The following is a 47,365-nucleotide window of genomic DNA, read 5'->3' as shown; positions in this document are numbered from 1 at the left end:
TGTTGAGATCTCCAAAACCCCAACAGGATAAGCCGAAAGGCCGGAAGCGTGGCTGTCCCTCAATCATCATCGCCATCTCAGTGATCCGTTCTCTCAGCGGACGCGGTCTCTTTCATGCCACCTCCTTGGGCTTAACGGGTTGATGGGGGTCAGGCGCTGGCGGACGATTTGCGCTCGTTGATCGCCAGAAAGGCTTCGGTTCGCGCCCATACGCTGCCGTCATCCTTCGCGTTGAGGTCATCCAGGATGCTGGCGATGGTCACGCGCCTGAGTTCGGTGCGGTAGGCCTGCTCGGCTCTCAGCATCGCAACATTGATGGTGCAGGGCGCGGTCGGCTTGCAGGCATAGGGATTGGGACCGCGCAGCCGGATCTCGTTGCACCGGAACGCCGGCTCCGGGCCTTCGACCGCAAGCACGATATCGAGCAAGGTAATCTTCTCCGGCGTCTTCGCGAGCCGGTAACCGCCCTTAGGACCCGGAACTGCCTCCAGCAGTCCGGCACCGGACATCGCCTGCAGGTGCTTCAAGAGATAGCTCGTAGAGACGCCATGGAACTCGGCAAGAGCGGCCGCCGACAGGGTGCTGCCGGGCTGAAGACAGCTCAGCATCGTCACGCTGTGAATGGCCTGCTCGACCCCGTCACCGAGTTTCATGGGCGGCTCCTTAATCGTGGATAATTTTTATCTATGATTAGACCGCGAGTCAATGCCTGTGATTGCACCCATCGGACAGGCTTCTCTTTTGGCGGATTTGATCTACCTTTGTTCTCCGTGAACAGGATCGATTCCAGAGAGCCGCAGGGCGATGCCCTGACCCTGCCCGCTCCCTTTCTGCGCTGGTTCGGCGAGAAGGGCTGGCGGCCGCGTGCGCACCAGCTGGAGCTGCTCGCCCGCGCCGAGGCCGGGGAAAGCACGCTGCTGATCGCGCCGACCGGCGCTGGCAAGACGCTCGCCGGCTTCCTGCCTTCGCTGGTCGATCTCACCCGGCGCGGCAAGATCCCGCCGGGCGCAGCCTTCGTCGGCATCCACACGCTCTACATCTCGCCTCTGAAGGCGCTCGCCGTCGATATCGAGCGCAACCTGATGAAACCGGTCGGCGAAATGGGACTGCCTGTGCGCGTCGAAAACCGTACGGGCGATACGCCGACCGCCAAGCGTCAGCGACAAAAACTCAATCCGCCCGACATTCTGCTGACGACGCCGGAGCAACTCGCGCTGCTGCTCGCCAACGGCGAGGCGCAACGCTTCTTCAAGGACCTGCGCTACGTCGTCTTTGACGAGCTGCATTCGCTCGTCACCTCCAAACGCGGCCATCTTCTCTCCCTCGGTCTGGCGCGGCTGCGCCGGCTGGCGCCCGGCCTGCAGACGATCGGCCTTTCGGCAACGGTCGCTGACCCGATGGATCTGCAGCGTTGGCTGGCGCCGCAAGAGCCGGACGCGCACAACCATGCCGGTCTCGTCCAGGTCCAGGGCGGGGCCAAGCCGCAGATCTCCATTCTGAAGACCGAGGAGCATGTGCCTTGGGCCGGGCACTCGGCACGCTACGCCATCGCCGATGTCTACGAAGCGATCAAGGAGCACGGCACCACCCTGCTCTTCGTCAACACCCGCAGCCAGGCGGAGCTGCTCTTCCAGGAGCTCTGGACGATCAACGACGACAACCTGCCGATCGCGCTGCATCACGGTTCGCTCGACGTCGCCCAGCGCCGCAAAGTCGAGGCGGCGATGGCCGAGAACCGCCTTCGGGCGGTCGTTGCGACCTCGACGCTCGACCTCGGCATCGACTGGGGCGATATCGATCTCGTCGTGCATGTGGGCGCACCGAAGGGCGCGAGTCGCCTTGCCCAGCGCATCGGCCGCGCCAACCACCGCATGGACGAACCGTCGAAGGCGATCCTGGTGCCGGCCAACCGCTTCGAGGTGATGGAATGCCAGGCCGCACTCGACGCCAACTATATCGGCGCGCAGGACACGCCACCCGTCGGCAAAGGCGCTCTCGACGTGCTCGCCCAGCACGTGCTCGGCATGGCTTGCGCCGCGCCTTTCGATCCCCTCGCATTGTTCGATGAAATCACCACCGCCTCGCCTTATGCGACGCTCGCCTGGGAGACCTTCGAGCGCGTCATCGATTTCGTTGCGACCGGCGGCTATGCGCTGAAGACCTACGAGCGCTATGCCCGCATCCGCAAGACCAAGGACGGGCTCTATCGCGTCTCCAATCCGCTGGTGGCGCAACAGTACCGGCTGAACGTCGGCACCATCGTCGAATCGCCGATGCTCAACGTGCGTTTGGTCAAGCGCAACGCGCGCGGCTCGCTTGGCCGCGGCGGCATGCCGCTCGGCAAGGTCGAAGAGTATTTTCTCGAAATGCTCTCGCAGGGCGACACCTTCATGTTCTCCGGCAAGGTGCTGCGTTTCGAGGGCATCCGCGAAAACGAGTGCCTGGTCAGCCAGGCCTTTACCTTCGATCCCAAGGTGCCGAGCTATGCTGGCGGCAAGTTTCCGCTGTCGACCTATCTCGCCGAGCAGGTCCGCAGGATGCTTGCCGATCCAGCGCGCCGGGCAGCGCTGCCGGAACAGGTGCGCGACTGGCTGTCCTTGCAGAAGGACGTCTCGATGCTGCCGCGCGAGGACGAGCTTCTGATCGAGACCTTTCCGCGCGGCAGCCGCCATTACATGGTCATCTATGCCTTCGAAGGGCGGTTGGCGCACCAGACGCTCGGCATGCTGCTTACCCGCCGGCTCGATCGCGCCGGGCTGAAACCGCTCGGTTTCGTCGCCACCGATTACTCGCTGGCGGTCTGGGCGCTCGACGACCTCGGGGCCACCTTCGAGCTCAGGCGCGGCGCGCTTGCCGATCTCTTCGACGAGGACATGCTCGGCGACGACCTCGAAGCCTGGCTCAACGAATCCTTCCTGCTCAAACGGACCTTCCGCAACTGCGCCGTCATCGCCGGCCTCATCGACCAGCGCCATCCCGGCAAGGAAAAGACCGGCCGGCAGGTGACGGTCTCGGCAGACCTCATTTACGACGTATTGCACGCGCACGAGCCGGATCACCTGCTGCTCGAAGCGACCCGCAACGATGCGGCGACGGGGCTTTTGGACATCGCCCGCCTCGGGGATATGCTGAAGCGAATCAAGGGCCACATCACGCATCGACGGCTCGACCGGATCTCGCCGCTGGCGGTGCCCGTCATGTTGGAGATCGGCAAGGAAATGGTCCAGGGCGAAGCGCAGGACTTCCTGCTGTCGGAAGCCGCCGACGACCTGATCCACGAGGCGATGGGCGGTCTGGATGTGGATTGATAGGAAAATGGTTTCGAGAATGAGCAGTCTGTCGATGTCGGCGGGTTACCCCCCTCTGGCCTGCCGGCCAGAGGGGGGTATTATCCTCGCAACACAATGTGCGAGACCGTGACCATGCATCGCCTCGCCCACGCCCTCTCGGCCCAGACGACTGCCCCCCTCCTCCATGCCCAGACAATCGTCAACGGCGTCATCGCGATCTGCGATCCGCTCGGTAGCCTCTACCTGCCGGAGACGGGCACGCTGGTCGTCTCCGACCTGCATCTGGAGAAAGGCTCCGCCTTTGCCCGCCGCGGCATGCTTTTGCCGCCTTACGATACGCTGGCGACGCTGCGCGTGCTTGAAGCGGCGATCGCGCGGCACGACCCGAAGTTCGTCATCAGCCTCGGCGACAACTTCCATGACCGCGTCGGTTCGGCGGCAATGCCCGATGATTTCCGGCACATGATTGCCGCCATGGCGCATGGGCGCGAATGGGTCTGGATCAACGGCAACCACGACCCGGACGGTGCTTTCGGCCTGCCGGGCGCCTCGATGGACGAACTCGGCCATGCGGGCCTGACCTTCCGGCACGAGCCGAAGCGCGGCGATGCCGTCGGCGAGATCGCCGGGCACCTGCATCCGGCTGCAACGGTGGTAAGACGGGAAAGAGCGGTGCGCCGCGCTTGCTTTGCGACCGATGGCACGCGCATGCTGATGCCGGCTTTCGGGGTCACCACTGGCGGGCTCGATCTCAGGCACCGGGCGATGACCGGCCTCTTCGACCGCAGCAAGCTTGTCGCCCATATGCTCGGGCGCGACCGGATCTATTCGGTTCGCTTTGCCAATCTCATCGCCTGAAGAGGGCGGGGAAAACGGCGCGGCTCTCCCGCGCCGGGGATCCGCCGGTAATCAGAAGGCGTTGAAGGTCAGCGTCGTCAGCGAGCGCGAGATGCCCGGCACCGTGGCAATGTTGTCGTTGATGAACTTGCCGATGTCCTGGCCTTCTTCGATATAGACCTTGATGATCAGGTCGTAATCGCCGCTCGTCGAATACATCTCCGAAACGATCTCCTTGCGGTAGATCTCGTCGGCAACCTCGTAGGTCTTGCCGGGAGCGCACTGCAACTGGACAAAAATCGGTTTCATCGAGCTTCCTCTGTTTTTTATTTGCCATGGCATGCGCTGATGAAACGCATTCGGCATGCCTTTCCATAGCGCTCCGGCGCGCAAAAGGAAACGTCGGCGAAGATCGCCCGTCACTATTCCTTGCGGAAGATCACGCTGGCGCCCCAGCCGGTGATGACGGCGAGCAGCACGGCCATGAGGCCATAGAGCAGCGGCTGCTGGTGTGCCGCCTGGGTGATGAACTGTTCCAGGCCGGTCTTGACGACACGCAGCGGCAGCGCCTTGGCGGCGACGAAGACGCCGTCACGGAAGAGATAGGCGCGAACCACATGCACGCCGTTCGGCACGTTGGCCGGCAAGCGCACCGAGGCCTTGAAGAGGCTGGAGCTGATGAACTGCACGCCGCCGGGATCGCGCTCGTAGACGCCGCTGGTCTCGCGGATGCGGCGGAAGGCGTTGCGGAATTCGCCGAGATTGCTGCCGTCACCCACGAAGCCGAGCGGCACCAGCCGCATGTGGTCGACGCCGATGCCCATGTTGCCCATCTCGCCGGGCGGCGCGATCGTCTCGATATCGCGCGTCGACGACAGCGAATAGGATTCAGGCACCAGCTCGAAGGTCATGGAGCTGGTGTTCACCCAGATGCCGAAGACGCGCTCCTTCTTACGCACCGTCGCGTTGTCCTTGGGCCCTTCGAGGCTGACGACGATGTTGTAGCGCCCCTGGGCCAGCAGGCCCTGATCGAAGCCGTCGACGGCGCCGAAGATCGTCAGGTCGGCGCCGCGGAAATCGGAAGTGATGGCGATCTCGTCGGTGGAGATGCCGATCTCCAGCTTCTCGGTGAAGTCGGCATTCTCGTCCTGGATGGCTGCCTGCGCCGGGGCGGCGAAAGCCAGAACAAGGAGAGCGAGAGCTGTGCGGGCGAGGCGGATCATCAGAAACCGAACCCCGCGGATACGACCGAATAGACGTCCTTCGGCGGAATGATGAGCTCGATTGCCAGACGGATGCCGACGGCAAGAACAAGCAAGGCCAGCAATGCGCGCAGCTGTTCGCCGCGCAGCTTCTGGCCGACGCGTACGCCGTATTGGGCACCGATGACACCGGCGATCATCAGTACGAAGGCGAGCACGATATCGACGGTGTAGTTGGTCGAAGCCTGGACGATGACCGTGTAGGCCGAAACGAAGATGATCTGGAACAGCGACGTGCCGACGACGACGTTGGTCGGGATGCGCAGGAGATAGATCATCGCCGGCACCATGATGAAGCCGCCGCCGACACCCATGACCGAGGTCAGGATGCCGATGCAGAAGCCGAGGGCGACAACCGGGATGACGCTCAGGTAGATCTTCGATTTCTTGAAGCGCATCTTCAAGGGCAGGCCATGCACCCAGTTGTGCTGGCCAGGGCGACGCAAGGTCGTCTGCTGGTTCTTGGCCGCCTTGCGCATGGCGACGACGCTCTCCCAAAGCATCAGGCCGCCAACGGTGCCGAGCAGCACGACGTAAAGCAGCGAGATCACCAGGTCGAGCTGGCCGAGGCGACGCAGCAGCGAGAACAGCCAGACGCCGACGGTCGCGCCGGCAAGACCACCGCATAAGAGCACCGTGCCGAGCTTGATGTCGATCGTGCCACGCCGGAAATGCGTGATCGCCCCCGAAATCGACGAGGCCACCACCTGGTTGGCACCGGTCGCTACCGCTACGACGGGAGGAATATTGTAGAAGATCAGGAGCGGGGTGATCAGGAACCCGCCACCGACGCCGAACATGCCGGACAGAAAGCCGACTGCGGCGCCCATACCGAGAATGATGAGTATGTTCACCGACAACTCTGCGATGGGCAGATAAATCGACACGCCGGGACCTCGATATGCCAACGGCCCGCGATGCGGGCGAACCAGTCAGTGTGGCAATCAAATCACCACGATTGAGGGAATATTCGAAGGGCCGGCACCTCTCCCGAGGGCGAGGCGGCCTCCGTCATGCACTCCTGCAGCGTTGCGCTTCCGCCAGGACGTGCCAAGGCCACGAATCGGACCTTGATTGCTGCATCGGTTCTTCCTTAGCCCGATTCCGATTAAGGAATTATGCAGCAGCCCGAGATTTCAACCTTTTCAGCCACATGGCGGATGGCTGCGCCACCCGCAACCCGTGTCGCCCGGCTCTGCGGCTTTATTACGGCGCAAGGCCCAAGGGTCAGGAATTGCGCTTCAGCAATTCCTTGACCAGCTGCTCGGTGATTTCGCCCGTCGGCTCCTGGCCGACCGACTTCTGGAAGGCCTTGATGGCGGCGACGGTCTTCTTGCCCATCTGGCCATCCGGCTTGCCAGCGTCAAAGCCGTTGTTGTTGAGGATCGCCTGGATGTTGCGGACCGCCTTGCTCATGTCGACGCTGGCGGTCTTGTTGGCCGGGCCAACCCAGGCATCCGGAACGTCGACGCTGTTTGCCTTGGCGTCGACCGGCTCAGCCTTCCAGGCTTCCGCCTTGGCCTTGGCGCTTTCGAGCTGCTCCGGCTTCATCGCCTTGGCAACTTCGTCGCGCTTGGCGCCGGCATCGAGATCGCCTTCGCGGGCAGCCGCCGAGAACCACTTGTAGGATTCCGTCAGGTCCTGCGGCACGCCGTTGCCACGGGCGTAGAGAACCGCAAGGTTGAACTGGCTGTCGCGGATGCCGAGCTCGGCCGCCTTCGCAAACCACTTCGTTGCCTCGTTGAAGTCAGGCGCGCCATCGCGGCCGCTTGCCAGCATCACCGCGAGGTTGTGCATGGCGCTGGCGTTGCCCTGGCCAGCGGAAGCGATATAGAGCGCCTTCGCCTTCGCCGCGTCGCGCGTCACGCCGGTGCCCTTCTCGTAGAGGGTCGCGAGGCGGTACTGTGCCGGCACGACACCGGCATCGGCGGCGCGCTGATACCATTTGGCGGCTTCAGCCATGTTTTCCTGAACACCACGGCCCTCGGTGAAGCGCACGGCGATTTCGTAGAAGGCGAGCGGGTCGCCGCCCTTGGCCGCGGTCACCAGCGCGACCGGACCGAAACCTTCCGGCAACACGACGTCGGTGGGCACAGCGGCAGCAGCTGTCGTCGCCGGGGTCATCGCGGCGCCATCGGCCGGCGCGCTGGCGAGCGAAGCGTTCGCCACCGGCGACGCTGCGGCCGGAGCCGGCTGGAACTCGGTGACCGGCGTCGGCGTCTCGGCGACGGGCGCAAGCATCGGCGCCTTGTCTTCGGGCGTTGCAAAGGTGGTCGTCGGCACGGTCGTTGCCGTCACCGCGATCGAGGCCTCGGGAAGCTTCACGGGCGTTTCGACGGAATCGAGCGGTGTCGCAACGGCCGTCTCAGACTCGGTAACCGGTGCTTCCTGCGCCGCGACGGTCGTGCCCTGCACCAGATGGTCGTCGGCGGCCTTGAACTCGGCTGCCTGCGGAGTGACCGTCTGCTCGATGACCGCGACCGGTTCGACCGGCATCTCGTCCTTGTTCAGCATCGAGCTGACCAGCGGGTAAGACATGATCGCCAAAAGGACGGCGCCGACGGCCATGAGGATCGGCCGGCGATGGCGGGCGAAGGCGCCGCCGATGCCGGACGTCGCGGCCTTTTCGCCGGTCTTGTTGAGGGTGTCGGTCTCTTCGACGGCAAGCTGGGCGGCGCGGCGGGCGGCGGCGATGAAGTCCGATTTGTCGCCATCGGCCGGTTGGATGCCTGCTTTGTTCATCTGCCCGGCGCGCACGCGTTCCAGGATCTTCTTCACGTCGGGAACGCCGGAGCCCGGCTCGAGCAGCTGGTTCGCTTCTTCCGGCGCGAGCATTTCGGAGGGATCGATCGACGGGGTCGGCTCTACGAGCTTGCGTGCCTGTTCCGGCGCCGGTTCCGAGCGCTTGCCGGAAAAGCGCCGGGTGAGGCCGGCGAGCAGGCCGGTGCGGGCGGCGGCAGCCGGCTCGCGCTCTTCTTCGAGCTCGACGGTCGAAATCTGCGCATCGTCGGCAAGGGCTGTTGCCGGTTCGGCGGGTTGAACCGCGACGGCCTGGTCCTCTGCCTGGAGGGCACGGACATTGCGCTGCAGGTCGTCGTAGCGATCATCAAGATCGCCGCCACCGAAGGGGTCGTGGAACTCCGGCTGTGCGGCGCGCGGCATCTGAGCCGCTTCGCGCACCACCGCCATGGCAGGCTGCGCCGCCATTGCCGGCTCGCGGTTTTCGATGCGCTCCAGCTTGTCGGCAATGTGGACGAGCGTTTCGTGCAGCGCCTCGAAGGTGCGCGCAGTCCGCTCTTCGCTGGAGCGGCTCAAGTCCTCAAGCGTCCTCAAGTCTTCGGCGAGTGCCGAGATCGCTGCCAGATCGCCACCGGCGGAGGCCTGCGAAGGACCGTTCTTGGAATAGGCTTCCATCACAGCTTCGGCGGCCTGGCGCGCGGCTTCCACGATGTACTCGTCGCTGGTCGAGAAATAGTCCTCGAGCGCGGTCATGCGGCTTTCGTAGTCGACGGGCATGGCGCTTTGGGCGACGTCCGCCCGCGGCTGGCTGACCAGCGTCGACAGGTTGGCAATCTGGGCTTCAAGATTCTGAAGTGCTGCGCGGTCGTCGAACGGCGCGGCGTAGGTCTCTTCCAGACGCTGCGCGATACCGACCAGGCGATCTTCCAGCCGGTCGAAGCGCGGATCGGACGCGGGCTGGGCGCCATGGGTGTCAAGCTCGTCAATCCGGCGGGCGAGATAGTCCAGCCGCTCGGCGAGCGCATCGTTGACGCTGCCCTGGTCGAGAGCTTCGATCTTGCGGGAAATGTCCGACAGGTAATCGTTGAGGTCTGACTGCGCGGTCCTGCTGCTGCGCTCCATCATCAGCGACAGCTGGTCCAGCCGCTCTTCCAAGCGGGCAGCCGCCTTTTCACCGGCGAGATCCTCGACCCGGACGGTCAAGGCTTCGAGGCGCGCACCGAGCCCGCCGTCGTTCGGGCGCGACAGGCTGTCGATCTGGCGGGAGAGATCGCCAAGCCGGCTTTCCAGGCGATTGACAAAGCCGGAATCCAGCCCGGACGTCGTGCGAGTGTTGGCCGCGATGGCGCGGCTGATTTCGTCGAGACGGCTGTCGAGATCGGCAAACTGCGAGACGAGGCGGCGATCGTCCGGCTGGATCTGGCGACCGAGCATTTCGATCGCCTGGGCGACGGCGATCAGCTTGTCTTCCAGCGCGTCGACGGCGGAGCTTCCCTGGAGCGAGCCGATCTGCGACTTGATTTCGTCCAGGCGATAGGCGAGCGCGACCAGTTCGTCGTCGCGGTTCTGATCAAAGGCGATCAACCGGTCTTCGACACCGCTCCAGCGGTTTTCCATCCGGCGCATGCTGTCTTCGCGCGCGAGACCGTCGATCATCGCGCGCAGGTCGTCAAAATCGCCGCGCAGCGCATCGGCCTGGGCGGGCGATGCCTGGCGGCCGAGATGCTGGATGCTTTCGGCAAGGCGCTGCATGTCGCCGCGCACGTCTTCGGCAAAGCTGTGATCCTGCGCCTGCGCCTTGATGCCGCGAATTTCGGTGCGCAGCGAATTCATCTCGCGCGTCAGGCCGTCAGTGATGTCGCGCTTCAGGTCCTGGCGCAAACCGACAAGCGCTTCGGCGATATCGTTGACCGCGGAGGCGGGCCGCGGAGGTTGGTTGTGAAGCGGTTGCTGGCGCGGCTCTTCGACGTAACGATCGGAGATCGGGCGCTCGGAAACAGGTCGTTCGGGGGCATAACGTTCCGGCTCGCGCTGCGGCATCCGGTCGCGAAGCGTCGGGCGCTCGCGCGAGGTGCTGAGGCTGCGCTGGCGCTGCATGATTTCGGCGACGGCATCGCGGGGCGAGGCCGTTTCCCGCACGGGTTCGCGGGCGGGCTGGCGCTCGGGCGGCCTTGGCGCCGGGTCGCGGGCCGTGCCGCTCATCAGGCCTTCGATCCGCGCCTCCAGTCCTTCGATGGTGCGGTTCAAGGCGTCGAGCGACGGCCGCTCGCTATAGGACTGGCTGCCTGCGCGCTGAGGATTTGATCGCAATCCGCTCATGTTGTTCTTCGCCCCTGTCGTCGGCCATCTCGAAAGTCGTCACGGAAGAAAACTGCTTTCTTCACCCCTGTGGCGCTTCCGACGCGGGCAAAACTACAACGATGCGACGCCAGGACAGGTTGCAGCTTTGACCATCTCAACACGCACCTTTCACGAAACGTGGTAAACAAGCGGTTAACCTGCGGATGATTTTTTAACGATTTGGCAGGATCGTGCGAAGTTGAGGCGCCGCGGTGCCGCCGACCTCCCCCACACACCACCAAACTGCACGACACGCAATTTTTGACGTTTACGCAAACGTCAAAATTTTGTAGCATCCGGCCAACGATGCGAGACCGCCCTGGAGCATCCCGCTGTCCCGTGGAAGCACGGGAGGGAGACGATGCCCTGGAATCAATGAGGATGGCGGCGCATCCGGCATCCTGCAACCGGGCGTCGACGACGAGAGACGGCAGCCCGAAGCACCAAAGGCGAGGAAAGAATGCCCATCTACAAGGCTCCGGTCGACGATACCCTCTTCATCCTGAACGACGTGCTCGGCATCGAGCGCTACAACAACCTGCCCGGATTTGCCGATGCGACGCCCGACATGATCGAAGCGATCGTCGGCGAAGCTGCCAAGCTTGCCGAAGAAGCCCTGTTTCCGGTCAACCTTTCCGGCGACCAGGAAGGCTGCAAGCGTCGCGACGACGGTTCGGTCAGCGTGCCGAAGGGCTTCAAGGAAGCCTTCGACCTCTACCGCGAAGGCGGCTGGCTTGGCCTTGCCGTGCCCGAAGAATTCGGTGGCCAGGGCCTGCCCTATACGCTGCACACCGCCGTCGGCGAATACATGTCGTCGGCCAACATGGCACTGACCATGTATCCGGGCCTCACCCAGGGCGCGATCGCCGCGATCCTCGTGCATGGCACGGACGAGCAGAGGCAGGCCTACCTGCCGAAGATGGTTGCCGGCACCTGGACCGGAACGATGAATCTCACCGAGCCGCATTGCGGGACGGACCTCGGCCTCCTGCGCACGAAGGCAGTGCCCACCGGCAACGGCGCCTACAAGATCTCCGGCCAGAAGATCTTCATCTCTGCCGGCGAACACGACATGTCGGACAACATCATCCATCTGGTGCTCGCCCGCATTGAGGGCGCGCCCGAGGGTGTGAAGGGCATTTCACTGTTCATCGTACCGAAGTTCAAGCTTGATGCCGCCGGCGAGCCGGGCGAACGCAACGGTGTTTCTTGCGGCGCGATCGAACACAAGATGGGCATCCACGGCAACTCGACCTGCGTCATGAACTATGACGAGGCCGAGGGCTATCTCATCGGCACGGAGAACAAGGGCCTCAACGCCATGTTCGTGATGATGAACGAGGCGCGCCTCGGCGTCGGCCTGCAGGGTCTCTCGATTGCTGAAATCGCCTACCAGAATGCCGCCAACTATGCGCGCGACCGCATCCAGGGCCGTTCGCTCTCCGGCCCGAAGGCGCCGGACAAGAAGGCCGACCCGATCATCGTGCATCCGGACGTGCGCCGCACCCTGATGACGATCAAGGCCTTCAACGAAGCCGGCCGCGCCTTCACGCTCTGGACCGCGCTCAAGTCCGACATCGCCCACCGCTCCGACAATGATGCCGACCGCCAGACGGCCGACGACCTCCTCGGCCTGATGACGCCGATCCTGAAGGGCGTACTTACCGACAAGGGCTTCGACCATGCCGTCATGGCGCAGCAGATGTTCGGCGGTCATGGCTACATCGAAGAACACGGCATGAGCCAGTATGTCCGCGATGCCCGCATAGCGATGATCTATGAAGGCGCAAACGGCATCCAGGCGCTCGACCTCGTCGGCCGCAAGCTAGGCCTCAACGGCGGCCGCGCCGTCATGGCGCTGTTCAAGGAGATCGGCGATTTCTGCGAGGAAAACCGCAGCAACGAAAAGCTCGCCGCCTATACCAAGGCGCTGAAGAAGGGCCTCAACGACCTGCAGGCGGCCACCATGTGGTTCATGCAGAACGCGATGGCCAAGCCCGACAATGCCGGCGCCGGCTCGACCGACTACATGCACCTCTTCGGTCTCGTCGTCCTTGGTTACATGTGGGCGAAGATCGCCAAGACCGCCGAGGAAAAGCTTGCCTCTGGCGAAACGGCGCGCGCAGACTATCTGAAGAACAAGCTGATCACCGCGACCTTCTTCATGGAAAGGATCCTGCCGGAAACGGCCCTGCGCAAGGCCCGCATCGAAACCGGCGCCGACACGCTAATGGCGCTTGATGCGGCCGCTTTCTAATCCCGCCGCGGGTTCGATCTAAAATGTTTTGACGGGCAGCACCTGACGGTGCTGCCGAAAGGGAGATGAGACATGACGAAAGTCTTCGTTTACGACCACGTGCGCACACCGCGCGGCCGTGGCAAGAAGGACGGATCGCTGCACGAAGTGCCGTCCGTTCGCCTGGCAGCCAAGATGCTGGAAGCGGTGCGTGACCGCAACGACCTCGACACCTCGACCGTGGACGACATCATCATGGGTTGCGTCGATCCTGTGATGGACGCAGGCGCGGTGATCCCGAAGGCTGCCGCCTTCGAAGCCGGTTATTCGACCCGTGCGCCTGGCATGCAGATTTCACGCTTCTGCGCCTCCGGCCTCGACGCCGTCAACTTTGGCGCAGCCAAGATCGCCCAAGGCGCCGACGACATCGTGATTGCCGGCGGCGTTGAATCGATGTCGCGCGTCGGCCTCGGCATGTCGGGCGGCGCCTGGTTCATGGACCCCTCGGTCAACTTGCCGGCCTTCTTCATGCCGCAGGGCGTTTCGGCCGACCTGATCGCCACCAAGTACGGTTTTAGCCGCGACGACGTCGACGCCTATGCGGTCGAAAGCCAGAAGCGTGCGGCGCACGCCTGGGAACAGGGCTACTTCAAGAAGTCCGTCGTGCCCTTCAAGGACCAGAACGGCCTGACCATCCTCGACCGCGACGAGCACATGCGTCCGGGCACCGACATGCAGGCGCTCGCTTCGCTCAACCCGTCCTTCCAGATGCCGGGCGAAATGGGCGGCTTCGAAGCCGTCGGCATCCAGGCGCATCCTGAAATTGAGAAGATCAACTACGTGCACCACGCCGGCAACTCCTCGGGCATCGTCGATGGCGCTGCTGCCGTGTTGCTCGGCTCCAAGGCCGGCGGCGAAAGCATGGGCCTGAAGCCCCGCGCCCGCATCCGCGCCTTCGCCAACATCGGCTCCGACCCGGCACTGATGCTGACCGGCCCGGTCGACGTCACCGAGAAGCTTCTGAAGCGCGCCGACATGAAGCTGTCGGACATCGACCTCTTCGAGCTCAACGAAGCCTTCGCGGCCGTCGTGCTGCGCTACATGCAGGCCTTCGACATCCCGCACGACAAGATCAACGTCAACGGCGGCGCGATCGCCATGGGCCATCCGCTCGGCGCAACCGGCGCGATGATCCTCGGCACCGTGCTCGACGAACTGGAGCGCCGCGATCTCAACACCGCGCTCGTCACGCTCTGCATCGGCGCCGGCATGGGCACGGCCACGATCATCGAAAGGGTCTGACGATGGACGTGATGCGCCGCACCCTTCTCGGAGTGATGGGCCTGGGGCTGCTTGCAGCCGCGGGCTGCGTCTCCGACGAGGAGGAAGGCGGCGACAGCTTCACGCTCACCGGTGCGATCTCCAATGTCGCGAGCGGCCCGGTTCCGGCCGGCACCGTCACGATCCGGCTCGAAGAGCAGGGCGTGATGGACGTCGCCGCCAAGCTGATCGCCGAGACTTCGGTCGTCAGCGACGGCAAGGCCACCCGCGTGCCCTTCGTGCTGCAGGTGCCGAAGCCCGAACTCGACAAGGCTGTCGACGCGGGCTTCACCATCCGCGTCGAGCGCGACGGCCGGCTGATCGCCACCAACACCAGCAAGCAACGTTACAGCGGCGGATCGAACGTCTCGCTGCAGATCGAACCCATTCTCTACTGAGGGGGAGAACCATGACGAAGTATACCAATTTCAAGATCGAGACCGACGCTGACGGCATCGCGCTCGTCACCTGGGACATGCCTGAGAAGTCGATGAACGTCTTCACTCAGGAGGTGATGGAAGAGCTCAACGCCATCGTCGACCAGACCACGGCCGACGCAGCGGTCAAGGGCGTCGTCTTTACGTCCGGCAAGTCGAGCTTCTCCGGCGGCGCCGACCTTTCGATGATCAAGTCGATGTTCACCTTCCAGCAGGAAGAAAAGAAGAAGGATCCGGATAACGCCGCCCAGAAGCTCTTCGACCTCGTTGGCCGCATGACCGGGCTCTTCCGCAAGCTCGAAACCTCGGGCAAGCCATGGGTATCGGCGATCAACGGCACCTGCATGGGCGGCGCCTTCGAGCTTTCGCTCGCCTGCCACGGCCGTGTCGCGTCGAATTCCAAGTCGGTCAAGATCGCGCTGCCGGAAGTCAAGGTCGGCATTTTCCCGGGCGCCGGCGGCACCCAGCGCGTGCCGCGCCTGACCAATGCGCAGGACGCGCTGCAGATGATGACGACAGGCTCGTCGCTGACGGCAGCCCGCGCCAAGGCGCTTGGCCTGGTGCATGAAGTCGTCGATGCCGACAAGCTGGTCGACGCGGCCAAGGCGATGATCAAGAACGGCCTGAAGCCGGTCCAGCCGTGGGACGAAAAGGGCTACAAGGTTCCGGGCGGCGGCATCTGGACGCCGGCTTCGGCCCAGCTCTGGCCGGCCGCTTCCGGCATCCTGCGCCGCGAGACCTACGGCAACTATCCGGGCGCCGTCGCGATCCTGAAGTGCGTCTATGAAGGCCTGCAGGTACCGTTCGACACGGCGCTCAAGATCGAGCAGCGCTACTTCACCGAGATCCTTCAGACGACCGAAGCCTTCTCGATGATCCGCTCGCTGTTCGTCTCGATGCAGGAACTCGGCAAGGGCGCCCGTCGTCCGGCCGGCGTGCCGAAGTCCGAATTCAAGCATGTCGGCGTCGTCGGCGCCGGCTTCATGGGCGCCTCGATCGCCTATGTGACGGCTGCTGCCGGCATTGCGGTGACGCTGATCGACCGCGACATGGAAGCGGCCGAAAAGGGCAAGGCGCATTCGGAAGGCCTGGTCAAGGATTCGATCGGCAAGGGCCGCCTGACCAAGGAAGAGGGCGAGGCGCTGCTTGCCCGTATCACCCCTTCGGCCGACTACAATGACCTGAAGACCGCCGGCCTCGTCGTCGAAGCGGTGTTCGAGGATCGCCAGGTCAAGAAGGACGTGATCGAGAAGGTGGAAGCGGTGATTGCCGAAGACGCGATCTTTGCCTCCAACACCTCGACGCTGCCGATCACCGGTCTTGCCAAGAACTCCAAGCGCCCGGGCCAGTTCATCGGCGTCCACTTCTTCTCACCAGTCGAGAAGATGATGCTGACGGAAGTGATCCTCGGTAAGGAGAGCGGCGACAGGGCGCTCGCCGTGGCACTCGACTATGTCGCGGCGATCAAGAAGACGCCGATCGTCGTCAACGACACCCGCGGCTTCTACGTCAACCGTTGCGTCTTCCGCTACATCCACGAAGCCTATGACATGCTGATCGAAGGCGTGCCGCCGGCGATGATCGAAAATGCCGCCAAGATGGCCGGCATGCCGGTCGGCCCGCTGTCGCTCAACGACGAAGTGGCGATCGACCTCAGCCAGAAGATCCTCAAGGCCACCGTCGCCGACCTCGGCGAAAAGGCTGTCGATCCCAAGCACCTGGCGCTGATCAACAAGATGGTCGACGATCTCGACCGTCGCGGTCGCAAGAACGGCAAGGGCTTCTACGAGTATCCGGCCAAGCCCGCCAAGAAGTATCTGTGGCCGGAGCTGAAAACCCTCTATCCGCAGAAGAACGCAGACAAGATCGATGTCGAGGTGCTGAAGCAGCGGCTTCTCGCGACGATCGCGCTCGAAGCGGCCCGCACCATGGAAGAAGGCATCGTCACCGATCCGCGCGAAGCAGACGTCGGCTCGATCCTCGGTTTCGGCTTTGCTCCCTACACCGGCGGCACGCTCTCCTACATCGACGGCATGGGCGTGAAGGCCTTCGTCGAGATGTGCGAGACGCTCGCCAAGGATTATGGCAACCACTTCAAGCCGACGGCACTCCTCAAGGAAATGGCCGAACGCGGCGAGACCTTCTACGGCCGCTTCGACCCCTACGGCGAGAAGAAGCAGGCGGCGTAAGGTTCGCTCAATAGCATTGGAAGCAGGCCCCCTCGAGGGCCTGTTTTCGTTTGAGCACGGCCTGCTCGAGGCCCTTGCCGGCTTAGCGCCCACCCGGCCGCCATCACTCTGTTACGGTTGTGGTGCTAGGCCTGCGCGGATTGAACCACACTCCATGACGAAGCCATGACCAAAGCCGCCCTCCGCCCCGCCGTCCCCGGCGACGAACCCTATCTGCACTGGCTGGAAGAAGCCTGCATGCGCAACTATGCGATCGCGCTTTGGGGCAGCTGGCGGCCTCGGCTGGCGGATGCACTCATCCTCGGCGAGCATCGCATCATCGCCGTGGGGCACGAGGATGTCGGCTGCGTATCTGTCACGCGGCGCGAGGACCATTTCTGGGTGAACAAGCTTTACGTCGCGCCCGGTCACCAGAAGTGCGGCTACGGTGCGATCGCGCTTCGCCAAGTGCTCGGTGAAGCAAGGGCGATCGGCCTGCCCGTGCAGCTCAGCGTGCTGACGACCAATCCGGCGGTGGCGTTCTACCGCCGCGAAGGTCTTGTGATCTATGAAGAAACCGCCGAGCGGCGCTTCATGACGTCTGACGCGCGTTAAGCTTATCAGCATCTTCTGATTGACGCTCTTCGCGCGCAGGCGCATCCTCCGCGAGGTCAGAGGGGGACACGCCATGAGCGAGCCTGATCTCTATCTTCTTGGGCGCGCCGGGCCCGAAGAAGAACGCCTGAAACGACAGATTGCCAATCTCGCCCCTGATTCCGACCAGCAGCTCGAACGGGTCGGAATCCGGCCGGGCGAACGCGTCGTCGATCTTGGCTGCGGCCCCGGTGGGGTTCTGCACCTACTTGGCAAACGCGTCGGGCCAAACGGATCGGTGCTCGGCATCGAACGCGATCCGAATTTTGTCGAACTCGCCCGCCGTTTCGTTGCCGGCCATGCGCTCCCCCAGGTGGATGTGCGCGAGGGCGATGCCTATGCGACAGGCCTGCCGCGCCGTTCCTTCGACGGCGCTCATATGCGGCTGGTGCTCGTCAACGTGCCGCGGCCAGAGCTGATCGTGCTCGAAATGGTGTCATTGGTACGGCCGGGTGGCTGGATCGCGAGCTTCGAGGCCGATTTCCTCGGACATATCTGCGATCCGCCGCTTGCCGCCTGGGACCGGCTGCTTGCCGCCTATGTCGCCTATTCCGCCGCCAGAGGCATCGACCTCAATATCGGTCGCCGGCTGCATCGTCTGTTCCGGAACGCCGGTATCGAGGCGATATCCGTCGACGCGGTCGAGCATGTCTATCCGCCGGGTCACGACCGCCGGCCGATCCTTCGGGATTTCATCGACAATGTCCGCGGCGGGCTTGTCGCCGAAGGCTTCATCGGCCAGGCCGAGCTCGATGCCGATCTGAAAGCACTCGACCAGCATCTTGCCGACCCAAACGTGCTCGTGACCTCACACATGTTCTTCCGGCTGACCGGCCGTGTTCCCGAGGCGCTCGTCATCCAAGCATGACGACGATTTCCGTCCGTCCCGTATCTCTAAGCGGCGGCACCGGCGCGCCGATGCGCCAGTCGTTCGCCGACGATGATCAGCAGGCCAGCCGCAAAGATCAGCCCGGCGCCGGCAAAGACGTTGGTGGCCGGAACGTCGCCCCAGATCAGGAAGCCGAGCCCGAAGGCCCAGACGAGCGAGGTATATTCGAACGGCGCGATCACCGAGATCGGTGCCCGGCGCATGCCCTCGAACAGCGCGTACTGGGCGATGCCGGCGATGACGCCGGTTCCGGCCATCAGCGCGACGTCGAAGAGCGCCGGCGGTGTCCAGAAAAAGCCGACGGCAAGCCCGGTCATGGCGATGAAAAAGACGTTGGAGATCGTCATCTGCACCAGGGTCGTTTCCTGAAGTGCCGTCTTGCGCAGCATCACCGTGCCGATCGCCCAGAAGACGGCGGCGATAAGCGCCAGGAACACCGGCAGCGACAGTTTCATGCCGGTGCCGAGCGGATCGCAGGCGATGAGCACGCCGACGAAACCGATGAACACGGCGAACCAGCGGATCGGCGGAACGTCCTCCTTCAGGATCGGTACAGCAAGCAGCGTCACGATGATCGGCGCGGCGTAGTAAAGGGTGGTCATCTCCGCCAGGCCGAGGTCGCGCGCCGCGTTGAAATAGGAAAGCCACGCAGCGAGCAGCAAAAGATTGCGCACGAAGAGCGGTTTGATCACCGGCGACGAGATGGCGCTGCGCACCAGCTTGCCGCGACCGATCACAAGGCAGAGCAGGAGAATGGTGATGCTGCGGGTAAACAGGATCTGCCAGACCGAGTAGCCGACGACCAGCCATTTGACCGACGCATCCTGCAGCGAAAACAGGAAATAGGAAAACGTCGTCATGACGATGCCTGACAGGACGGTCTTGTTCATGGGAGCCTCGATCACGCCGGCGGGAGGAGAAGCGGCGGAGCCCGTCTGATAGCGCGGCCGCGACGGGCGCGGAAGGGGCATGTCGGGGCGGCGCTGTGGCGATTTCTTGGGGTGGCTTGCACCACGGATCGGACAGCAAGCTTGATGGAGATCAAGAACCGGCGCTTGCGCCGCTGCTAGAAGGCAGCGATAACGACCATGAAACTCGGGTCCCAACGACATGCAGCCGCTCGCCTTTGCCCTTGCCGCCCTCGTCCTGCTCGCGACGCCCGGTCCGACGAATACGCTGCTTTGGCTCTCCGGCGCATCGGCCGGGCTTCGCCGGTCGCTGCCGCTTTTGACCGGCGAGCTCGGCGGCTATCTCGCGGTGATCATTCCCGCCGTCGCGTTGCTCGCACCGTTCCTTGCCGCCCATCCGAACCTCGGCCTGGCGCTGAGGCTCATTGCCGCCTGCTGGGTTCTCTACCTCGCCTATGCGCTCTGGACGACCGATGCCGAGCGCAGCGAAGGTGTCGTCATCTCCATCCGACAAGTCTTCCTCACGACGCTGCTCAATCCGAAAGCCCTGATCGTCGCCCTGGTGCTGTTGCCGCAGACAGGACTGGCAGCCGTCTGGCCCTGGATCGCCGGCTTCTCCCTGCTGGTCATCGCCGCCGGGTCGACCTGGATCGGGGCCGGCGCCCTGCTGGTGCAGATGTCCAAGGGTCTTTCGGCTTCGCACCTGCCGCGCCGGATCGCCGCCGTCTGCCTCACGCTCTTCTCCGTCGGCATCGCCGGCAGCGCGATCGCCGCCATGCACTAGCAAAAATCCCGGAGGACCAGCACGTGTCCTCCGGGAATCGATCGCTATGCGCGGCCAAACGTTGTGCCTCAGGCAGCAACCGCCTCGCCGAGTTCCTTGGCCAACGCCCCCATCAACTCTTCCCAGCCTCCGCGGCGGTACTCGAGCTTGTCGAGCCCGTCGAGGAAGGCCACCTGTTCGGTAAAGACGAGGCGCGTTCCGGTGCCCGCAGGCTGGATATCGACCGTGGCGACGGAGGCAGAAATCCGCCTGTCGTTCTGCGTCATCGTATAGGCAAAGATGATCCGGCGGTTCTCGACGATATCGAGATAGACGGTATCGTCGTAATAGGTCGTCCCGTCGTCCACGCTGAAGCGACCGCTTTCGCGGCCGCCGACGCGGAAGTCGTGGGTGATCTGCGCCCCGGCTTCGACGTTGACGAACCAGCGCTCCTTTGCGGCTGGCTCCGAGAACGCCCTGAACACCTCAACCGGTGTCGCCTTGAAGTTGCGTTCAATGGTGAAGCTCGAATGTTCCACGGATCTGTCGATCATGTCCTGCCTCCTCTGGGTTGGAAATTGATGGCTTATACACAACTGGTTTCGATTATGAACTGCTATAATTTTGAAATCAGTTGAACGTTAGCGTCAGTGATGCGATAATGCAAGCGGTTTTAAAGAGGTGCCAATGAAGGACGACATGCGCTCGGGTTGCCCGATCAATCTTTCGCTCGAAGTGTTCGGCGACAAATGGAGCCTGCTGATCATTCGCGACATGATCTTCGGCGGCAAACGGCACTTCCGGGAGCTGCTGCGATCGCAGGAGGGTATCTCATCGAATATCCTTGCGGATCGGCTGAAGATGCTGGTCGAACAGGGAATGCTGACGAAGCGCGACGACCCCACGCACAAGCAGAAGGCGATCTACAGCCTGACGGAAATGACGATTGCACTCGTGCCGATCATGGCCCAGCTCGGTGCCTGGGGACGGCGCTACCGGCCGGTCAGCGAAGAGCTCAGCATTCGCGCCGAACTCATGGAGAACGGCGGCCCTGCGCTCTGGGATCGCTTCATGGACGAGCTGCGGCACGACCATCTGGGGATGCCGCTCGATGGCCCGCCGCGGGTGCGCGCCACGCTCCAGGCCGCCTATGAAGAGGTGGTCGCCAGGAAGGCGCAGGAAAAGGCGACGGCCTGACGCTCGCCCGGCGGCCGGTTCAGAGCCCGATCGCCGAGAGCATGACGAAGGTGGCAAACAGCACGAAATGCGTCATGCCCTCGATGGCGTTGGTCTGGCCGTCATTGAGGTTGATCGCGGCAACGATCAGCGTGATCGTCACCATCACCGTCTGCACCGGCGACATCGCCATCAGGAACGGCTGGCCGGTATAGAGCGCGATCGCCTCCATCACCGGCACCGTCAGGATGACGGTCGAAAGCGAAGCGCCGAGCGCGATATTGACGACCGCCTGCATGCGATTTGCGAGAGCGGCGCGCATGGCGGTCATGATCTCCGGAGAGGCGGAAATCGCCGCGACGACGATGGCCGTGACAGCCGGCGGTGCACCGCTCCCTTTCAAGCCCGATGTCAGCAGCGACGACATCACTTCCGCCAGCACACCGATCAGCACGATGCCGAGGATCAGGATCACGATCGACGGCAACACCGGCTGGTCGGGGCCGCCCTCTCTCGCGCTCCCCTCGCCCTTCGCCTTCGGATAGCTGTAGCTGAAGAAGTAGCTGTGCACGCCCACCTGCATGCGCAGGAACAGGGCGTAGAGCGTGATCATCGCGCCGATGGTGAAGGCCGAGTAGAGATGCCATTTCGCCGCCGGCACGAATTCCGGCACGATCATAGAAATCCCCATCGCCGTCAGGATCATCACGCTGTAGGTGCGGGCGGAATCGTCATTATAGGGCTGTTCGCCGTGCTTCAGACCTCCGAGAAGGGCTGCGAGGCCCAGGATGCCGTTGATGTCGAGCATGACGGCCGCATAGATCGTGTCGCGCACCAGCGTCGGCGAGGTCTCGCTGGTCATCATGATCGCCAGAACGACGACTTCGACGAGCACCGCCGAGAGCGTGAGGATCATCGTGCCATAGGGATCGCCGACCTTGGATGCCAGAACCTCGGCGTGATGCGACACCCGCAGCGATGCAAGCACGATCGCAACCACCAGACCGGCGGCACCGAGAAGCGTTGCGAGGCGCCCCATCTCAAGCAGGCGATCTTCGAGCGCAAGCCCGGCGACCGCGGCAAGCATGGCGACGATCAGCAGGCGTTCCGCTTTCATGCGCATCAACAAAACGCCCTCCACCGAAAGCCTGTCCTGCCCATCACCGGAACTATAGGGGCCGCGTCCCGCAAATCAAATGACGGAAAGAGGACTATTTTCCTCCCGATTCTTTACCGCCCTGCAGCGTTTCGGTAGTGTGGCCGGGAACCAAAGCAGCAAGTGGCCGCCTGCCCGGCCTGGATCTCTCGTCATGTTGTCTCACGGCACGATCTGGCACGCTATCGACACCCTGGCCGAGCGCCACCAGCTCTCGCCGTCCGGCCTCGCGCGCCGTGCCGGCCTCGACCCGACCTCCTTCAACAAATCCAAACGTCGCTCCGCCGACGGGCGCGAGCGCTGGCCCTCGACAGAATCGATCGCCAAGGTGCTGGGGGCGACGGGCGCCACCATGGACCAGTTCACCAGCCTACTGCAGCCGGAGGGGGTCCCAGCGCCTTCCGAGCCGGTGGCCGCTGCCACGATCCCGCTGATCGGCTTTGCCCAGGCGGGTGCCGGCGGCTACTTCGACGATGGCGGCTTTCCCGCCGGTCAGGGCTGGGACGTCATCGACTTTCCGACGGATGCGGAAAAGCGCAGCGGCACCTATGCGCTCGGGGTCCAGGGAGACAGCATGCTGCCGCTCTACCGCGACGGCGACATCCTGATCGTCGACCCCGGCGCGCCGATCCGGCGTGGCGATCGGGTTGTGGTGAAGACGCAGGAGGGCGAGGTCATGGCAAAGGTGCTCACGCGCCAGACGCCGCGTGTGATCGAACTTCTATCGCTCAATCCCGAGCATCCGAACCGGAGCTTCGAGACCAGCCAGATCGAATGGATCGCCCGAATTATCTGGGCCAGCCAATAGGACGTCCTTCCTGATGCGGCAGCATTTCTACACCCTTGCCGGCGGCATCGCCGCAATCGCCCTTTTCACCGGCATCCTCTATGCGGGCGCTGTTGCCATCCGCGACCGTGAGACCGCCGCCACACCGGAACTCGTTCTCGAAACGCCCGACATGACAGATTTCGAGGCGACGCCGGATCAGGCCGACGACGAGGTCCCGCTCGATCCCGGCGGCGCGGCGACGACCAGCGAACAATCGCCCACGACGGAAAATGCGGCACGCGCCATCGAGCCACAGCAGTTCGGCCTGCCCGATACGGTCACCAGTGCGCCGCTCGAACGGGTGGAACCGCGTGCGCCGTTGTCGGAACCGAAGAAGGAAGCGAAGGCCGCCGGGCCGACCGTACTCTATCGCCCGGTCGCGGTCGCCGCCGGTGTGATCCAGTTCGACAAGCTGACGCTGCAGATCGACGGCATCGAGCCGGAACAAGCGGAGCGGACCTGCGAAAGCGCCGGCAAGAGCTGGCCCTGCGGCATCGTCGCGCGAACCGCCTTCAGAAACTTCCTGCGCGCACGTGCGGTCAGCTGCGATCTGCCCGAAGGAGATTCCGGCCCTTCGGCCACCGCCTCCTGCACGCTTGGCGGACAGGATCTTGCCACCTGGCTCGTCGACAATGGCTGGGCAACGCCGGTTCCCGGCTCGACCCTCGAAAAACGCGCCGACGCAGCACGCCAGGCGAAGCTCGGTTTTTACGGTGACGATCCGCGCGACCTCAGCCACACGCCGATGACATTCGACGATCCGACCCTCGGCATCGGAGTGGACGCTTCGCAGCCGGACTTGTAAATAGCCGCGACAATTCCCAGCTCTCGACCGTCTGCCGAAAGCGGCAGACGGCTCAACTCTTTGAAACGACGCAATTCCGGATCAGGAACCGTGCCATCCCTGGAATCGCTCTACCGCCGGAAAGCCCATGCAACCAAGCCTCAGCCACCACGAAGCTCTCATCTATGTCATGGTGATGATGTCGGCGGTCGACCGCGAGATGAGCGACGACGAGTTTGCCCGCATCGGCCGGCTGGTTCAATTCCTGCCCGTGTTCGACGGCTTCGACGAGGACAGCCTCGTCCATATCGGCCATGAATGCTCGGCGCAGCTGGCGGCGCCCGAGGGGCTCGACATCATGCTCGAGATCGTGCGCGAAGCGCTGCCGGAGAAGTTCCACGAGACGGCCTATGCGCTCGCCGTCGAGATCGCGGCCGCCGACCAGCGCATCCGCAACGAAGAAATCCGCCTGCTGCAGTTGCTGCGCGACCGGCTTGGCCTCGACAAGCTGACCTGCGCCGCTATCGAGCGCGGCGCGCTCGCCCGCTTCCGCCGATAGGCCGGCCGGTGATCACGCCGAAAAGTTCTGGCGCCTAATAGATTCCGTTCGGGAAGTAGCGCAGGTAGATTTCCTCCAAGCGGCCGCTGCGCGACAGCGCCAGCAGCGCGTGATCGATCGCCTGGGTCAGGGCAGGCTCGGACTTGCGGTTCATGATCGTCAGGCCTTCACCGAGGAAGCGCTGCGAGAAGTAGGCGCCATCGACAAGCGTGCAGCAGCCGCCAGCAGCGCTACCCGAGATCCAGAAGGACAGCTGCATGCCGTCGGAAAACACCGCCGGCACATCGCCCTTCTGCAGAGCCGTCAGCATGGCCTCGCGGTCGGGATAGACCTTGGCCTCGATCTTTGGGAAAAACGCCTTGAACATCGCCTCATGCGTGGTTCCGGCGACGACACCGACCGGCTTCCCCTTGAGATCGCTCGGTGCCGAGACTGCGCCGGCCGCCTTGGTATTGACGGCGAAGCGCGCTGGAAGCCGCATGAAGGCGCGGGAAAAGCCAAAGCGTTGGCGCAGTTCCGGACCGACGGCGATACCGGCGGCCACCGCCTCGCCCTGCCCCTCTTCCAGTGCCGGCAGCAGCTCCGCATAGGTCACGGCCTGGATCTGGCATTTGGCCTCGATGTCGAGCTCGCGGCAGATCTCGCGCACGAGATCGACATGAAATCCCGAAAGCTTGCCGGACTGGTCGATGAAGTTGAACGGCGGAAAGTCCACCGTCGTCAGGAAACGCAGGCGCGCCAGGCCCGTGAGGTCGGGCTTGGCGATGCGTTCGCGCGCGTCGAACAGCAGCGGCAGATCCTTAGCCTCGGCCGCAAGCGGCGTCGCGATCAAGGATACGCAAAGGGCGAAAAAGGAAAGAACTTTCATGGGCAGCGGCCGGCACGTCTCATGTGGCAGGGGCGGCCCTTGGAACCGCGGTGATTCATCGAGCGGTAAAGTAACCGGCCGCAGCGCAGCTGACCATAGGCCGCCACGAGAACGCGGTTACACAAGGAACGGGACGAGAAAGAATGGAGCGGGTGATCGGGATCGAACCGACGACATCCAGCTTGGGAAGCTGGCGTTCTACCGCTGAACTACACCCGCGGCGCCTGCGAAACTTCCCGAACCGGGGCGATCTGTCAAGCACCCTTGCGCGGGATCGCGTAAGGGGCGCTGCAAAATCCCCTACTCGGCGCGGAAATGCTTCGAGAGCTTCAGGCCCTGCGCCTGGTAGTTGGAGCCGACGCCGAGGCCATAGAGACCATCCGGCCGTTCCAGCATGTGTTCGTAGATCAGGCGGCCGACGATCTGGCCGTGTTCGAGGATGAACGGCACCTCGTGGCTGCGCACTTCCAGCACGGCACGGCTGCCCGTGCCGCCGGCCGAGGCATGGCCGAAGCCCGGATCGAAGAAGCCGGCATAATGCACGCGAAACTCGCCGACCAGCGGATCGAACGGCGTCATCTCGGCCGCATAAAGCGGCGGAACATGCACCGCCTCGCGCGAGACGAGAATGTAGAACTCATCCGGATCGAGGATCAGTTCGTCGCGGCCGCGGCTGTAGAGTGGCTCCCAGAAATCGAAGATCGCGTGCTGCGCTTTCTTGTCGACGTCGATGACGGCGGTGTGATGCTTGCCGCGATAGCCGATCAGGCCTTCGGGCCCGGTGCCCTTCAGATCGATCGACAGCGCGATGCCGCCGCCGCTGACGTTCGGCTTGTCGCTCGCCACCAGCACGTCGCTCTCGTGCAGCGCCTGCAGTTCCTGCTCCGACAGAATAGACTGGCCCATGCGGAAGCGGATCTGCGACAGGCGCGAGCCTCGGCGCACGACGATCGGGAAGGTGCGCGGGCTGATTTCGAGATAGAGCGGACCGCTGTAGCCGGCCGGGATCTTGTCGAATTCCTGGGCGCGATCGGTGATGACGCGGGTGAAGATGTCGAGGCGACCGGTCGAGCTTTTCGGGTTGGCCGAGGCCGACATGCCCTCAGGCAGTTCCAGGCTTTCCATCAGCGGCACGATGTAGACGCAGCCCGTTTCCAGCACCGCGCCATCGGTCAGATCGACGACGTGCAGCTTCAGCCGGTCGAGCTTGTCGGCAACGAGGTGAGACGGGCCTGGCATGAAGCTTGCGCGGACGCGGAAAGCCTTCGAGCCTAGGCGCAGGTCGAGGCTTGCCGGCTGGATCTGATCGACATCCAGCGGCTTCTCGCTTTTGAGGCGTCCCGATTCTAACAGCGCGGCGATCGCGCGATCGGCCAAAATCCCAGTGTCGCGGCCCATTGCAGTCCTCTTTTCAGTTGCGAGACAAAACCAAACTCCGGGAATTGACGCAAGCGTACCCTGGCAGTATTGAAGCTTTATCCCGTGGTGATTTGGCCGGTCGGCTTGCAGCCACGTTAAACAAGTAGCTAAAAAGGCCGGGTGTCAAACCGGCCCTTCACGCGGCCGGTTTTTTTGTTTTTGAAAGTGACCGTCACATGAGCAAAAACTGGCGCCCCGCAACGCAACTGGTCCATGGCGGGACCACCCGTTCCCAGCACGGAGAGACCTCCGAGGCGATCTTCCTTACCCAGGGCTTTGTCTACGAGACGTCGGAAGCTGCGGAAGCTCGTTTCAAGGGCGAGACCGAAGGCTTCATCTACGCCCGCTACGGTAGCCCGACCAACGACATGTTTGAAAAGCGCATGTGCATGCTGGAAGGCGCCGAGGATGCGCGCGCCACGGCATCGGGCATGGCTGCCGTCACCGCCGCAATTCTCTGCCAGCTGAAGGCCGGCGACCACATCGTCGCCGCCCGCGCCCTCTTCGGCTCCTGCCGCTGGGTGGTCGAGACGCTGGCGCCGAAATACGGCATCGAGTGCACGCTGGTCGACGGACGCGACCTCGCCAACTGGGAAAAGGCGATCCAGAAGAACACCAAGGTCTTCTTCCTCGAAAGCCCGACCAACCCGACGCTCGAAGTCATCGACATTGCCGGCGTTGCCAAGCTCGCCAACCAGATCGGCGCCAAGGTCGTCGTCGACAACGTCTTTGCGACGCCGCTCTTCCAGAAGCCGCTGGAACTCGGCGCCCATATCGTCGTCTATTCCGCCACCAAGCATATCGACGGTCAGGGCCGTTGCCTCGGCGGTGTCGTGCTTTCCGACAAGGAATGGATCAACGAGCACCTGCACGACTACTTCCGCCACACCGGCCCGGCGATGTCGCCGTTCAACGCCTGGACGCTGCTGAAGGGCATCGAGACGCTGCCGCTACGCGTGCGTCAGCAGACGGAAACGGCCCGCCGCGTGGCCGACTTCCTGGCAGAACAGCCGCAGGTCGCCAAGGTCATCTATCCTGGCCGCAAGGATCATCCGCAGGCCGACATCATCGCCAAGCAGATGACCGGCGGATCGACGCTCGTCGCCTTCGAACTGAAGGGCGGCAAGGATGCAGCCTTCGCGCTGCAGAATGCGCTGGAGATCGTGCGCATCTCCAACAACCTCGGCGACAGCAAGAGCCTGATCACCCATCCGGGAACGACCACGCACAAGAACCTGACCGACGAGGCCCGCGAAGAGCTCGGCATTTCCGCTGGAACCGTGCGCTTCTCGGCCGGCATCGAGGACAGCGACGATGTGGTGGAAGATTTCGCCCGCGCGCTGAAGGCCGTGAAGTCCTGATTTTACGAAGACACGGCCGCCGTGATCAACGGCGGCCGACGCCGCTTGCCGGCCATCACGAGATGGTTTCCGGCGGCGCGGCGCCAAGGTGCCAGGCACGTTTCACCCGCTCGATCGCGTCAGCACGGCCATCCGTCCCATCATGGGATCGCACAATCTTGCCGTTATTCTTGACGAAACCATCTTGCTGTAGAATACCCTGAAAGACCTGAAGCAAGGTGATGCCCATGTATCGCGCTTTGACCCGCGACATAGAAGTTACGGTGGAGCCGTACTATCTCGAAGAGCAGTCGGATCCCGATGACGGCCGCTATGTCTGGGGCTATCGCATCGTCATCTCAAACCACTCGGACGCGTCCGTGCGGTTGATGACGCGCTACTGGCACATTACCGATGAGAACGGGCAAGTCGACGAGGTCAGCGGTCCGGGCGTCATCGGCGAGCAGCCGCTGCTCAATCCCGGCGATACCTATGAGTATTCGTCCGGATGCCCTCTGGATACGCCCTCAGGCGTCATGTTCGGCCACTACAGCATGGAATCGGAAGGCGGAGAGACCTTCAACGTTGCCATCCCCGCCTTCTCGCTCGATTCACCCGGGCTCGTGCGCACCCTGAACTGAAGCGCGTCCTTCGGACTAGCGTCGCTCTAAATCGCGGCCAGTCGGCCGGAAGCGCCCGCTACTGCGGGCGCACCTCGCTTGCTTCGAAGCGATAGGTCGTCGAGCAGAACTCGCAGGTCACCTTGACTTCGCCATCGTCGATGGTGCTTTCGAGGTCGTCCGTGCTCAGGTTGGACAACACCGACTGAAGCTTCTCGCGCGAGCAGCTGCAGCGGTCGTAGACCGCCTGCGGTTCGTAGACGCGGACGCCGCGCTCGTGGAACAGGCGATAGAGCAGCCGCTCGGTTCCGACCATCGGATCGGTCAACTCGTCCATGTCGATCGTTTCGACCATCACCTTGGCTTCGGCCCAGAGATCGTCGTCACCGAACGCGCTTTCACCATCATCACCATCACCGCCGGAAAGGTCGGGCTGGCGCATGCGTTCCGGCGCTTCCGGCAGGAACTGGGCGACCATGCCGCCGGCGCGCCAGCGATGGCGCGGCTTGCCGTTTTCGTCGCGATCGAGAAGCTCGGCCACGCCAAGGCGCACCTTGGTCGGGATCTGCTCCGACTGTCGGAAATAGACGCCGGCGATTTCTTCCAGCGTCGCTCCGTCGAGCGCAACGATCCCCTGGTAACGCTGGGTATGGGCGCCCTGGTCGATGGTGAAGGCGAGCACGCCCTTTCCGAGCAGCTCGTGCGAAAGGGTCCGGCCGTCCTTTTCGGCAGCGGCAAGCGCTTCCTGATCGTAGCGGGCATAGGCGCGCACGCGATCCGGCGTCGAGAAATCAGCGACCACCAGATCGACAGGGCCATCGCCCTGAGTCTGGACGATCAGCTTGCCTTCAAACTTCAGCGAGGTCCCGAGCAACACGGTGAGTACAACGGTTTCAGCAACCAGACGCGCGACCGGAAGCGGATAGTTGTGGCGCTCGAGGATTGCGTCCAGCATGGGGCCGAGCTGCACGGCGCGGCCGCGCACGTCGAGGCCTTCCACCTGGAAAGGCACGACGTGATCGTCACCGGCAAAGTCGAACTCACCAAGCCCTGGCGTCATGTCAGTCATGTCTTGCTCCTTGCCTTCAGCCACCAAGCTGCACCAGAGATATTGCTATCCCCGCGCAACGTGCTCGCTGTCTCAGTTGATCCCGCGATAAACGGATTGTCCACCAGGTATGTGCCGCCGCCATAGCAACGCACCACCTCGACGGTTGCGCGCTCACTACTTTCAGGAGCGCCCGTATGCCGCCTAAATCGTGTCGCACGTGGACAATGTCAAGTGCGGTGAACACGCCCCTATATGGCGCACGCTCGGCGGAGCGCACTGAAGCCTCTTCGCCGTCGCGCGCGACCGGGCAGCCGGCTCAGACGAGCCCCATGCACCAGGCAATGACCGACTTCTGTGCGTGCAGCCGGTTTTCCGCCTCGTCGAAGACCACCGACTGCGGGCCGTCGATGACCTCGTCGGTGACCTCTTCGCCGCGGTGCGCCGGCAGGCAGTGCATGAACAGCGCATCGGAGGCCGCACGCTTCATCAGCGCTTCATTGACCTGGTAGGGCTGGAAGACGTTGTGCCCGCGGGCGCGATGTTCCTGGTTCATCGAGATCCAGGTGTCGGTCACGACGCAATTGGCGTCGGCGACGGCCTGTTCGGCGTCATGACACAAAAGGACCTCGCCGCCATTGTTGCGCGCCCAGTTCAGGAACTTGTCCTGCGGCTCGGAACCGAGCGGCACGGCCATGTTCATGCGGTATCCGAAGCGGGCAGAACCTTCGATCAGCGAATGCAGCACGTTATTGCCGTCGCCGGTCCAGGCAATCGTCTTGCCCTTTACCGGACCGCGATGCTCCTCGAAGGTCAGGATATCGGCCATGATCTGGCAGGGGTGCGTATCGTCGGTCAGGCCGTTGATGACCGGGACCGTCGCATGCTCGGCCAGTTCCAGAAGGCGGCGATGGTCGGTGGTGCGGATCATGATGGCGTCGACGTAACGCGAGAGCACCTTGGCCGTGTCGCCGATCGTCTCGGCGCGGCCGAGCTGCATTTCGGTGCCCGACAGAAACAGGGTTTCGCCGCCGAGCTGGCGCATGCCGACATCGAAGGAAACGCGGGTGCGGGTGGAGGGCTTTTCGAAGATCATCGCCAGCATCTTGCCGGCGAGCGGCTTCTCGGCAGTTCCGGCCTTGGTCGCCGCCTTTCGGACGCGCGCATCGTCGATGATCGTCCGGAGGTCGGCGGCCGTCATGGCCGAAAGATCGAGAAAATGTCTGGTGCCTGCCATCGTACTCGGTTCCTGTCTGAAAAATCGGTCCCTGGTGCGGCACGCTATCCACGTGCCCGCACGAAGGTCATTCTAACGCCTTAGTCGTCCCTGGGTCGCTACCTTCAGGCCGCGGCGTTGCCGCTTGCCTTGCGAACCGCCTCGGCGGCGCGTTCGATACGTGCGAGCCCCTCGCGCGCCTCTTCCGCCGTCACGGTCAGCGGCGGCAGCAGACGCAGCACATTTTCGCCCGCCGGCACGGCCAGGAGCTTTTCGCCGCGGATTTCCTTCAGCAGATCGGCCGAAGGGCCCTTCACCTTGATGCCCAGCATCAAACCGTCGCCGCGGATGTCCTCGATGACATCAGGGAAACGGTCCTTGAGCGACGCAAGGCCCTGGCGGAAGACCAGCGCGACATCGCGCACATGCGTCAGGAATCCGTCGGCCAGAACGACGTCGAGCACGGCGTTGCCGACGGCCATGGCCAGCGGGTTGCCGCCATATGTGGAGCCATGCGTGCCCGCCACCATACCAGATGCGGCTTCCTCAGTCGCGAGGCAGGCGCCGAACGGGAAGCCACCGCCGATACCCTTGGCGACCGCCATGATATCCGGACGGATATCCGCCCATTCATGGGCAAACAGCTTGCCGGTACGGCCGACGCCGGTCTGGACCTCGTCGAGGATCAAGAGCAGGCCGAACTCGTCGCAAAGCGCGCGCAGTTCCTGCATAAATTCCTTGGTCGCCGGACGGATGCCGCCCTCGCCCTGGATCGGCTCGATCAGGATCGCTGCGGTTTCCTCGGTGATCGCATTCTTGACCGCGGCGATGTCGCCGAACGGAACCTGGTAGAAGCCCGGCGCCTTCGGCCCGAAACCTTCGATGTATTTCTGCTGACCACCGGCGGCGATCGTCGCGATCGTGCGGCCGTGGAAGGCGCCTTCGAAGGTGATGACGTGGAACTTCTCCGGGTGGCCCTTGGAGAAGTGGTAACGCCGTGCCGTCTTGATGGCGCATTCCAGCGCTTCCGCGCCCGAATTGGTGAAGAAGACCTTGTCGGCAAAGGTCACTGCCGTCAGCCGGCGGCCGAGGCTTTCCTGGCCCGCAATTTCATAAAGGTTGGACAGGTGCCAGACCTTGTCGGCCTGCGCCTTCAGCGCCTCGACCAGGTGCGGGTGCGCGTGGCCGAGCGAGTTCACGGCAACGCCGGCACCGAAATCGAGATAACGCGTGCCGTCTTCAGCGATCAGCCAGGCGCCCTCTCCTCGCTCGAAACGCAACGGCGCGCGCATGTAGGTATCGTAAAGCGGCGTGGTTGCAGTCATGCGAGGCTCTCCTTCACTCCAGATCGACATCGATCCCGCGCCTCACGCGGGCCGATAAAAATCAAAAATGCCGCCTTTCGGCGGCGCAGGCACTATTCCCATTTCGCGCTGCAATGTCAACAAAACCAAGCCTTGCAGCGCAACATGAAGGGTCGATTCCTGGCAGCAGAAAAATCGTCCGGGAGGGCTTGCAAAAATGCAACGCTGGCCGAGCAAGTTGGGGAAAACTACGAAATCGATTCGGCCTGATTCCCGGGACTCTTGCCACAGAGTCCAGCGGTCAGTACGTTAACATTCAATTACTAGACGCATGCGGCGGACCTAGTCACCAAAAGAGTTATCGCGTTTGCAACCCCGGGGTTTAGCCGGGGTGCGGTGAGGGATTCTGCCATCCCCAACGCTGAGAACGGAGAGTGCAGAAATGAACTGGACTGACGAGCGGGTGGAGAAACTGAAGAAGCTTTGGTCCGAGGGCCTGAGCGCAAGCCAGATCGCGGCGCAGCTCGGCGGCGTCAGCCGTAACGCTGTCATCGGCAAGGTTCACCGCCTGAGCCTGCCAGGTCGCGCCAAGGCCGGCGGCAGCACCACGACAGCAGCCCGTCCGAAGCGCCCGACTTCGGCACCGCGCGCACCGAACTACGCTTCGCGCGTTTCGACCCGCCCGGTTGCACGCGCGGCCGGCGCTGTCGTTCTCAAGGAAGAAATCGAAGTCGATCTCGTTGCCGAGCAGGATTTCAGCACCCGCACCGACGTTGTCGTGCCGATGTCGCGCCGCCTCGAGCTGACCCAGCTCACCGAGCGCACCTGCAAGTGGCCGATCGGCGACCCGCTGAAGGAAGAGTTTCACTTCTGCGGCAACGATTCCCCGGAAGCCTCGCCTTACTGCACCTTCCATGCGCGGCTGGCCTACCAGCCGTCGGGGGAGCGCCGCAGGGCCCGCTGAGAAGCTGGACGGCATCAATAAAAAAGGGGCCGATCGGCCCCTTTTTTTCTTGGCGACTTTCAGACCGCTCAGCTTTCGAGCGAATAGCCGGCGCCGCGAACGGTGCGGATGACGTCGGGCATGTTCGAGAAGTTCAGAGCCTTGCGCAGACGACCGACATGCACGTCGACGGTGCGCTCGTCGACATAGATGTCATGCCCCCAGACGCCATCCAGAAGCTGCGAGCGAGAGAAGACGCGGCCCGGCGAGGACATGAGGAACTCCAGAAGACGGAACTCGGTGGGGCCGAGGCGCACTTCGCGGCTGCGGCGATGAACGCGGTGGGTCTCGCGGTCGAGTTCGATGTCGCCGCAGCGAAGCAGCGTCGACAGCACCTCGGGCTTTGCCCGGCGCAGCATCGCCTTGACGCGCGCCATCAGCTCCGGCGTCGAGAAGGGCTTGACCACGTAGTCGTCGGCACCCGTCGCCAGACCCCGGACGCGCTCGCTTTCCTCGCCGCGCGCCGTCAGCATGATGATCGGCAGACGTTCGGTCTCCGGACGCTGGCGCAGCCGACGGCAAAGTTCAATGCCGGAAACACCGGGCAGCATCCAGTCGAGGATAAGCAGGTCGGGCAGCCGCTCCTGAAGCCGGATCTCCGCCTCGTCGCCCCGCAGGATCGTATCGACGTCGAAGCCCTCGGCTTCCAGATTGTAACGCAGCAGAACGCTCAGCGCCTCTTCGTCTTCGACTACGGCGATTTTTGGCAACATCAGGTAACGTCTCCTTACCGCGGGCGGCCTTTGGGCTCATCGGCCCGGCCGGCGCTCAGACACTCTAAATCTGGAGCACATCCGCCGTTTTCAAAGGCGGGGCGAAAACCGCATGCTTCAGATACAGGAATTCGGGGCCGCGACCGAAGCCGCGACCGGATCAGATTTCAAAGGGCATGCATGCTTACGGCGCGCTTGGCGCTCAGTCGTTGACCGAGCCCAGCGTCGACGTAGTGTCATCCTTCGGACGCTCGCCTTCCGGCTGAGCACCCGTCGCCATGTAATAGATCGTCTCAGCGATATTGGTCGCGTGGTCGCCGATGCGCTCGATGTTCTTGGCGCAGAACAGAAGATGCGTGCAGGGCGTGATGTTGCGCGGATCTTCCATCATGTAGGTCAAGAGCTCGCGGAACAGCGAGGTGTAGATCGCGTCGATCTCCTCGTCACGCTCGCGGATGCTGTTGGCCTTTTCCGGCGAGCGCGAGGCGTAGACGTCGAGCACTTCCTTGAGCTGGACGAGAGCGAGCTCTGCCAGATGCTCGAGGCCACGGGCGAGCTTGCGCGGAATGCCGGAGCCGGCGACCGCGATCACGCGCTTGGCGGTGTTCTTGCCAAGGTCGCCGACGCGTTCCAGATCGGAGGCGATGCGGATCGACCCCATGATCTCACGCAGGTCGGCGGCGACCGGCTGACGCTTGGCGATCGTGACGATCGCCTTCTCACCGATCTGGCGCTCGGCGTCGTCGAGGACGGTGTCGTCCGAGATCACCTTCTGTGCGAGAGCCAGGTCGGAGTTGACCAGCGCGCGAACGGACTCGGCGACCATCTGTTCGGCGAGGCCGCCCATCTCCGAGATGCGGCGCGTCAGGTACTTCAGTTCTTCGTCATAGGCGGACATGATATGCATGGACATGATCGTCGATCCTTACGGGCGCTTTGCAGTTACTGTTGCAGCCTTATGCGGCCTCAGCCGAAGCGGCCCATGATGTAATCCTGGGTGCGCTGGTCATCCGGATTGGTGAACATCTTGTCGGTGTCGTTCTCCTCGACGAGATTGCCGAGGTGGAACATGGCGGTGCGCTGCGAAACGCGGGCGGCCTGCTGCATCGAGTGGGTCACGATGACGATCGTGAAGTTCGTGCGCAGCTCGTGGATGAGCTCTTCGACCTTGGCGGTCGCGATCGGATCGAGAGCCGAGCACGGCTCGTCCATGAGGATGACTTCCGGGCTGACGGCGACGGCACGCGCGATGCAGAGACGCTGCTGCTGACCACCGGAAAGGCCGGTGCCGGGCTCCTGCAGACGATCCTTTACCTCGTTCCACAGACCGGCCTTCTGCAGGCTGGTCTCGACCACCTCGTCAAAGTCGGCCTTGGTGCGGGCAAGTCCGTGAATCCGCGGGCCGTAGGCGACGTTGTCGTAGATCGACTTCGGGAACGGGTTCGGCTTCTGGAAGACCATGCCGACGCGGGCGCGCAGTTCGACGACGTCGATCGTCGGGTCGTAGATGTCGTCCTCGTCGAGCGTGATCTTGCCGGTGACGCGGCAGTTCTCGATCGTGTCGTTCATGCGGTTCAGCGTGCGCAGGAAGGTCGACTTGCCGCAACCCGAAGGACCGATCAGCGCCGTGACCGTGTTCTCGCGGATGTTGAGGTTGACGTCGAAAAGCGCACGCTTCTCGCCGTAATAGACCGACACATCCTTGCCGATCATCTTGTAGGGCACGGTGTTCATTTTCTGATCCAGAGCCTTCTCGACTGCTGCTTCTGACATGATGTTCATAGTAATTACCTCACTACCAGCGGCGCTCAAAGCGACGTCGCAACAGAATGGCTCCAAGGTTCATGACGACCAGGAAGATGAGAAGAATGATGATTGCGCCGGAGGTGCGCTCGACGAAGGCGCGCTCCGCCTCATTGGCCCACATGTAGATCTGCACCGGCAGTGCCGTCGACGGTTCCATCGGCGAACCGGGAAAATCGACGACGAAGGCGACCATGCCGATCAGGAGCAGCGGCGCGGTTTCACCAAGCGCGTGGGCAAGACCGATGATGGTGCCGGTCAGGATGCCCGGCATCGCCAGCGGCAGCACGTGGTGGAAGATGGTCTGCATCTTCGACGCACCGAGACCGAGGGCCGCCGAGCGGATCGACGGCGGGACCGCCTTCAACGCCGCACGGGTGGCGATGATGATCGTCGGCAGGGTCATCAACGTCAGCACGAAGCCGCCGACGACGGCTGCCGAGCGCGGCATGCCGGCGAAGTTGATGAAGACGGCGAGACCCAGGAGGCCGTAGACGATCGACGGAACGGCCGCGAGGTTGTTGATGTTGACCTCGATCAGGTCGGTCAGCCGGTTCTTCGGCGCAAACTCCTCGAGGTAGATCGAGGCGGCGACGCCGATCGGAAGCGACAGCACCAGCACGATCAGCATCATGTAGAGCGAGCCGAGGGCAGCGACGCCGACGCCTGCCGCTTCGGGACGACTGGAGGCGCCGAAGGTGAAGATGCCGGTGTTGAAGCTCTTCTTCAGGATGCCGGCGCTCGCCAGCTCGTTCATCCAGGTCACCTGCTGGTCCTTGACCTTGCGCTTGCCCTCATCGACCGAGAGATCGATCTGGCCCTTGAAGGCGGAGTCGATGTTGGCCTCGGCCAGCAGCGTGACAGGAACCGTCTTGCCGATGATCGACGGGTCGGCGGCGACCATGTCGCGCAATAGCGTGCGGGAGCTCGCGGAAACCATGTCGGTCGCCTGCTTGACCTGCGGCCGCTTGGTGGCGTCGATGCCGAGCTGCTTGACGAGCGCGTCGCGCACCAACAGCGGATAGTTGGCGGTCATCAGCACCTTGCCGTCGGTCGCGCGTTCGCCTTTGGGGTCGATGACCTTTTCGGTGAATTCGATCGGCAGCGTAATCGTCGTCTGCTGGAATGCGGTGTAGCCGTTGGAAAAGACGGTCCACAGCAGCAATGCCAGGAAGAAGAGACCGGTGCTGATCGCGGCCATGCCGTAGAAGCGGAACCGGCGTTCGGCAGCATAGCGACGCTTGATGCCGATATCGCGCTTGGCGGATGCGGGACGGGCGGAGATCCGGACGGTCGGGGAAGCGATGTCGGTCATTCGTACTGTTCCCGGTATTTGCGCACGATGTAGAGCGCGTAAATGTTGAGGCCGAGCGTGATGACGAAGAGCGTGATGCCCAGTGCAAAGGCCACCAGCGTCTGCGGCGAGGTGAACTCGAGGTCACCTGTCAGCTGGTTGACGATCTTAACGGTCACCGTCGTCATCGGCTCGAAGGGATTGATCTGCATGCGGGCCGCCACACCGGCTGCCAGCACCACGATCATGGTCTCGCCGACGGCGCGCGAGGCGGTGAGCAGCAGCGCGCCGACGATGCCCGGGAGGGCTGCCGGAAGGATGACCTTCTTGACCGTCTCCGAGCGGGTGGCGCCAAGGCCGAGCGAGCCGTCACGAAGTGCCCGCGGCACCTGGGTGATGATGTCGTCCGACAGCGACGACACGAATGGGATCAGCATGATGCCCATGACGATGCCCGCCGTCAGAACGCTCTGTGCCTGGATGAAGTTCTGGTAGTTGCCGGTCATGAGACCGTTCATCTGGGCGGAGATGTCACGCAGGAACGGGCCAACGGTCACCAGCGCAAAGAAACCGTAGACGATGGTCGGGATGCCGGCGAGCACTTCGAGCAGCGGCTTTGCGGTCGAACGCAAGCGCGGGCTTGCATATTCCGCCATGTAGATCGCCGCGAAGAGGCCGATCGGCACCGCAAACAGCATGGCGACGAAGGCGATGTAGAGCGTGCCGGCAAGAAGCGGGATGAGGCCGAACTGGCCCGAAGCGCCGCCGCTGCCGGCAGCGGCAAACCGCGGATCCCATACCGTGCCGAAGAAGAACTCGAACGGCGAGACCATGGTGAAGAAGCGTCCGGCTTCCGACAGCATCGAGGCGACGATGCCGACCGTCGTCAGGATGGCGATGGAGGACGCGACGATCAGCGAGCCGAGAATGACCCGCTCGACCTGGTTGCGGGCGCGGAAGCGGGTCGCGACGTTGCGGATGGCGTAGACGCCGCCGGCAATCGCGATCAGCAGAACGGCGACCGTCATCAGCCAGCGGTTGGTCGCGGTCATCGCGTTGAAGTGCTTGGCGACGGTGACCATGTAGGGATCGCCTTCGCCAGCAAGGGCAACGCCCTTGGACGCGAGCGTCGCGCGAAGATTGGCGGAGCCGCCCTCAAGGGCTGCGAGTTCCTCGCCGCTCAGGCGCAGAAGGCCACCGGCAACGGATTTGACCTGACCGAGCGCGAGCTGCACGGCGGCAGGGCCCTGGCTCTGGACGCTATCCGGCAAGGCCGCGCGCGTGCTTCCGTCGATATACACGGGAGCGGCGAACAGCCAGGTGCCGAGAACGAGTGCGGCCGGAAGCATCGCCCAGATGGCGACGTAGCTACCGTGATAGCCCGGCAGAGAATGAAGGTTGGAGAGCTTGCCGCCGGACTGCGCCAGCGAACGGGCGCGGCCTGCAAAATAAGCAATGAAACCAATAACAATAATGAGCAAAAGAAGGAGCGAAGTACTCATCCGCACGTCTCCCCGGCATCGCCCGTCATGGGTGCCGGCAAATCGAATGAAGGCATGCCCCGGCGCGAAGACATCGCGCCGGGGCTTGTCATTATCAGAGCATGTTGCCGGCAGAGAAAGCCTTGCGGATTTCTTCGCGCTCAGCGTCCGGAGCGGCAACGAGGCCGTATTCGGCGAGCGGGCTTTCCGGGCCGATCATCTGGTCGTCGAGGAAGAACTCAACATATTCCTTGAGGCCCGGGATAACGCCGAGATGTGCCTTCTTGACGTAGAAGTACAGCGGGCGGGAAACCGGGTACTCGCCGGAAGCGATCGTTTCGGTCGACGGTACGATGCCGTTGACGGTCGCGACCTTCAGCTTGTCGGCGTTGTTTTCGTAGAATGACAGGCCGAACACGCCGATGCCGTTCTTGTTGGCAGCGATACGGGCGAGCGTTTCGGTGTAGTCGCCGTCGATGTCGACAGCCAGGCCGTCCTTGCGGACTGCGACGCACTTGCTGTGCTGCTGCTTTTCATCGGCAACGGCAGCCTTGATCACGTCAACGGCGCCAGCGTTCTTGCAGCCTGCAGCGAGGATCTTCTCTTCGAAGACTTCGCGGGTGCCGTGCTTTTCACCCGGGATATAAGCGGCGATTTCGACGGCCGGCAGGGCGGCGTTGACTTCGGACCACTTCTTGTAGGGGTTGGCGACGATCTTGCCGTCGACGACGACTTCAGCAGCGAGCGCCTTGTAGAGGTCTTCCGGCTTCAGGGCGAGGTCGGCATTGCCGGCGTCGGTCGCAAAGACGATGCCGTCATAACCGATCTTCACTTCCTGGATTTCGGTGACGCCAGCGGCCTTGCAGGCCTCGACTTCGCTGTCCTTGATCTTGCGCGAGGAGTTGGCGATGTCGATGGTATCAGGGCCAACGCCCTTGCAGAATTCCTTCAGGCCAGCGGAGGAGCCGCCGGATTCGACCACCGGGGTCTTGAAGTCGGGGAAGGTCTCGCCGAACGTCTCGGCGACGATTTTGGCGTAGGGAAGAACGGTCGAGGAGCCAGCGACCTGAACCTGATCGCGAGCGGCGGCTGCGCCGGCAAATGCGGCCGAAGCGACCAGCGCCGCGACAGTGAGTTTAAGAGCTTTCATAAAAGTTCTCCCGGAATGGGCTTGTGTTGGTGTGCGCCAAGCGTTGCAGCGCTCTTCGCCGTCTTATCGGCTGCCCCTAACTAGCTGCCGATGGCCACACCTTTTATGTCAGTTCGACGAAACATTTATGACAGCTCATGTTATTGAAAATGCTAATGAAAAATGGGCACCCCCGGGTTTTCCCGCGCCAATATGTCAGAAGCGGACCGTAAAGGTCGTGCCTTTGCCGACCTCTGAATGGATGAGGAGCCGGGCACGATGCCGCGTGAGAATGTGCTTGGCGATGGCAAGGCCCAGGCCGGTACCCTTCTTCGAGCGGCTGGCCTCGACATTGACCCGGTAAAACCGCTCGGTGATGCGCGGCACATGCTCGGCCGGAATGCCCGGGCCATAGTCCTTCACGACGACTTCGGCCTCGCCTCCCTCGCCGCCATGCAGGATTACGTCCACCTTCTTGCCTTCCTGGCCGTACTTGCACGCATTCTCGATCAGGTTCTCGAAGACCTCGATGAGTTCGTCGCGTTCGCCGCGGACGACCACGGGCTTGTCCGGCACCACGAGCGAGACGGTGACATCCAGATCCTTCGCCAGCGGCAGCAGGCTGTCGCGGACATGCCCGAGCAGCGGCGCCAGATCGACGGGGTCATCGGGCGCGATATGCGAGCGCAACTCCAGCCGCGACAGCGACAGCAGATCGTCGACAAGCCGGCTCATGCGCGTCGCCTGCTCGTGCATGATGCCGAAGAACTTTTCCTGCGCCTTCAGATCGTTGCGCGCCGGACCCTGGAGCGTCTCGATGAAGCCGCGCAAGGATGCCAGCGGCGTGCGCAGCTCGTGGCTGGCATTGGCGACGAAGTCCGAGCGCATGCGGTCGATACGGCGCGCCTGAGAGATGTCGCGATAGGTCAGCAGGAAGATCCGCTTGACCGGCCCGTCGCCCGGAATTTCAGCCGGAGCGACCCGCACCACATAGACGGCGTCGGACGGCAACTGCTCGTTATGCTCGATCTGGTTCGCCTTGCCGGTCGCCATCGTCTCGCGGACCATGTCGAGGATGCCGGGCGAACGCACCCGAGCGGCAAGATAGGTGTTTGGCGGAATGGTCCCGAAGGCCTTCTCGGCTGCGATGTTCTGGAACACCACCGTCTCGTCGGCAGCAATCACCAGAACCGGCATGTCGAGCGCGTTCAGCGCGGGCACCAGCGGGTCGCTCGCCGGGCCGGCAGCGACCACCGCCTTGGCCGGGCTCAGAATAACCGAGGTTGGCGCGCTACGGTTGAGCAACGCGGCGACGAGAACGATCCAGAAGGGCAGGACAATCAGGAAATGAATACCCGCGACGGTCGCAAGGATCGCCAGGAGCACGGTGAGCCCCAGCAGCCAGCGCTCTGCTTTCAGCCGCGGAACCAGGTTCCGCCAGAACGCCTTCGAACCGTCCACCTCGACATCCTCATGAATCACTTTCTTTTCCTCCCGGACCAAAATGGTCGAGGAATAGCGATCCTTCATGACATGATTTTCACGACCGGCTTGAATCCGCAACGCAATTATGGCCTCCTCCAACGAAATCGGGTCGCGAGCGCCTTGTTTATCCGATGACAGGCGCAGGCCCGAAAGTTTGAAAACGCGCATGATCCTTCCGATGATCGAAGCCGGTTTTCGGGCCCGTGCGCCAAGCCGAAAGGGCGAACCGATGGCAGCGACGGATACGGCGGACAAGGCGGAGAACCGCGCGGTGGAACTCGAAATCGGCGGCAAGAGTCGCGTTTTCGACATCGACAATCCCGAGTTGCCGAAGTGGATCGACGACGCGGCATTTTCCTCCGACGACTACCCCTACAAGAAGAAGCTCGACGACGACGAATATCTGGAAACGCTGGAAAAGCTGCAGGTCGAACTGGTCAAGGTTCAGCTCTGGCAGCAGAAGACCGGCAAGCGCATGATGGCGTTGTTCGAGGGCCGGGACGCCGCCGGCAAGGGCGGTGCGATCCATGCGACTATGGACAACCTCAACCCTCGCTGGGCGCGTGTCGTCGCTCTGACCAAACCGACCGAAACCGAACGCGGGCAATGGTATTTCCAACGTTATGTCGCGACCATGCCGACGGCCGGCGAATTCGTGCTGTTCGACCGCTCCTGGTACAACCGCGCCGGCGTCGAACCGGTCATGGGCTTCTGCACACCCGAAGAGCACAAGCAGTTCCTGAAGCAGGCTCCCCGCTTCGAGAAGATGATCGTGCATGAGGGCATCCAGTTCTTCAAATTCTGGATCAACATCGGCCGCGAGATGCAGCTGAAACGCTTCCACGATCGCCGCCACGACCCACTGAAGATCTGGAAGCTGTCGCCGATGGACATCGCGGCGCTCAACAAATGGGACGATTATACCGCCAAGCGCGACGAGATGCTGAAGGAGACCCACACGGATCATGCACCCTGGACGGTGGTACGCGGCAACGACAAGCGGCGAGCCCGGCTCAACCTGATCCGCCACATCCTTTCCTCGCTCGATTACGAGGGCAAGGACAAGGGCGCGATCGGCGAGGTCGATGACAAGATCATCGGATCCGGCCCCGGTTTCCTGAAATAGACGCCGGCCCTGTCAAAACCGATGACGCCGATGGGGCCGGCAGGTTTTCCCGCCGCCCCACCCCGGAAAGCCTTGGCGACCGGTCTTATTGCCCCGGCAGGACGCGGATGGCGTAGAGGCTGAGGCTCTTGCCCTCACCGCTGATATCGCTGTTGATCACGATCTGGCCTGGCGAGCTCGGCGCCAGGCTACGGTCGAAGGTGATCTTGAACAGCATGTCGAGCCGCTCGTCATGCACGGTGAAGCGATGGCGCCCGCATTCGCCGAGCGAGGAGAAATTGCACTCGACCGCGAACTCCGTGGTCTTGCCGGGCTCGGCCTGCACGGTCAACGCCAGCGTCGACGTCTTGCCGGAGAGTTCCGCCAGGACCGAGGCCGGGATTTCGATGGTGATATCCCCTTCCGCGTCGGCGACCGCCGATGTCAGCTGCACGCGTCGCCCACCTTCATCGTCCACCGGCTCGACCTTTGCCTGCGCTCCGGGTGCGATCGCGCCGGTTTCCTTGGGCGTGAAGACCTCGACCCAATCGCCGGTAAAGCCCTGCTGCGCGCCGAGCGTCCGCAATCCCGCCGCGCCATCGAAGTCTTCCGACGCAACCGATGCCGGGGGATTGGCAACATTCGTGTCGCGCTCGGCGGCAGATTTCAGCAGGTCATTGGTCTGCACCCACCAGGCCGCGGCCCCTGCTGCGGCGGCAAGCGTGACGACGACCATGGTGAAGGACAGAAAGCGGCTGCGCTTGCGCCGGCGTTTGCGCGTATCTCCGCGGACCGTGGGCGCGATGCTCGCAGTTTCGCCAGCATCTGCCGCGCTCTCGGCGGCTGCACGCGTCGATACCACCGGACCGTCGCGATCGGCACGCAGACCACCGAGACCGCCATCGCTCGCCGCCTGGCGCGGCGCGTCGCCGGCAAAACCGGGTTCCCGACGACCGGCCGCCGGGGCCTGTGGCTGGCTCTGGGGCGGAGTCTGGGCTTGAGGTTGGGGTTGGGCCTGCGTCGGTGACCGGACTTGCGGCTCGACCCGTGGCTGTGCCGGCCCGCGCGCCCGCGCGGCATCGTCGAGGCTGACCACCGGAGGTGCCGGTTGTCGCGTCCTCAGTGCCGCTCTCTCTTCCGTTTCGATCGCATGGATGACGGCTTCGAGCCGATGGCGCTGCTGGGCGATGACGTTGCCGTCCTCGATCCCCTGTTTCTGCAACCCGGTTTCGAGCGCCTGACGGGCAGATTGATAAATGCGCGCCCGCGTTTCCGCATTGGCGCGATCGGAGCGCTCAAGGGCATTTCTGATTGCAGTCTCAAGTCCGCTCACATCAAGTCCTTCTGTGTAGGCAGGGCTTTGGACCTGCCGGCGCGCCGCGGTTGACCACCGCTCTCGATCCAACCGCAAGGGCATAAGGGTTAAATCTGGAGGCACGCCGTTGGTTTTGTTAACAATTGCGTAACCGCTGCTGCCAGAATCCGCAAGTCCGGCGACGGGCGCGACCGGCCAAGGCCGGGGAAAACGCTTTCCTTCACGGCGCCTGTGCGAAAAAAGAGGCGGCGACATCGCGGCCAAACCGCCCTTTGCAAGCGGCAAACTTGCTGCTATCTATTTTGACGTTTACGCAAACGTCAAAAATTTGGCGCGCCTTACCGAGGGATGGAGAAACCGATGCCGCTTCCGCCAATTCTTTCCGGAACGACGAGACTGCCGGTTGTCGGCGCCCCCCTGTTCATCATCTCCAACCCGAAGCTGACGATCGCGCAGTGCAAGGCTGGCGTGATCGGCGCCTTCCCGGCGCTGAACGCCCGCCCGCAATCGCAGCTCGACGAATGGCTGGCCGAGATCACCGAGACGCTTGCCGACCACGACGCCAAGAATCCCGGCCGGCGGGCCGCCCCCTTTGCCGTCAACCAGATCGTGCACAAATCCAATGCGCGGCTCGAGCAGGACCTGATGCTCTGCATCAAATACAAGGTGCCGGTCGTCATCTCCTCGCTCGGCGCCGTGCCCGAGGTTAATGCGGCCATCCATTCCTATGGCGGCATCGTGCTTCACGACGTCATCAACAACCGCCACGCCAATTCGGCGATCCGCAAGGGCGCCGACGGCCTGATCGCGGTGGCCGCCGGCGCCGGCGGCCATGCTGGCACGCTTTCCCCGTTTGCGCTTGTCCAGGAAATCCGCTCCTGGTTCGACGGGCCGCTGCTTCTCTCGGGCGCGATCGCTACCGGCGGCGCCATTCTGGCGGCCCAGGCGATGGGCGCCGACATGGCCTATATCGGCTCGCCCTTCATCGCGACGGAAGAGGCGCGCGCCAGCGACGCCTACAAGCAGATGATCGTCGACAGCAACGCCGCAGACATCGTCTACTCCAATTACTTCACCGGCATCCACGGCAACTACCTGAAGCCCTCGATCTCGGCCGCCGGCATGGACCCGGACAATCTGCCCGAAGCCGACCCGTCGAAAATGGACTTCGGCGCGGCGACCGACGGCGCCAAGGCCTGGAAGGACATCTGGGGATGCGGCCAGGGCATCGGCGCGGTCAAGGAAGTGACATCCGTCGCCCGCATGGTCGACCGGCTCGAGCGCGAATACGATGCAGCGCGCACCCGCCTCGGCCTGCACTCCGCACCCGCAGCGACAGCCAACAAGGAATTTTCAAGTTCTCGCAACTGATGGCTTGAAATCTCGGCGCTTTGCGTTTATCAGCGCCTCACATTCGTTCCGCGGGCTTCCGCGGAACTGCCTCCGGGCCGCTTTAGCTCAGTCGGTAGAGCACATCATTCGTAATGATGGGGTCACGTGTTCGAGTCACGTAAGCGGCACCATTCCTCCTTGAAAAGAAAAGCACGATCGCCAACGGCGAAAGTACCACTCTGTCGTCGGACAAACGATCGCCGAGATTGCCCTATCTCGCTCGGACTTTCCAGCCGTGCTTGGCATCAGACACGGTTCCAGGTGACTTCACGTCGGTCACCCAAATCTCCAGTCCATTGGCACCCGGTCGTTGACGCTTTTGCGGAAACCACGGCCGGTTCGGGTCGACGGCAATCAGCATGCCTTCATCATTGCCGATCGCGGCAAAGCTGGACGAGGCTGGCCCCACCGTTCCGACACCGAACGTCCAGGCCGCCTCGGCCACCATGCCCTCGACATCATCGGAGGGAACGCCGACCTCGCTCAGGCAGGACAGGTCAGCGCCGCTGAACGGTCGCTTGTCCGCGGGATGGATCAGCCTGCGGCGGCCGATCAATTCGAGCACGGCATTGTCGGGGCCGTCGAAGTAGATCGACCTTGATTGCCAATCTCCTTCAAGGGCAAAGCACGCTTCTCCACCCGGCTCCTTTTGGAGCAATGTCCGCCCCTCCAACCAAGCGACGGCCATGTCAAAACGCGCAAAGGGGATGTTGAAGGCCAGGTGCACGCCGTGCGGCGCTCCCTCAGCCGCCGGGATCAGCTGAATTTCGCTCCGCCCCACCTGGATGGAGTTCCCGGCGGTCGGCAGTTCGAGGACGTCGCGAAAGAAGGCAGCACTTTTGGCGACGTCCGATGCCGGCAGAATTAGTCTGGAGATGTGCATGAAGTCCGATCCGTCACATGGCAATTGGCTCTATCGGACAAGTTCATAAGACCTCAACTTAAGTTGAGGTCAAGACGCTTCCCGATCCTGGACCACGGACAGCCGGATTTTCTGTTTCGAACCTCACCACAACGAGCCCAAACAGACAGGCCGAGCCTGATCAGGGCACGGCCTCCCCGACGAAGCGACGCGCGTCACAGCAGCAACAGCTTCTTCAGCACCGAAAACACTTCCTTGTAAGGCAGCCTTGTCGCGCCTGCGACGGCGAAGGGAATAAGAGCGGCGGCAGCGACCGGCACGACGGCGTCGCGGCTGATGAGCATGGTCGAAAGCTTCTTGGTCGCATCGAACAGTTTGCCGGGGTCGGCCACGTCGTCGTCGGGTTCCTCGGTCGCGTCGGCTGCCACGTTGCGGCCGAGCACCTTGCGCTCTGCTGCGCGCTGGAAGCGGGTCGCCTGCACGCCGAACATCAGCAGCCCGGTTTCCTTCAGCCGTGCCAGCGGCTTGGAAAAGGCCGACAACGGATAGGCGAAGAAGGCGATCACGATCGCCAGCCACCCGCTCATGATCATGCTGAACGTCGTCATCGACAGCGTCTCCTGCAGCAGGTGCTTCATGACCGCTGCCGCGATCGCCGCGCTCATGCCGAAGACGAAGAACATGTAGGCGTTCGGATATTGCGACAGAAAGCCGAGGCCACCCTTGCCATCGGGATGGGCGGCGACGAGGCGAAGCTCCAGTTGAGCGATCTTGCGCAAAAGTCGCGCCCAGACGAGGTGCCGCCATACCCCGCGCAGGAACAGGAAGACGAAGAGCGGTAGGCTGACGCAGATCGACCACCAGCCGGCAGCGGTAATCCTGTTGCCCTCGGCCGTATGCTCGACGGCCCAGAACGAGGCGTCTGTCGTATGGAAGTTCAGGAAGGAAAGCAGCGCCGCGACCGCGGCGAGTGCCAGGCAGACGGTTTCCGCCAGCCCGGAATCGCGTTGTTTCAGCGCGTTGGAAATCGCGCGCGCGGCTGATGGCATCGAGGTCGGAGCAATGAGCGGCGCGCGCGAAAACTGTCCGAGCTTGATGCGAAGGCCCCGCTCGACCTGCTGTTCGGCCAGCACGAAAGCGGCAATCGCGACGAAGAACTTTGCCCACACGCCCGGATCGGTCAGATAGGCGCCCTGGGTATGGTCGAGCGACAGGCTGTCGGGCAGGCCAAGCAGAAAGGGAACGCCCCAGGCAAGCGCGACGAAAAGCAAAGCCCGCTTTCCTGACTGCAGCGCGTTCGCACGCAACAGCTTCAGCCTTGCCTGCAGCTCGAAGAACGGGCCGCCATGGGACGCGAGGTACTCGGCGATCTTTCCCTGCCGAGCTGCCGGCGCGGCATCCGCCGCGTCGCCGCCGGATGCCTTGGCGCCTGGGTCCGCTCCGCTCATGGCGCTCAATCCTCCACGACCTGCCAGTTGTCGTTGGGATTGAACTGCCGGATCCCTTCAGCAACGCTCTCGGTCTTGTCGCCCAGATCGGCCTGGTAGACGGTGCCGTTGCGGTTGACGACGAAGGTGTGGACGCCCGTTGCGCCATACTTCACCGGCCAAGCGACCAGAGC

The 47,365-nt window shown here is 63.3% G+C and carries 43 protein-coding genes, 2 tRNA genes and 1 riboswitch (1 of these 46 only partly in view); of the genes, 19 read left to right on the top strand and 26 right to left on the bottom strand.

Features of this window, described 5'->3' with window-relative positions:
- Nucleotides 1-149 precede the first annotated feature (149 nt).
- Nucleotides 150-653, bottom strand: a complete 504-nt coding sequence (locus IB277_RS17315; RefSeq protein WP_060522333.1) for an Rrf2 family transcriptional regulator — start codon at nt 651-653, stop codon at nt 150-152.
- Nucleotides 654-761: 108 nt separating this feature from the next.
- On the opposite strand from IB277_RS17315, the gene IB277_RS17310 reads away from it, so the two are divergent.
- The gene (locus tag IB277_RS17310) at nt 762-3,308 is read left to right on the top strand and encodes a ligase-associated DNA damage response DEXH box helicase (protein ID WP_181432568.1); all 2,547 of its coding nucleotides are present in this window, start codon (nt 762-764) and stop codon (nt 3,306-3,308) included.
- Nucleotides 3,309-3,422: 114 nt separating this feature from the next.
- On the top strand, nt 3,423-4,148 hold the full coding sequence (gene pdeM, locus IB277_RS17305; RefSeq protein WP_060581904.1) for a ligase-associated DNA damage response endonuclease PdeM: 726 nt from the start codon (nt 3,423-3,425) through the stop codon (nt 4,146-4,148).
- A gap of 51 nt (nt 4,149-4,199) precedes the next feature.
- On the opposite strand, the gene IB277_RS17300 is transcribed toward pdeM, so the two are convergent.
- The 4 genes from IB277_RS17300 to IB277_RS17285 all read right to left on the bottom strand — a co-directional run bounded on the left by IB277_RS17300 (nt 4,200) and on the right by IB277_RS17285 (nt 10,447).
- The gene (locus IB277_RS17300; protein ID WP_034797129.1) at nt 4,200-4,436 is read right to left on the bottom strand and encodes an Lrp/AsnC ligand binding domain-containing protein; all 237 of its coding nucleotides are present in this window, start codon (nt 4,434-4,436) and stop codon (nt 4,200-4,202) included.
- A gap of 113 nt (nt 4,437-4,549) precedes the next feature.
- Nucleotides 4,550-5,350, bottom strand: a complete 801-nt coding sequence (locus IB277_RS17295) for a TIGR02186 family protein (RefSeq protein WP_060522335.1) — start codon at nt 5,348-5,350, stop codon at nt 4,550-4,552.
- Nucleotides 5,350-6,276 (bottom strand): sulfite exporter TauE/SafE family protein, encoded by a 927-nt coding sequence (locus IB277_RS17290; protein ID WP_034797131.1) that lies wholly within the window; start codon nt 6,274-6,276, stop codon nt 5,350-5,352. Before IB277_RS17290 ends, IB277_RS17295 begins: the two co-directional genes overlap by 1 nt.
- Nucleotides 6,277-6,616: 340 nt before the next feature.
- Complete coding sequence (locus IB277_RS17285; RefSeq protein WP_090295011.1) at nt 6,617-10,447, bottom strand: peptidoglycan-binding protein; 3,831 nt, start codon at nt 10,445-10,447, stop codon at nt 6,617-6,619.
- A 481-nt stretch (nt 10,448-10,928) separates the two neighbouring features.
- Between IB277_RS17285 and IB277_RS17280 the strand changes: the two genes are divergently transcribed.
- From IB277_RS17280 to IB277_RS17255, 6 genes are all read left to right on the top strand, one after another.
- Nucleotides 10,929-12,725 carry an acyl-CoA dehydrogenase C-terminal domain-containing protein gene (locus IB277_RS17280; protein ID WP_090295012.1) on the top strand — a complete coding sequence of 599 codons (1,797 nt, stop codon included), beginning with the start codon at nt 10,929-10,931 and terminating at the stop codon, nt 12,723-12,725.
- A gap of 72 nt (nt 12,726-12,797) precedes the next feature.
- Nucleotides 12,798-14,006 carry an acetyl-CoA C-acetyltransferase gene (locus IB277_RS17275; RefSeq protein ID WP_034797134.1) on the top strand — a complete coding sequence of 403 codons (1,209 nt, stop codon included), beginning with the start codon at nt 12,798-12,800 and terminating at the stop codon, nt 14,004-14,006.
- An 11-nt stretch (nt 14,007-14,017) separates the two neighbouring features.
- Entirely contained in the window at nt 14,018-14,422 is a 405-nt protein-coding gene (locus IB277_RS17270) for a YbaY family lipoprotein (protein ID WP_162727257.1), read from the top strand.
- Nucleotides 14,423-14,433: 11 nt separating this feature from the next.
- Complete coding sequence (locus IB277_RS17265; RefSeq protein ID WP_090295014.1) at nt 14,434-16,650, top strand: FAD-dependent oxidoreductase; 2,217 nt, start codon at nt 14,434-14,436, stop codon at nt 16,648-16,650.
- Between the two features lie 165 nt (nt 16,651-16,815).
- Nucleotides 16,816-17,244, top strand: a complete 429-nt coding sequence (locus tag IB277_RS17260; protein WP_090295016.1) for a GNAT family N-acetyltransferase — start codon at nt 16,816-16,818, stop codon at nt 17,242-17,244.
- 73 nt (nt 17,245-17,317) lie between these two features.
- On the top strand, nt 17,318-18,151 hold the full coding sequence (locus IB277_RS17255) for a methyltransferase domain-containing protein (RefSeq protein WP_110818530.1): 834 nt from the start codon (nt 17,318-17,320) through the stop codon (nt 18,149-18,151).
- A 26-nt stretch (nt 18,152-18,177) separates the two neighbouring features.
- Here IB277_RS17255 and IB277_RS17250 read toward each other — a convergent pair whose 3' ends face one another.
- Nucleotides 18,178-19,062: a DMT family transporter gene (locus IB277_RS17250; RefSeq protein WP_090295019.1), complete on the bottom strand. Its 885-nt coding sequence runs from the start codon at nt 19,060-19,062 to the stop codon at nt 18,178-18,180.
- A 220-nt stretch (nt 19,063-19,282) separates the two neighbouring features.
- Here IB277_RS17250 and IB277_RS17245 point away from each other — a divergent pair, with 220 nt between their 5' ends.
- On the top strand, nt 19,283-19,864 hold the full coding sequence (locus tag IB277_RS17245) for a LysE family translocator (protein ID WP_090295020.1): 582 nt from the start codon (nt 19,283-19,285) through the stop codon (nt 19,862-19,864).
- Between the two features lie 68 nt (nt 19,865-19,932).
- Here IB277_RS17245 and IB277_RS17240 read toward each other — a convergent pair whose 3' ends face one another.
- Nucleotides 19,933-20,397 carry an SRPBCC family protein gene (locus tag IB277_RS17240; protein ID WP_090295021.1) on the bottom strand — a complete coding sequence of 155 codons (465 nt, stop codon included), beginning with the start codon at nt 20,395-20,397 and terminating at the stop codon, nt 19,933-19,935.
- 133 nt (nt 20,398-20,530) lie between these two features.
- Here IB277_RS17240 and IB277_RS17235 point away from each other — a divergent pair, with 133 nt between their 5' ends.
- On the top strand, nt 20,531-21,040 hold the full coding sequence (locus tag IB277_RS17235; protein ID WP_192371325.1) for a helix-turn-helix domain-containing protein: 510 nt from the start codon (nt 20,531-20,533) through the stop codon (nt 21,038-21,040).
- A gap of 19 nt (nt 21,041-21,059) precedes the next feature.
- Here IB277_RS17235 and IB277_RS17230 read toward each other — a convergent pair whose 3' ends face one another.
- A complete protein-coding gene (locus IB277_RS17230) occupies nt 21,060-22,142 on the bottom strand; it encodes a calcium:proton antiporter (protein ID WP_034797145.1) in 1,083 nt (360 codons plus the stop codon).
- Nucleotides 22,143-22,329: 187 nt separating this feature from the next.
- Here IB277_RS17230 and IB277_RS17225 point away from each other — a divergent pair, with 187 nt between their 5' ends.
- The 3 genes from IB277_RS17225 (at nt 22,330) to IB277_RS17215 (ending at nt 24,347) form a co-directional block, all read left to right on the top strand.
- On the top strand, nt 22,330-22,983 hold the full coding sequence (locus IB277_RS17225; protein ID WP_060581859.1) for a helix-turn-helix transcriptional regulator: 654 nt from the start codon (nt 22,330-22,332) through the stop codon (nt 22,981-22,983).
- Nucleotides 22,984-22,996: 13 nt separating this feature from the next.
- Nucleotides 22,997-23,809 (top strand): thermonuclease family protein, encoded by an 813-nt coding sequence (locus IB277_RS17220; protein WP_034797148.1) that lies wholly within the window; start codon nt 22,997-22,999, stop codon nt 23,807-23,809.
- A 127-nt stretch (nt 23,810-23,936) separates the two neighbouring features.
- Nucleotides 23,937-24,347 carry a tellurite resistance TerB family protein gene (locus IB277_RS17215; protein WP_034797150.1) on the top strand — a complete coding sequence of 137 codons (411 nt, stop codon included), beginning with the start codon at nt 23,937-23,939 and terminating at the stop codon, nt 24,345-24,347.
- A gap of 34 nt (nt 24,348-24,381) precedes the next feature.
- Here IB277_RS17215 and IB277_RS17210 read toward each other — a convergent pair whose 3' ends face one another.
- The 3 genes from IB277_RS17210 to IB277_RS17200 form a co-directional block, all read right to left on the bottom strand.
- Complete coding sequence (locus IB277_RS17210) at nt 24,382-25,215, bottom strand: transporter substrate-binding domain-containing protein (RefSeq protein ID WP_090295025.1); 834 nt, start codon at nt 25,213-25,215, stop codon at nt 24,382-24,384.
- Between the two features lie 144 nt (nt 25,216-25,359).
- A tRNA-Gly gene (locus IB277_RS17205) sits at nt 25,360-25,434 on the bottom strand.
- Nucleotides 25,435-25,515: 81 nt separating this feature from the next.
- Nucleotides 25,516-26,613, bottom strand: coding sequence for a 2'-deoxycytidine 5'-triphosphate deaminase (locus IB277_RS17200; RefSeq protein ID WP_090295027.1), 1,098 nt, complete (start codon nt 26,611-26,613; stop codon nt 25,516-25,518).
- 74 nt (nt 26,614-26,687) lie between these two features.
- Nucleotides 26,688-26,766: riboswitch (SAM riboswitch) on the top strand.
- 44 nt (nt 26,767-26,810) lie between these two features.
- Here IB277_RS17200 and IB277_RS17195 point away from each other — a divergent pair.
- Nucleotides 26,811-27,995, top strand: coding sequence for an O-succinylhomoserine sulfhydrylase (locus tag IB277_RS17195; protein ID WP_090295028.1), 1,185 nt, complete (start codon nt 26,811-26,813; stop codon nt 27,993-27,995).
- A 55-nt stretch (nt 27,996-28,050) separates the two neighbouring features.
- On the opposite strand, the gene IB277_RS17190 is transcribed toward IB277_RS17195, so the two are convergent.
- Nucleotides 28,051-28,224 (bottom strand): hypothetical protein, encoded by a 174-nt coding sequence (locus tag IB277_RS17190; RefSeq protein WP_156552925.1) that lies wholly within the window; start codon nt 28,222-28,224, stop codon nt 28,051-28,053.
- On the opposite strand from IB277_RS17190, the gene apaG reads away from it, so the two are divergent.
- Nucleotides 28,223-28,615, top strand: a complete 393-nt coding sequence (gene apaG, locus IB277_RS17185) for a Co2+/Mg2+ efflux protein ApaG (protein ID WP_034797159.1) — start codon at nt 28,223-28,225, stop codon at nt 28,613-28,615. The two genes, IB277_RS17190 and apaG, sit on opposite strands and share 2 nt — an antisense overlap.
- 58 nt (nt 28,616-28,673) lie before the next feature.
- Here the strand turns inward: apaG and IB277_RS17180 are convergent, their stop codons facing one another.
- The 3 genes from IB277_RS17180 to IB277_RS17170 all read right to left on the bottom strand — a co-directional run bounded on the left by IB277_RS17180 (nt 28,674) and on the right by IB277_RS17170 (nt 32,183).
- A complete protein-coding gene (locus IB277_RS17180; RefSeq protein ID WP_034797161.1) occupies nt 28,674-29,663 on the bottom strand; it encodes an Hsp33 family molecular chaperone in 990 nt (329 codons plus the stop codon).
- A gap of 298 nt (nt 29,664-29,961) precedes the next feature.
- The gene (gene argF, locus IB277_RS17175) at nt 29,962-30,879 is read right to left on the bottom strand and encodes an ornithine carbamoyltransferase (RefSeq protein ID WP_034797163.1); all 918 of its coding nucleotides are present in this window, start codon (nt 30,877-30,879) and stop codon (nt 29,962-29,964) included.
- Nucleotides 30,880-30,983: 104 nt separating this feature from the next.
- The gene (locus tag IB277_RS17170; protein WP_192371324.1) at nt 30,984-32,183 is read right to left on the bottom strand and encodes an aspartate aminotransferase family protein; all 1,200 of its coding nucleotides are present in this window, start codon (nt 32,181-32,183) and stop codon (nt 30,984-30,986) included.
- A 421-nt stretch (nt 32,184-32,604) separates the two neighbouring features.
- On the opposite strand from IB277_RS17170, the gene IB277_RS17165 reads away from it, so the two are divergent.
- The gene (locus IB277_RS17165; RefSeq protein ID WP_034797167.1) at nt 32,605-33,126 is read left to right on the top strand and encodes a GcrA family cell cycle regulator; all 522 of its coding nucleotides are present in this window, start codon (nt 32,605-32,607) and stop codon (nt 33,124-33,126) included.
- 68 nt (nt 33,127-33,194) lie between these two features.
- Here the strand turns inward: IB277_RS17165 and phoB are convergent, their stop codons facing one another.
- From phoB to phoR, 7 genes are all read right to left on the bottom strand, one after another.
- Entirely contained in the window at nt 33,195-33,878 is a 684-nt protein-coding gene (gene phoB / locus IB277_RS17160) for a phosphate regulon transcriptional regulator PhoB (RefSeq protein WP_034797168.1), read from the bottom strand.
- A gap of 202 nt (nt 33,879-34,080) precedes the next feature.
- Entirely contained in the window at nt 34,081-34,794 is a 714-nt protein-coding gene (gene phoU, locus IB277_RS17155) for a phosphate signaling complex protein PhoU (RefSeq protein WP_089043230.1), read from the bottom strand.
- 50 nt (nt 34,795-34,844) lie between these two features.
- Entirely contained in the window at nt 34,845-35,660 is an 816-nt protein-coding gene (gene pstB, locus IB277_RS17150; protein ID WP_034797173.1) for a phosphate ABC transporter ATP-binding protein PstB, read from the bottom strand.
- Between the two features lie 13 nt (nt 35,661-35,673).
- Nucleotides 35,674-36,996, bottom strand: coding sequence for a phosphate ABC transporter permease PstA (gene pstA / locus IB277_RS17145; protein ID WP_034797174.1), 1,323 nt, complete (start codon nt 36,994-36,996; stop codon nt 35,674-35,676).
- Nucleotides 36,993-38,477 (bottom strand): phosphate ABC transporter permease subunit PstC, encoded by a 1,485-nt coding sequence (gene pstC / locus IB277_RS17140; RefSeq protein WP_090295030.1) that lies wholly within the window; start codon nt 38,475-38,477, stop codon nt 36,993-36,995. Before pstC ends, pstA begins: the two co-directional genes overlap by 4 nt.
- Nucleotides 38,478-38,571: 94 nt before the next feature.
- Entirely contained in the window at nt 38,572-39,606 is a 1,035-nt protein-coding gene (locus tag IB277_RS17135; protein ID WP_034797176.1) for a substrate-binding domain-containing protein, read from the bottom strand.
- A gap of 195 nt (nt 39,607-39,801) precedes the next feature.
- Nucleotides 39,802-41,067: a phosphate regulon sensor histidine kinase PhoR gene (gene phoR / locus IB277_RS17130; protein ID WP_034797603.1), complete on the bottom strand. Its 1,266-nt coding sequence runs from the start codon at nt 41,065-41,067 to the stop codon at nt 39,802-39,804.
- A 232-nt stretch (nt 41,068-41,299) separates the two neighbouring features.
- Between phoR and ppk2 the strand changes: the two genes are divergently transcribed.
- Nucleotides 41,300-42,196, top strand: a complete 897-nt coding sequence (gene ppk2 / locus IB277_RS17125) for a polyphosphate kinase 2 (protein ID WP_034797604.1) — start codon at nt 41,300-41,302, stop codon at nt 42,194-42,196.
- An 85-nt stretch (nt 42,197-42,281) separates the two neighbouring features.
- Here ppk2 and IB277_RS17120 read toward each other — a convergent pair whose 3' ends face one another.
- Nucleotides 42,282-43,508: a biotin transporter BioY gene (locus IB277_RS17120; RefSeq protein ID WP_090295031.1), complete on the bottom strand. Its 1,227-nt coding sequence runs from the start codon at nt 43,506-43,508 to the stop codon at nt 42,282-42,284.
- A 342-nt stretch (nt 43,509-43,850) separates the two neighbouring features.
- On the opposite strand from IB277_RS17120, the gene IB277_RS17115 reads away from it, so the two are divergent.
- Nucleotides 43,851-44,861, top strand: a complete 1,011-nt coding sequence (locus IB277_RS17115; RefSeq protein WP_034797180.1) for a nitronate monooxygenase family protein — start codon at nt 43,851-43,853, stop codon at nt 44,859-44,861.
- 76 nt (nt 44,862-44,937) lie between these two features.
- Nucleotides 44,938-45,013: transfer RNA gene (locus IB277_RS17110), tRNA-Thr, on the top strand.
- A gap of 80 nt (nt 45,014-45,093) precedes the next feature.
- On the opposite strand, the gene IB277_RS17105 is transcribed toward IB277_RS17110, so the two are convergent.
- The 3 genes from IB277_RS17105 to IB277_RS17095 form a co-directional block, all read right to left on the bottom strand.
- Nucleotides 45,094-45,609 (bottom strand): hypothetical protein, encoded by a 516-nt coding sequence (locus tag IB277_RS17105; protein ID WP_210187436.1) that lies wholly within the window; start codon nt 45,607-45,609, stop codon nt 45,094-45,096.
- 350 nt (nt 45,610-45,959) lie between these two features.
- Nucleotides 45,960-47,192: a hypothetical protein gene (locus IB277_RS17100; RefSeq protein ID WP_090295033.1), complete on the bottom strand. Its 1,233-nt coding sequence runs from the start codon at nt 47,190-47,192 to the stop codon at nt 45,960-45,962.
- 5 nt (nt 47,193-47,197) lie between these two features.
- Nucleotides 47,198-47,365: the 3' portion of a DUF2950 domain-containing protein gene (locus IB277_RS17095; protein WP_089043225.1), read on the bottom strand. It continues 789 nt past the right edge of the window; the window shows 168 of its 957 coding nt (coding positions 790-957); the start codon falls outside the window, past its right edge; it ends in the stop codon at nt 47,198-47,200.

The organism is Ensifer sp. ENS07 (assembly GCF_014852185.1).
In the GTDB taxonomy this organism is placed as follows: Bacteria; Pseudomonadota; Alphaproteobacteria; order Rhizobiales; family Rhizobiaceae; genus Ensifer; species Ensifer adhaerens.
This window is presented reverse-complemented; position numbering and strand designations above follow the sequence as displayed.

What these genes read in the sequence shown, in the direction of transcription:
- IB277_RS17315 (WP_060522333.1), bottom strand. Translation starts at nt 653, where the DNA reads ATGAAACTCGGTGACGGGGTCGAGCAGGCCATTCACAGCGTGACGATG.
- pdeM (WP_060581904.1), top strand. Translation starts at nt 3,423, where the DNA reads ATGCATCGCCTCGCCCACGCCCTCTCGGCCCAGACGACTGCCCCCCTC.
- IB277_RS17300 (WP_034797129.1), bottom strand. Translation starts at nt 4,436, where the DNA reads ATGAAACCGATTTTTGTCCAGTTGCAGTGCGCTCCCGGCAAGACCTAC.
- IB277_RS17295 (WP_060522335.1), bottom strand. Translation starts at nt 5,350, where the DNA reads ATGATCCGCCTCGCCCGCACAGCTCTCGCTCTCCTTGTTCTGGCTTTC.
- IB277_RS17285 (WP_090295011.1), bottom strand. Translation starts at nt 10,447, where the DNA reads ATGAGCGGATTGCGATCAAATCCTCAGCGCGCAGGCAGCCAGTCCTAT.
- IB277_RS17280 (WP_090295012.1), top strand. Translation starts at nt 10,929, where the DNA reads ATGCCCATCTACAAGGCTCCGGTCGACGATACCCTCTTCATCCTGAAC.
- IB277_RS17275 (WP_034797134.1), top strand. Translation starts at nt 12,798, where the DNA reads ATGACGAAAGTCTTCGTTTACGACCACGTGCGCACACCGCGCGGCCGT.
- IB277_RS17270 (WP_162727257.1), top strand. Translation starts at nt 14,018, where the DNA reads ATGCGCCGCACCCTTCTCGGAGTGATGGGCCTGGGGCTGCTTGCAGCC.
- IB277_RS17265 (WP_090295014.1), top strand. Translation starts at nt 14,434, where the DNA reads ATGACGAAGTATACCAATTTCAAGATCGAGACCGACGCTGACGGCATC.
- IB277_RS17260 (WP_090295016.1), top strand. Translation starts at nt 16,816, where the DNA reads ATGACCAAAGCCGCCCTCCGCCCCGCCGTCCCCGGCGACGAACCCTAT.
- IB277_RS17255 (WP_110818530.1), top strand. Translation starts at nt 17,318, where the DNA reads ATGAGCGAGCCTGATCTCTATCTTCTTGGGCGCGCCGGGCCCGAAGAA.
- IB277_RS17250 (WP_090295019.1), bottom strand. Translation starts at nt 19,062, where the DNA reads ATGAACAAGACCGTCCTGTCAGGCATCGTCATGACGACGTTTTCCTAT.
- IB277_RS17245 (WP_090295020.1), top strand. Translation starts at nt 19,283, where the DNA reads ATGCAGCCGCTCGCCTTTGCCCTTGCCGCCCTCGTCCTGCTCGCGACG.
- IB277_RS17240 (WP_090295021.1), bottom strand. Translation starts at nt 20,397, where the DNA reads ATGATCGACAGATCCGTGGAACATTCGAGCTTCACCATTGAACGCAAC.
- IB277_RS17235 (WP_192371325.1), top strand. Translation starts at nt 20,531, where the DNA reads ATGAAGGACGACATGCGCTCGGGTTGCCCGATCAATCTTTCGCTCGAA.
- IB277_RS17230 (WP_034797145.1), bottom strand. Translation starts at nt 22,142, where the DNA reads ATGCGCATGAAAGCGGAACGCCTGCTGATCGTCGCCATGCTTGCCGCG.
- IB277_RS17225 (WP_060581859.1), top strand. Translation starts at nt 22,330, where the DNA reads ATGTTGTCTCACGGCACGATCTGGCACGCTATCGACACCCTGGCCGAG.
- IB277_RS17220 (WP_034797148.1), top strand. Translation starts at nt 22,997, where the DNA reads ATGCGGCAGCATTTCTACACCCTTGCCGGCGGCATCGCCGCAATCGCC.
- IB277_RS17215 (WP_034797150.1), top strand. Translation starts at nt 23,937, where the DNA reads ATGCAACCAAGCCTCAGCCACCACGAAGCTCTCATCTATGTCATGGTG.
- IB277_RS17210 (WP_090295025.1), bottom strand. Translation starts at nt 25,215, where the DNA reads ATGAAAGTTCTTTCCTTTTTCGCCCTTTGCGTATCCTTGATCGCGACG.
- IB277_RS17200 (WP_090295027.1), bottom strand. Translation starts at nt 26,613, where the DNA reads ATGGGCCGCGACACTGGGATTTTGGCCGATCGCGCGATCGCCGCGCTG.
- IB277_RS17195 (WP_090295028.1), top strand. Translation starts at nt 26,811, where the DNA reads ATGAGCAAAAACTGGCGCCCCGCAACGCAACTGGTCCATGGCGGGACC.
- apaG (WP_034797159.1), top strand. Translation starts at nt 28,223, where the DNA reads ATGTATCGCGCTTTGACCCGCGACATAGAAGTTACGGTGGAGCCGTAC.
- IB277_RS17190 (WP_156552925.1), bottom strand. Translation starts at nt 28,224, where the DNA reads ATGGGCATCACCTTGCTTCAGGTCTTTCAGGGTATTCTACAGCAAGAT.
- IB277_RS17180 (WP_034797161.1), bottom strand. Translation starts at nt 29,663, where the DNA reads ATGACTGACATGACGCCAGGGCTTGGTGAGTTCGACTTTGCCGGTGAC.
- argF (WP_034797163.1), bottom strand. Translation starts at nt 30,879, where the DNA reads ATGGCAGGCACCAGACATTTTCTCGATCTTTCGGCCATGACGGCCGCC.
- IB277_RS17170 (WP_192371324.1), bottom strand. Translation starts at nt 32,183, where the DNA reads ATGACTGCAACCACGCCGCTTTACGATACCTACATGCGCGCGCCGTTG.
- IB277_RS17165 (WP_034797167.1), top strand. Translation starts at nt 32,605, where the DNA reads ATGAACTGGACTGACGAGCGGGTGGAGAAACTGAAGAAGCTTTGGTCC.
- phoB (WP_034797168.1), bottom strand. Translation starts at nt 33,878, where the DNA reads ATGTTGCCAAAAATCGCCGTAGTCGAAGACGAAGAGGCGCTGAGCGTT.
- pstB (WP_034797173.1), bottom strand. Translation starts at nt 35,660, where the DNA reads ATGAACATCATGTCAGAAGCAGCAGTCGAGAAGGCTCTGGATCAGAAA.
- pstA (WP_034797174.1), bottom strand. Translation starts at nt 36,996, where the DNA reads ATGACCGACATCGCTTCCCCGACCGTCCGGATCTCCGCCCGTCCCGCA.
- pstC (WP_090295030.1), bottom strand. Translation starts at nt 38,477, where the DNA reads ATGAGTACTTCGCTCCTTCTTTTGCTCATTATTGTTATTGGTTTCATT.
- IB277_RS17135 (WP_034797176.1), bottom strand. Translation starts at nt 39,606, where the DNA reads ATGAAAGCTCTTAAACTCACTGTCGCGGCGCTGGTCGCTTCGGCCGCA.
- ppk2 (WP_034797604.1), top strand. Translation starts at nt 41,300, where the DNA reads ATGGCAGCGACGGATACGGCGGACAAGGCGGAGAACCGCGCGGTGGAA.
- IB277_RS17115 (WP_034797180.1), top strand. Translation starts at nt 43,851, where the DNA reads ATGCCGCTTCCGCCAATTCTTTCCGGAACGACGAGACTGCCGGTTGTC.
- IB277_RS17100 (WP_090295033.1), bottom strand. Translation starts at nt 47,192, where the DNA reads ATGAGCGGAGCGGACCCAGGCGCCAAGGCATCCGGCGGCGACGCGGCG.